Raw genomic sequence first — 55,354 nt, 5'->3', positions numbered from 1 at the left:
CGACGAGGACATCGTTCGAGTCAGTAGTTCTGAGGGTCATGATGATCAATGGGACGGTCAGTTCCTACTCTGCCAGCCAGTCCCAGACCAGCCACCATCAATACTCACAGTAGTTCTGGGGGTAATTCGTGGCGACTCAGCTCCAGTCCATACCCTCGGGCGGCCACGGTTCGCCGTCCGCCTGAGCATTGAGCTGGTAGGCGATCGCCCCGTCGATCGACTCGCGGATGATGTCTGCATGTCCGGCATGCCGGGCGATCTCGGTATTGAGATGCATGAGGATCCAGCGGACGGTCATGGTGAAGTCGTCGGGCATCCACGGGTTGTACGGCATCGGTACTTCGGTGCCGAGGTCGGTCCCCGCCTCTGCGACTGCGGCCCGAGCCTCCTCGATCCCGTCGATGACCTTGTCGAAGATCGCAACCGCCTCGTCGATGTCGAGGTCGGGCAGGGCTGACCCGTCGAACATCGCCGTGAGTCCCATCTTTTCGTTGACCGGTCGGTAGTCGTCCTCGGCGATCTCTCGAGTCGGTTCCTTGACTTGGATGAGCCAGTTGTTGACGACCTGCGCCGCGTGGACGACGAGTCCTGTGATGCTCAATCCGCTGGCCGTCGGTGTGCTGCGAGCCTGTTCATCGGTCAGGCCGAGCGCCGTGAGCTTGAGCTGGTTGCACTGCTGCGTGAGGAACGTGAAGGCAGCGTCGGCTTCGGTCGTGACGGAAGGGGTGAAGAACGGCATGGTCTCTCCTCGTGGGGTCTTCGTTCGGCAGGTCCGCCGCAGCCGATCGGCTGAAGCGGTAAACCTATCGTCAACTCCTATGCGGACATATACTGTCCGCATCTGTGGAAGTGGCTGAAGTTCTTCTGAAGGTGGGATCGGAGATTCGCTTCGGATCCGTGCCAGCACCTCATTCCAATTCACACGAAAGAGGAGAGTGACATGCGATCGGAGACGCGGCTCCTGACTCTGCTGAGCCTGTTCGCCTCCGGGCGTGGGTACACTGCCGCCGAACTCGCCGCCCGCTTCGACGTCACCCCGCGGACAATCCGCCGCGATATCGCCGAGCTGCGCGATCTCGGCTACATCATCTCCTCGATCCCTGGTCTCGCTGGAGGCTACCGCGCCGAATCGCGGACGGTGCTGCCGCCTCTGCAGCTCGAGGCGGGGGAGGCGCTGGCCACCGCGGTTGGTCTCGCGCTCCTGCGCGGGGCCGGCCTGGACACCGAGCATGCGGATTCGGCGACGACGAAGCTGCGGGAGATGCTTCCGACGGCGATGCGCGCGACCGTCGCTGATATCGCGGCGGCCGTGTCCGTGTCCGAAGGAAACGTTCCCGGAGTCGACATCGAAGCGGTCATCACGCTCGCCTCGGCGATCAATGCGTCGACGATCGCGACCTTCGGCTACCGGAAGATGCAACGAACTGAGGCCGAGATCCCCTCCGTTACGAGCGCGCCCGGTTCTCCGACTGCCGATCCGATCGCGGTTCGATGGGCAGCCCCCGATAGCGGCGCCACCGACGCCAACTCCTCGACTGCCGAACCCTCGACGCCGCGTCGCGTGGAACCGATCCGCCTCGTCGTTTTCGGCGCTCACTGGTACGTCTTCGCCTTCGACCTCGACCGCGATGATCATCGGGTCTTCCGCCTCGACCGGATGAGCGATGTCCACGCGACGACGCTGAGCTTTACGCCGCGTGACCACCCCGACGCCGAGGCGGCTGTCTCCGCCGCCGTCACCACCACCGCGTATCCGCACACCGTCGTTCTGCGCACCGCTGCCTCGGTGCAGGAGGCGAAGGAATGGTTTTCCACCCGGAGCGCCACCATCACCGAGGCGGCCGACGGGGTGCGCATCACCTGCGGATTCTGGGACCTCAGATGGGTCACGGCCACCCTGGCAGCGATCCCCGCCGAGATCGAAGTGCTTTACCCGCCGGAGCTCATCGACTCCCTGCGAGAACACGCAGCGAGAGCCCAGGCAGTCGTCGAAGCCTCACTTTCCTAATTGCCACCCGACGGCGGCCCAGATACCTCGCGCGAGGTTGCTGGGCCGCCGTCAGGTAGTAATTGGAGGGCAATGGGGGTTGTTTCTACCTGACCGTTGAGTGATCCCGACGTGAATGAACCACGGATGAGTCCATATACTGGGGGCCATGACGATTCTCATTGGCTACCTACCCGCTCCCGAGGGTGAGGCTGCTCTGCGTGCCGGTTTCGCAGAGGCCAAACTGCGGTCGAGCGCTGCCGTCGTGATCAACTCACAGCGACGAGGTGCCAGTGGAACTCCGACCGAGATCGGTGAGGACGAGATCAAGCGGATCGTCGACCTCGGCAAGGAATCGGACGTCGACGTCGAGGTGCTCCAGCCCGACCATGAAGACGATCTGCCCGGCACGCTCAACGACCTCGCCGAGGAGTACAAAGCCCAGCTCATCGTCATCGGCCTGCGCAAACGCTCGGCGATCGGGAAGTTCATCCTCGGCTCGCAGGCACAGCGGATCCTCCTCGAAGCCGAGGTTCCGGTCCTCACGGCCAAAGCCTGAATCGACGGTAAGACCTGAAACCTCGCCGAGGCGGCCCTGACCTCGGCATCACCGCCGAGGTTCCAGCCCCCATCCCCACGCGAGGAGTTCGGCCAGCGACACGCCCTCGGCATCGCTGAGATCCGTGATCTGCGTACGGCACGAATACCCGTCGGCGAGAACGATCTGCAGACGCTCGCCGTTGTCGGAATGCGTGCCGGATCCGGTCCGGGGCTCCACACCGGTGGCCCGTCCCCGTTTGCGCAGAGCCGGCAGCAGAGCCACTTCGGCGACGGCGACCGAGGTCTCGAAATGGCCGTCCTCGACGCCGAAGTTCCCGGCCAGACCGCAGCAGCCGCCGAGGAACTCAGTGCTCGCTCCGGCCCTGGCCAGCAGCTCTCTGTCGGCCGCATTGCCGAAGATCGCGGACTGGTGGCAGTGCGGCTGCACGAGCGCCTCGACTCCTGACAGGTCCGGCAGTTCGGCACCGATGCTCAGCAGGTATTGGGCAAGAGTCTGCACGCGGTCGGCCACTCGGTGCGAGGCCTCATCGGCGACGAGCTTGAGCGAATCGTCCTTGAGCGTGGCCAGGCACGAGGGTTCGACGCCGATGATCGGCAAGTCTCCCGTGGCATCGAGAGCGGTGATGGTCTCCGACAGATTCGCCTTCGCCGCATCCAGCTGACCGGTGGAGATGAGCGGCAGCCCGCAGCACACGGTCTGATCGACCACTCGCACATGCACACCGGCTTGCTCGAGCACGGCGACGGCCGCGGCGAGGATACGCGGAGCGAAATGGTTCGACCAGGAATCGGCGAACAGCACGACTTCGGCATTGGCACGCGACTTCGGTGCCGCCTCGGCGGTGGTGGTCCACCACTTCCTGAACGTCGTGGACGAGAACTGCGGGATCGAGCGGCGGACGTCGATGCCGGCCATCTTCTTCGCCAGGGTCGTCAGCCCCGGCAGCCCCGACACCCGGTTGACGACCGGCGCGAGCGGGGTGACCAGGCGAGCGAGCTGGGGAAGGAACCCGAGCGAATAGTGCTTCATCGGCCGCAGCCTGCCCTGATAGGACTGGTGCAGGACCTCGGCCTTGTACGTGGACATGTCCGTGCCGGTCGCACTCGGTCCCGCAGGCCTTGCACGACAGGCACAGGTCGAGGGCTTCGTGCACTTCGGGGGAGTCCCAGCGAGGCTCGAGCAGATCTCCGGACACCATCTCCTGCAACACTCGTGCGCGACCCCGCGTCGAATGCCGTTCGTCCCGGGTGGCCTGATACGACGGGCACATGATGCCGCCGCCGGCCGCCGAATCCGCACGGCACTTGCCGACTCCGGTGCACCGGTGCACCGCCGAAGCGAAACCGGCGGACTCGCCCTCGTATGCCATCGCCAGAGTGCCGGGCAGTTCCTCACGCAGCGGCAGCTGAGTCAGACGGATCGACTCGTCGAGGGCATCCGGGTCGACGATGACACCGGGATTGAGCAGATGCTGAGGATCGAAGAGACGTTTGACCTGGGCAAACAGATCGAGCGCCGCCGGGGTGTACATGAGGCGGAGCAGTTCGGACCGGGCCCGACCGTCCCCATGCTCCCCGGAGACCGACCCGCCGTAGCGGGCGACGAGCTTCGTGGCCGCGACCATGAAATCGCGCATCACCTGACCGCCGTTCGGGTCCTCGAGTGGGAAGTCCACGCGCATGTGCAGGCAGCCGTCACCGAAGTGCCCATAGGGAATGCCCCACAGCCCGTGCTCCTCGAGCAGCTCCATGAGGTCATGAAGATAATCGCCGAGGTGGTCCACCGGAACCGCCGAATCCTCCCATCCTGCGTGGGCGTCCCGTCCATCGGGGGTGCGTGAGACGAGGCCCGCGCCATCGGCGCGGATCGCCCACACCTCGCGGCCGCCTTGGCATCGAGGACCGCGGTATCGAGCGACTTCGATTCGGAGATGAGGCGCTGAGTCTCCGACTCGAGCGCGGACTCGTCCTCACCGATGAGTTCGACGACGAGCCAGCCCGCGCCCTCGGGCAGCGGAGGGACCGCCTCGGCGCCCTTGGTGTCGATGACCCGGTCGAGCATGCGCGAATCGAGGCCCTCACAGGCGGCGACGGGGAAGTCCTTCAGCAGCGGTGCGTCGTGGGCGGCGGCGACCATGTCCGCATAGCCGAGCACGACCGCCGAGGTGAAGCTCGGGTCCTTGACCAGACGCATCTTCGCCGCGAGGACGACGCCCCAGGTGCCCTCGGTGCCGGCGAAGGCCCGGCGGACGTCGAAGCCGTTCTCCGGTAGGAGGGACTCGAGTCCGTACCCGGAGACCTGGCGGGAGAACGTGCCGAAGTTCGTGCGGATGGTGCCGAGGTTCTGCGCAACGAGTTCGTGCAGCCGCGGAAACGTCGCCGCCGCGTCCGAGCCATCGAGGGTGACGACTGTGCCGTCGATGAGCATGATCTTCAATGCCAGGATGTTGTCACCCGTGCGTCCGTAGCCCAGTGCCCGTGGGCCGCAGGCATTGTTGCCGATCATCCCGCCGATCGTGCAGCGGGTGTGGGTGGACGGGTCCGGGCCGAAGCGCAGACCGTGCGGTTTGGCCTGTTTCTGCAGGTGGGCGTGGACGCAGCCGGACTGCACCCAGGCTGACTGCTCGTCCCGGTCGAGGTCGAGGACCGCATTCATATGGAGAGAGAAATCGAGGACGATGCCGCGGCCGATGGCGTTGCCGGCGATCGATGTGCCGGCGCCGCGGCTGGTGATGGGCACACCGAGGCGGCGCGCAACGGACAGTACTCGCGCCACTTCCTCTTCGTCGTGGGGGAAGACGACGGCGGCAGGGACGAGCCGGAAGAGCGAGGCATCGGAGGAGTACGCGGCGCGATCGGTGTCGTCGATGCTGAAATCACGGATGCCCGCGGTGCGGAACTCTTCGGCGAGTGCAGTGGGAAGCGCTGTCTGGGACTCGTCTCCGTCGACGGTCGCCCGGTTCGCTCCAGGGGGATGGGCCATAGTCGTCATGTCCGCATTGTGCCACCTGGGTTGCCGGAACATCGATACCTTCCACCTCGCGGAGTTGCGAGTGAGAGTCATCCTCGGGACCTCAGAAACGTTATACGTTCGTTATTACACGTGCTCAGAACGGTGCTACACAGTAGCCTGAGTTCCTATATCCGGGAATTCTTGGCGTCTTGACATATTCGTGGTATCTAATGGGACTACACCAATTCGTGGCAACGTGCCACTACTTGAATGCAAGGGAAGAAACCATGTCTCGTCGAGCTCGTGAATTGACAGTTGATCAGACTGCATTAGTCGGCGTCGTCCGAAAGGTCGCACGGCAGCGTTCGAAAATCAACACCGACTATGTGATGGCGATTCTGCGCGCCCGTGAAGAAGGCGCGACCTTTGGTGCGATCGCCGAGGCGGCCGGCACCTCCTCGCAGGCCGTTCAGGAGATCGTGCGCAGGCACGGGCCTGTCAAGCGCAGTGAGCCGAAGGCCGGAGTCGCCGACCCCGCCTGATCCCAGGAAGCACGGGGGCAGGATGGCATTCTACGGGTCCCCTCTGTGCCCGCTCTTCCCGCGCAGAAACCAGGGCGGTGATCCATAGATGATATGGATCACCGCCCTTGTGCGATTCATGCACGTTTTCTGACGGTTCCGTGACCGAATCGTCGAGACACCGGAAGCGGGAATTTCCGAACTGGCGACAATGAGGCTGGTGAGCGAACAAATCACCGAAGAGAATACTGCTCGGAGTTCGAAAATCGCTTCAGGAATCGCCTCTTCATCGGTTTGAGAAATCATTCGGACCTGGATGCTGTGACGGCAACCGCAGGTGCGTTTCCGAAGGGTCGGAATAGCCGATTGATCGGAGTTCCCGGCCACAGTGGGCGGATTAGATACAAGAAGTACATGTTCGCCGGTGTATTGCAGTCTTGTTACACAGGGTGTGAACCAGAGTGAATGGCTCTGTGTGGACCTGGGCCCTGCGGCCCTATGCCGGCGTGCAATTTCAGGCAGGTTTCTGCCTGCGGACACTTGGGCGAGAGCCGCAACGCCTTGTCTAGAGTGGCCGTATGAACTCCGAGCTCGAATCGCTGCCCGCTGAGATCGTCGACCTTCCGCTCATCCGCATCGCCTCAGACCTCTCGCTCATGGCTTGGGAGCAGATGCTCGCCTGGAGGCCGCTGCTCGGCGCGAGCCTCGATGCCAGCGTCGTCGATACGAAGACCTCACCGAATGACCTCGTCACTCGCGCAGACGCGCAGATCGAAGCGCTTGTGCGCGGGTACCTCAATCGAGTCCGACCCCATGACCTCATGGTCGGCGAAGAGGGATCCGAGGCCCTGGATCCTGTCGAAGTCTTCCCAACGGATTTCCTACTCAAACTCCACGCTTTCGACTCGGAGTCGGGCCGACTCCTCGAGCTCGGCGATGAACGGCAGAGTAATGGAGCAGCCGGAGCGGAGGGCGGTGGTCCCCGCCTGGAATGGCACATCGACCCGATCGACGGCACCGTCAACTATGTCCGCAACATCGAACACCATGCGTTCTCCGTCGGCGTCTGCGAAGCTGCAGATGAGAAGGATGCCGGCTTGGGACTCGGCGACTGGCAGATCGGGCTCGTCGCCTCACCGGGGCTGGACGCCACCTGGTTGGCGGCCGCGGGAAGCGGAGCCTTCCGTATCGACGGGCGCTTGGCCGACTACCGCGAGGCCGGTTCGGCCATTCCGGCGCGACGACTGCGCGGCACTCCGCCCGGACTGTCGGGCAGGCTACTGGCCACGGGCTTCGCCTACGCCCTGAGCAATCGCGGCGTCCAGCTGGCCAAACTCGAAGACCTCATGACCGGCTACGACGACATTCGCCGCTGCGGGTCGCCGCGCTCGACCTGTGTATGGTCGCCGAAGGTCGGGTCAACGGCTACGCCGAACGCGGCCTGGGCATCTACGACTACGCCGGCGGAGCCGTCATCGTCGAAGAGGCCGGACTCAAGGTCAGTCGCGGAGGCTCCGGCGGACCGACCGCCGCGGCCGATACCCAGGAAGAGGTCGACCGCCTCATTGCCGCTATCTGACTCAGGCCGACACCGCCTGAACCCGGGATCGCCGCCGTCTGACCCCTGGTCCACACCATCTGAACCCAACCCCCATCACCTGAGCTCAGGCCCACTCCAAATGTGATGCAGATAACGTCATACTTATTTGACTTAATTTACAAAGCATAGGCTAAGCTTACTTTCAGTGTGTGCACGCGCTCTTCTTATACGTTCATTCCTGAAAGTGGGACCCTCATGGTTCGACTCGCCTTCAACTGAGCGCCCTGGCAGGCGTTGTCGCTCTCACGCTGGCCGGCTGCGGCTCGGCAGAATCCGACTCGGCGAAGGCCGATGACTCCGGCTCCACGGTCGAGGTCGAGGACAACAACGGCAAGCAGACCGTCGGCTCCCCGCCGAAGTCCGTCGTCGCCACTGACAACCGCACGTTCCAGACACTCAGCGACTGGGGCATCGAACTCAAGGGCGGCGCCGTCTCCCTGATGAGTGAAGACCTCGAGTACACGCAGGATGATTCGATCCTCGACCTCGGCAGCCACCGCGAACCCGACCTCGAGAAGGTCGTCGAAGCGAAGCCCGACCTCATCGTCAACGGTCAGCGCTTCGCCCAGTTCCATGACGATCTGGCCAAGCTCGCTCCCGAGGCAACGGTGCTCGAACTCGATCCCCGCGACGGCGAGGACTTCGACGCGGAGCTGCGCCGACAGACGACCACTCTCGGCGAGGTCTTCGGCAAGCAGGATGAGGCGAAGAAGCTCGTCGACGACTTCGATGCCTCCATCGAACGCGCCCAGGCCGCCTACGACGACAGCGACAAGGCCATGGGCCTGATCACCTCGGCCGGCGACATCGGCTATGCCGCACCATCGGTCGGCCGCACCGTCGGCCCGGTCTTCGATATCCTCGACCTCGACCCGGCCCTCGAAGTCGAAGAGGGCAGCGAGGACCACCAGGGCGACGACGTCTCCGTCGAGGCCATCGCGAAGTCGAACCCCGACCTCATGATCGTCCTCGACCGCGACGCCTCGTTCGCCCCCGAAGAACGCGACGAGGGCTCGGCCCCTGCCGCCGAGGTCCTCGAAGACTCCGAAGCGCTCAAGGACGTTCCTGCGATCAAGGACGACAAGATCGTCTACTTCCCCGAGGACACCTACCTCAACGAAGGCATCCAGACGTACACCGAGTTCTTCAACGACTTCGCAGACACGCTCGAAGCTCAGAAGTGATGACCCTCGCCGAGGCGGCCCGACGTCGGAACGAAGCCCGACGCAACCGGACGGCTGAGTCCCCACAGGGAACGGTCGATCCGTCCCTCAACGGGACGTCGGAACCGTCCCCACGTGGGGCCGCCTCGGCGAAGGCGCCCCTGTTCGGATGGCCCCTGCTGTTGGGCATCGTCGGGGTCGCCATCCTCCTCGCGCTCTCGCTGCTCACCGGCGTCTACGACGTCTTCGGCGGTGACGGCGGGGCCGAGATGTTCCAGATCACGCGGATCCCGCGCACGATCGCCCTCGTCCTGGCCGGCGCCGCCATGGCGATGTGCGGATTGGTCATGCAGCTGCTGACCCAGAACCGCTTCGTCGAGCCGACGACGACCGGCACCACCGAATGGGCGGGGCTCGGCCTCATGCTCACCGTCATCGTCTATCCCGATGCCTCGATCGTCGCGCGTATGGTTGGCGCGATCATCGCCGCGTTCGTCGGCACCCTCGTCTTCTTCGTCTTCCTGCGCCGCGTCTCTCTGAAATCCTCGCTCATCGTGCCGATCGTCGGCATCATGCTCGGCGCTGTCGTCGGCGCCGTCTCGACCTTCATCGCGGTGCAGACGGATATGCTGCAGTCGCTGGGCATCTGGTTCGCCGGCAGCTTCACGTCGATCCTGCGCGGCCAGTACGAGACTCTGTGGATCGTCGCGGCCGTCGTCGTCGCCATCTTCATTCTCGCCGACCGCTTCACCGTGGCAGGGCTCGGCAAGGAGATCGCCACCAACGTCGGTCTCAACTATAACCAGATCCTGCTGCTGGGCACCGTGTTCGTGGCGATTGCGACCGGAGTGGTCACCGTCGTCGTCGGCAACCTGCCGTTCCTCGGCCTCATCGTGCCGAACATCGTCTCGCTCATCCGCGGCGACGACCTGCGCTCGAACCTGCCCTGGGTGTGTCTGCTCGGCATCGCGATCGTCACCATCTGCGACCTCATCGGCAGGATCATCGTCATGCCCTTCGAACTGCCCGTCTCCCTCATCCTCGGCGTCGTCGGCGCGGCCGTGTTCGTCGCCCTGCTGCTGCGTCAGCGAAAGGTCGGGTGAGCTCGGATGCGCGCAAACGATGAAACCGAATCGACCGGGACCGGCACCGAGGCGGCCCACCCGACCGCGGCCACCGTCGTGAACGGCGGGGATCGGTCCGGTGCGGGCGCACGGTACGGTCGGCCGCCTCGGCGAGGGTCTGCGACTGCTCAGCGGTCGTCGGGACCGCTTCCGACGAAACGGTCGCAGCGTCGCTACTGGACGATGATCATCGTGCTGGCGGTCGCCTCGGCGGGGATCGCTCTGGGCATCCTGGCCTGGGACAATCCGATGCCGATCACCGACCCGGGGTTCTGGCTGATCGCCGAGCTGCGGCTGACGAACCTCGTCGTCATCGCCCTGGTGGCACTGTGTCAGTCGTTCGGCACGGTCGCCTTCCAAACGGTGACGAACAACCGGATCATCACCCCATCGATCATGGGATTCGAGTCCCTCTACGTGGCGATCCAGACCTCGGCGATGTACTTCTTCGGAGTCACCGCGGTCGTCGAACTCAAGGGGCTAGTGCCCTTCATCGTCCAGCTCGTGCTCATGGTCGGGCTGTCGCTGGCGCTCTACGGGTGGCTGCTGTCGGGACGGCATTCCTCGGTGGCGCTCATGCTGCTCATCGGCGTCGTCATCGGCGGCGGACTCGGCTCGGTCGCGACATTCATGCAGCGGACGCTGACCCCGAGCGAATTCGACGTCCTCTCCGCCCGACTGTTCGGGTCGATCTCGAATTCGGATTCGAGCTACCTGCCGGTGTCGATCCCGCTGTGCCTGCTCGCCTGCCTCGGGCTCTACCTCTGCTCCTCACGCCTGAATGTGGTGGCCCTGGGACGGGACATGACGAGCAACCTGGGACTCAACTACAAGGGCGAACTGCTCAAGGTCCTCTTCTTCGTCTCCATCCTCATGGCAGTGTCCGTCTCGATGATCGGACCGATGGTCTTCCTCGGCTTCCTCGTCGCAATGCTCGCCTACCAGTTCGCTGACACCTTCGACCACAAACGCCTCTTCCCGATGGCCGCGCTCATTGGATTCGTCGTTCTCGGCGGGGCGTACTTCGTCATGAAGAACATCTTCTACGCCGAGGGGGTCGTGTCGATCATCATCGAGATCGTCGGCGGCGGCGCCTTCCTGCTCGTCATCCTGAGAAAGGGGCGCCTGTGATCACGCTCGAATCGGCCCGCAAATCCTACGCCGACGAAGTCTCGATCGGGCCCGTCGATCTGCAGATCCCTGCCGGGGGAGTCACCGCTCTGGTCGGGCCGAACGGCGCCGGAAAGTCGACTCTGCTGACGATGATCGGGCGGCTGCTCGGGATGGATTCCGGCGCGATCTCGGTGGCCGGTTATGACGTCAGCTCGACGAAGTCGAAGGATCTCGCGAAGATCGTGTCCATCCTGCGACAGGAGAATCACTTCATCACTCGGCTGACGATCAGGCAACTCGTCGGCTTCGGGCGGTTCCCGCATTCGAAGGGGCGACTGACGACCGCGGATGAGGAGGTCATCTCACAGGCGATCGACTTCCTCGAACTCGGTGAGCTGGAGAATCGGTTCATCGACGAGCTCTCCGGCGGCCAGCGGCAGCGCGCCTATGTGGCGATGGTGTTGGCGCAGGACACCGACTACGTTCTGCTCGACGAGCCGCTCAACAACCTCGACATGAAGAGGTCGGTGCAGATGATGCAGCATCTGCGTCGGGCCGCCGCCGAGATGGGGAGGACCATCGTCATCGTCCTCCATGACATCAACTTCGCCGGTCACTACGCCGACCACATCTGTGCGGTCAAGGACGGCGCCGTCACCGAATTCGGCACTCCCGACGAGATCATGACCGGAGAGGTGCTGTCCAGGGTGTTCGACACCCCGGTCGACGTCATCGACGGTCCTCGCGGCCCCTTGGCGGTGTACTTCTGAGTCCGGTTGCGGCCACCTGGCCTCAGTCTGCGCGTGAGTTTTGCCTTTGCGCTGATTTCATGCCGCCGGCGGGGCCGGCGGAGGGTACGTTCCGGGAAGCATGGGGATGGTGAGGAGCCACTTGAGGCGACTCTCGGGCACTCATCGCCTTTTGACCGAACCATCGAGTTCGAACCAGATGCATCGATCAGAAGGCGATGACAGATGCCCCGTAAGTCGATGACGGATGGTGCAAAAGCCGATCACCAGACTTGGGCTCCAGTGGACTGAGCGCTCACTTGCGCACCAGACACTGTGGAGTACCTTCTCATTCGGCACCTTTAGAGAATCCAGACAGTCGGCGCGTTCATAGGTTCAAATGGGCTAAACCGTCTCAGCGGTGCCCAGCATCTGCGAGTTCTCAGGGATTCGTGTGCAGAGACGTTCATCAGTGGCCTGTGGAGAATATCTCGACTCGACCGTCGTTGACTTGTGGACGACGAAACGTTGTCCACAACCTCAGCGCAAGGGGTACTAACGGCAGTTCGCTGATGCCGATACTCGCCAGATGAAGAATACGATCTATCGTGAAGAGTTCTCCGCCGCCGGCATCTCTTCCAAAACGATCAAGAGCGCGCTGGATTGTTGTCTGATTCGTCTCTGCCGCGGGGTGTACTCGGTGATCCGTGAGTGCGGAGTGAAAGACCACAGTCGGATTGCGGCATTTATCAGAGACGTCGACTGGATCAGTTTCCACGTCGGCAAAACTCCAGCCGACCTGAAGCGCGATTTCAGGTATCAGACCCAGCTCCGAGCGCTGCGCATTCAGAGTTACCGCTGGTACCGGCCGGAGGACGTGATCGTTGGCAAATCGGCGGCTGTCCTCCACGGAATACCTTTGTACAAGGACGCATCGCAAGCGATCACGGTCAGACACCCAAGGAGCAATTCGCACACTAAGGAGATTATCCGTGTGCGGGATGAGGTACCCGCAGAGGATCAGGTCCGATTCGGTCACCTTGCGGCCACCTCGGCGATCAGGACGGCCTTGGACCTCATTCGGATTTCGGGTCAACACGAAGCTTTTGCAGCACTGGAATGGGTACTGCGTCAGGCGACGGCCGATCATTTCCCTGGCTTCAATCCGAGGTCCGGGTATACAGAAAAGTTTCAGTCCGAGGCACGTCGGATCATCAAGACGGCGTTCTATCCTGCGGTTGCTCGCATGCGATCGGGCCAGGTCACCGCGCAGCGGATGGTTGATGCGATCGGGCCGTTCTCTGAGAGCCCCGCCGAGAGCAAATGCCGACTCAACCTCATCGCTTTGAACCTGACGGGGTTCGAACAGCAGATCGAAGTCCGAGACAGCCGAGGCTTCATTGCTCGAGTCGATTTTCTCAATGAACAGGCACGAACGATCCTCGCGGTCGACGGAAGTGAGAAATACGCTCTGGTGGGTCCCTCGCTGATCCGGAGGGAAGGCGAACAGCACAATCGGCTTCTCAGCTTGGGCTATAAGGTCATCCATCTGAGTTTCGACGACGTGCTCAGACTCAACGACTTTCGGGACAAGATCTTCACACAGGTGCCGGAGCTGAAGCAGATGGTCGGGAGCCCGGACGAATGATGTAGAGTTCGCGCATCGACTTTTGTGCCGGTAACCATCGGGTTTTGTACAGTCGGGTATCGAGTTTTGTGTGGCGCATCGAGTTTTATCCCGATGACCTGATCAGAAGGCGATTGTTCGCCGAAGAGGCCGCTGAGTTGCCATGGCTCGGTGCTCGGTGCTCGGTGCTCGGTGCTCGGTGAAGGCGCGGCCCAGCACCAATCGCTGCGGCGGCCTCGAGTGGCACCTGGAGGAGAACGGCGCCGATGTCCGTGACCGTCGGATCCTCTTCTCAGCTTTCCTCGATCAGGTGAGGGCGCGGAAGGCGGCTGCGGTTTCGGTCTGAGCCGACCCAGCGGCCTCCTCTATCTGTCGTCTGCCGCGACGGCCGGGCGGATCAATACCCAACGGCGCACTGCCATCACGAGTGCGGCAACCAGCCCCACGATGAGCAGTCCGTCGGCGGCAATATAGAGCAGATGCAGGGACGACCCACCCTCGTCGACACCTGCGAGCACGGCATCCGTGCGCTGATTGAGCAGCGGCCGAATGACGACGACCTTGATGATGAGCACTGCGATGAGCCCGCAGGCCACACTGCGGTAGGCGCGGTCGACTCCCGACTTGAGCAGGGCCCACAGCAGGATCACGGCGATGACCAGTTCGACCCAGTTCATCACGCCGAACACCAGTCGCCCAATGCCCAATCCCAACGGGATCGTGATGCCCGGGGCCGTGAACTTCAGCGGCGCCTCGATGAGGGAGATGCCGATGATGAGCCCGAGCCAGACGGCGGGCAGGATGATCCGAGCGCTCGCCGCCAATCGCGAGTCATCGGTGCTGAAGAAGTGAGTCATGATCCCGATTCTACTCCTCGTAGAAAATCGTCTGCCGTGCCCGATCCGCATCCGATCCGCATCCGATCCGCATCCATTCGGCCGCACCGCAGCGTCCGCCCATCCTTACCACCGCACCCGCTCTAGACTGGTGCCCATGCGTCTGTTCTCCAACGCCGTCGTGCGCACGTTCGCACCCCAGGCCGCCTCGAACACCCCTGACTCGACCGCCTCCGACCCGAGCGCATCGAACGCGGACACTCCCGCCGCGGCCCCAACCTCAACCGTCGACCTCACTCAGCCGGCCCCCGACGCGATCCTCGTCGACGGGGAGACCATCGTGGCCGTCGGCACCCGGGCCGAACTGCTCGACATCGCGGCCGCGCAGTCGTCGACGACGGCGGCGCTCGCCTCGGCGGGTGGGGTCGGTGCGACCACGGTCATCCCCGGACTCGAGCTCGACGAAATCGACTGCGGCGGACAGGTCATCCTGCCCGGTTTCGTCGACGGCCACATCCATTCGATCATGTACGCCGACTCCCTGACCGACCTCGATCTGTCCCAGACGAAATCCCTGACCGAGGCGGTCGCCGCCATACGCGAACGTGCCGATTCCCTCCCGGTGGGCACGTGGGTGGTCGGCTCCGGGTGGGACCTCAACAAATGGGAGGACCCGAGCTACCCGGACCGGACGCTGCTCGACGCCGAGGTTCCCGACCACCCCGTGGCGATGTGGTCACTCGACCTGCACACCCTGTGGGCCAACGCCCACGCCCTCGAGATCGCCGGAATCGACGAAGCGACCCCCGACCCGTCGGGCGGCAGCTTCGTCCGCGACGACGGGCAGCTCACCGGTCTGGTGCGCGAGGACGCCACCGACCTCGTCGCCCGCTTCATACCCGAACCCAGCCGCGAGGAGCAGGTCGAACGCCTCGCCACCACTCAGGAGCTCTTCCTCTCCCAAGGCCTGACCGGGATCCACGACTTCGACGGCATCGCCGCGACTCTGGGGTGGAACGACCTGCACGAAGCCGGTCGCCAGGACATGCGCGTGACGCTGTTCCTGCGCTCACTCGAGGTGCCGTGGGCGATCGAAACCGGGTGGCACACCGGCGACGGCGACGACTGGCTGCAGTGTGGTGGGTTGAAGCTGTTCTCCGATGGGGCACTCGGCTCGCACACCTCGCACATGTCCTCACCGTTCCCCGAAACCGACGGCGAGACCGAGAACTTCGGCATCGCGCAGATGACCGAGGACGAACTCTTCGAGCAGGCGCACATCGCCACCGAGGCGGGCATCTCCGTGGCCATCCACGCCATCGGCGACCAAGCGAACCACCATGTGCTCGAAGTCTTCGACCGCCTGCGCGACATCACGCGGGCTGCAGAGGAGAAGTACGACCGGCCGATGCGCCACCGCGTCGAGCACGCCCAGTTCATCCAGCCGACCGACGTCGCCCGGTTCGCCGAGCTCGGGGTGCTCGCATCCATGCAGCCACGCCACTGCATCTCCGACCTGCACCTGCTCCACCTCATCGACGAGTCCGCGCAGTTGGCGGCTTACGCGTGGCCGGACCTGCTCGAGGCGGGCGTACACGTCGTATTCGGCTCCGACGGCCCCGTCGAACCGGCGAACCCCTTCGCCGCGATCTATGCGGCGATGACCAGGGCGAACATCTCCGGCGAGGCGTCCACGACGTTCCAGCCGCACCGTCGTCTGAGCGCAGTCGAGGCCATCCGCCTGCACACTCAGGGTCCCGCGTTCGCCGCCGGTCTCGAGGACCGACGCGGGTATCTGGCCCCGGGAATGGACGCCGATTTCATCCTCGTCGACACCGATCCGTGCGCCGCTGAAGGGCTGAGCAGCGACGCCCTCAACACCGAGGTGACCGCACAGTCGAGCGACCTGAACGGCTCGCGCACGCCGACCGACGGCCTCCTCGGCTACGATTCCGAAGAAGCCCTCTTCGCCCACGCCGAGGCGATCCGCGACACCCGAGTCGCGCTCACCGTCGTCGGCGGCGAAATCAAATACCGGGCCTGACCTCGCCGAGGCGGCGCGACCGTCCCGCTGAAACGTCCCCGCAGGGACGCGGAAATCCTGTGAGATGTCCCGCGGGACGCGAACCCACCGAACGACGACGACCCGACGTCCCCGCAGGGATGTCGGGCCGTTGTGAACGCTGCTCATCCTCGGCGAGGCACCGGAACGGATGTCCTTTCGCCTTGGCGAGGTTGGCCGCAGACGTCGGGCCGCCTCGGCGAGGCGAGCAGCCGACTCAGATGTGGCGGCCGCCGGAGATCTCGGTGACGGTGCCGGTGAGGTAGCTCGAGAGCCCCGAGGCGAGGAAGAGCACAACCGAGGCGACTTCTTGGGGTTCGCCTGCCCGGCCGAGCGGGATGTCGGTGAGCTTCGAATCGATCGCGTGCTGCGGCATGGCTGCGGTCATCGCCGTGTTGATGAAGCCGGGCTGGATCGCGTTGATGCGGATGTTCTTGAACGCGACCTCCTTCGCCACGGCCTTCGTCATGCCGACGATGCCCGCCTTCGCCGCGGAGTAGTTCGACTGTCCGGGATTGCCGACCTTGCCGCTGATCGAGGACACGTTGATGATCGAGCCGCCGCGGTCCTGTTCGCGCATGAGTGCGGTGGCGACCTTGAGCCCGTTCCACGTGCCCCGCAGGTGCACGGAGATGACATCGTCGAACTGCTGCTCGGTCATCTTCCGGATCGTCGCATCACGGGTGATGCCGGCGTTGTTGACCCAGATGTCGACACCGCCGAACGCCTTGGCGGCCTCCTCGGCGAGCTTCTCGACGGCTGCGAGGTCGGAGACGTTGCACACGACACCGGCTGCGATGTCGTCGCCGCCGAGCTCGGCCACGGCCGACTGCAGGCTCTCCTCGTTCATATCGGCGACGACGACCTTGGCTCCGGAGTCGACGAGGCTGCGCGCCATCGCCAGGCCCAGTCCCTGCCCGCCGCCGGTGACGACGGCGACCTTGCCGGCCAGCAGGCCGGGAATCGCGGTGACTCCGCCGGTTTCGGTGACGGTGATGCCGGTGTTCGCGGTCGTGGATTCAGTCATGTGATGCCTTTCGTTGGGGTGTGACCAAGCGGAGCCGGACCTCGCCGAGGCGGCCCGCCGTTGCGCTTATGCGTGCAGAATACTGGTGCCGACCTCAGAGGTTGAACTGGGGCTTGTGCGCGCCACCCAGCAGCTGTTTGGCGACGACGACGCGCTGGACTTCGGAGGTGCCTTCGTAGATGCGGAAGAGGCGGGCGTGACGGTAGAAGCGTTCGACCGCTGACTCGCGCATGTAGCCCATTCCACCCTGGATCTGCACGCCCTTGTCGGCGATGCGGGCGAGTGCTTCGGAGGCGAAGAGCTTCGCCGAGGAGGGGCCGAGCTTGCGATCGGTCTCGGCGTCCCAGCGCTGTGCGGCCGAGAGGACGAGGGCCTTGGCGGCGGCGACGTCGGTGTAGATATCGGCGAGCATCGCCTGGACGAGCTGGAACCGGGCGATCGGCTCGCCGCCCTGTTTCGCATCGGCGGCGAAGCGGACGGATTCGTCGAGGATGCGGATCGACTGGCCGACGCAGATCGCCGCGATGTGCAGGCGTCCCTTGTTGAGTGAGGCCATGGCCGCGTAGAAGCCCTTCTCCTCCTCGCCGCCGATGAGGTTGGCGGCGGGCACGCGGACGTCGTCGAAGAAGATCTCCGAGGTCCAGGCGCCGGCCTGGCCCATCTTGTGGTCGTGCGGTCCGACGGTCACGCCTTCGGACTTCGTGGGCACGAGGAGGACTGAGATGCCCTTTGAGCCCGTGGCGTTCGGGTCGGTGCGGGCGAAGACCATGAGGACGTCGGAGGCCTCGGCGTTGGTGATGAACCGCTTGGAGCCGTTGATGACGTAGTCATCGCCGTCGCGCACGGCCTTCGTGCGCAGGCCCGAGGGGTCGGATCCGGCCTCGGATTCGGTGAGGGCGAAGGAGGCGACGACGTCGCCGGCTGCCAGACGTGGCAGCCATTCGGACTTCTGGTCGTCGGTGCCGTAGTTGACGAGCACCTGTCCGGCGATGCCGTTGTTCGTGCCGAACAGCGACCGGAACGCCGGTGTTGTGTAGCCGAGCTCCATGGCCAGGAGTGCGTCCTGTTCGGCGTTGAGGCCGAGGCCGCCGTATTGCTCGGGCAGGGCCCAGCCGAAGAGTCCCATTTCGGCGGATTCCTTGATGATGGCTTCGGGGAAGGCGTCTTCGTCCTCGACCTGGGTTTCGAGGGGGACGACCTTCTCGCGGACGAATTCGCGGACGGCGGTGAGGATGTCGTCGAGTTCTGAGTTGTCCATGGGTCACTCTCCTTTGTGTGTGTCCGGACGGTGGCATCCTGCGGACGGCGGTTCAGTGGCGCAGAGGTGCAGCAGTGTCATTGTGCGACTGGAGCCATCATATATCGAATTGAAGAATAAACGAGAGGCATTAATGCGTGATAGGTAATTATTATCGGTGTGAGTGGCGGTGGGGCTGGGGAGTGGTGAGGCGGTGGGACTGTGGGGTGCTGACTCTGTGGTTCTCAGAGAGACGCGTTCCACTCGTCGAGGCGGCTGCGCAGCATCTCGGCCGTCATCTCAGTGAGTCCGATGCCGTGATAGTTCGGCAGCCAGGTCTCGACACGATCGGCCGCGCTCGCCGCCGCCTGCACATCCCAGTCATTGATGTCGGAGATCGCTGCACCGAGCCGGGCCTCGTACTCGGCGAGGAACGATGCGGCGGCAGCGCGGGAGCCCAACAGGACGAGGTCCTGCCTGCACCAGGCGAGATCGAAGCCCCGCGGAGCGTGCTTGGCTCCCGACCAGTCGACGACCCCCGTGAGGCGAGGCGCCCCGGTGGCCTCGTCGCGAACCCACAGGGCGTTGCCGGTCCAGAAATCCCCGTGGGAGAGCACTCGATCGCGGAGGTCGAGCCGGTCGAACCCCTGTTGCGCACGGTGGGCGATCGCCGATTCCCCGGTGTGCGGTGCCAGCGGTGCCAGAGGCAGTCCGGTGCCGTCGAGTCCATGGATGGAAAACAGTGCCGCAGCCATCTGCTGCGCCACGGCAACGAGATCAGCGTGGGGCTCGGGCGTCGAACCGGCGACCCTGGTCGTGATGATGAGCGGTTCTTCGGTATCCGCGCTGCCGGCGACGAGGTGAGGGACCATCGGCCCGAGCGCGGTGATTCGTTCGAGCGCGGCGAGCTCTCTGGCCACGGCATCGTCTCCTGAGGGAAATGTTCGAACGACGACTTCGGAAGCACCATCGGAAGCCAGAAGGGTGAAGGCGTGCTGGCCCGCAGTGAAGACCTCGAGCAGCTCGAGATCCCGGCCCAGAAGCGTCGACGCCGATCGACGGGCTCGTTCCTGTGATGTCGGCACGCGCATCATCGCCGCGGTTCAGCAGCCGGTGTGTGCGGAATGCCCGCGCACCGGGCGAGCAGCTTCTTGAGCCCGGATGTATAGCGTTTGGCCATCATCATCTGCGCGGCGGTCGTGATCGGGCCGACCGCCTTGAGCAGCGGATGACCCGGTACAGAATCCGCGGTGATCGAGGCAACGAGGCGGCCCTCGGAGTCCGTGGACACGAGGAAGGTCTCCTCCCCGTTCTCCAGGTGACCGGGCAAGGTGCGATAGGTGAATCCGGCGCGGTTCGCCTCGTCGATGACCTCGGAGACGATGCACGACCCGACCGTCACGAGCAGATCCCGACCGCGCAGCCGCCTCGGCGAGGTGGGCCATAAGGGGTTGAGTCGCAGGTCGACGACCTGCCCTTCGGCCACACGACGTCCGGGTCGGACCGCGACGCCCGCGAGCTCCTGCAGCTGCCAGGTGAAGATCGCCTCTCGGGTGGCGGGGAAGAGATCGGCAGGCCCCAGATCGCGGTGGTGCTCGAGGTGATTCATTCCCCCATTCTCACCCGGATCGCGGTCATTCTTCGCGCCCGATCGACCCTTGTCATCGCCCCTGGTCAGGCCTAGGATGAAAATGGTTAGCTGAACGAACGCTCGCTACACGTCGGCGTCGGGAGGCGATGCCGATCGCTCATGCCATCGAACGGACACTGGAGTTCATTTATGTCAGACAGCACCTCAGCCGCTCAGCCCACGGCCGCCTCGGCGGGTCCGAAATCCGGTCGCCGCTTCGAAGGACAGGTCGCCGTCATCACCGGTGCCAGCCGCGGCATCGGACTCGGCGTCGCTCGGCGGCTCAACGCCGAGGGGGCCACCGTCGTCCTCACGGCACGCAAGCCCGAAGCGCTCAACGAAGCCGTCGCAACGTTCCCCGAAGGCACGGCGCTGGCCATCGCCGGCAAGGCCGATGACCCGGCGCACCGAGCAGAGGTGTTCGACACGATCGCGCAGAAGTTCGGCCGTCTCGACGTGCTCGTGGCGAATGCGGGAATCAACCCCGTCTACGGCCCGCTCGTCGATATCGAGCTCGACGCTGCGCGGAAGATCTTCGACGTCAACGTCCTCGGCACCCTCGCCTGGGTGCAGGACGCCGTTCACCACGAGGGGCTGAAGTTCCGCGAGAGCAAAGGCCGCGTCGTGACACTGTCCTCGGTCGCCGGGCAGGTCCCGAGCGAGGGCATCGGCTTCTACGGGATCTCGAAGGCGGCGGTCTCGCACCTGACGAAGACGCTCGCCGTCGAACTCGGCCCCGATATCCGCGTCAACGCCGTCGCCCCGGCCGTGGTGAAGACGAAGTTTGCGACTGCGCTCTACGAAGGCCGAGAGGAACAAGTCGCCTCCGCGTATCCGGTCAAGCGCCTCGGCACTCCCGAGGACATCGCCGGCGCGGTCGCCTACCTTGCTTCCGACGACGCGGATTGGATCACGGCCCAGGTGCTCACCGCCGATGGGGGAGTCGTCACCGCCGGCGGCAGCGCCTGAGGCTGAGTATCTGGCGGCTCTGGCTGCGAGTTGATAGCGGCGAAAGGTCTGAATTCTTGATGGAATTCAGACCTTTCGCCACTATCAACGCAGGAGGGTCGGACTCCTCCCTGGTGTTGGCAGCCGACGGCTGAGGGGGCAGCGGTATTCTGCGGCGCATTGTTGGGTCGATCCACGGTGTTCTCGGCGCGGAAACCACCGCGGATCGACCCAACAATCCAATCCGGGCAACGTGCTGGAGGCGCCGGCTCTCTTTCACCGGCAGTCCGGCGGCGTGGGCGCAGACGAGGCAGCAGTGGTCGGCCCGAGACCAAGGGCAAGGACCTCAACGCGATCTGAACATCGCGGCGGGACGGAAGAGCCGCCTTAGCGAGGATTTCTTGAGCGGAAGCCCGATTGGGTGGGAGAAATGGTCACGTTCTGCGCGCAGCTGCGTGACCATTTCGCCCACCGAAGGCACTGACAGTGGCGCACCGACGCTACTGGCAGGGGAACCGTGTGCCTCGGCAGGGCGACCGTTCGCCTCGGAAGGGGCGCAGAGTGTGCTGCCGAGCCCCCGACCTGCACCTGAACCCGGGGTTTGTCGGGGGTGATTTCATTCACTAGAATCGGAGGCGCAGTTCCACGCGGTTCTGCACACAACTTCATACGCCGCTAAGACAAGACGTGGGAGAGCTGCCGCAGTCGGGCCGAATCGAGCCGGACTTCCGAGCAGCGCCGTAGGTGCAATTCCCTCCCCGGGAAACTCTCAGGCCCAGTACCACCGATTGCAGGCATATCTGAAGGACAGCGAGTCCCGACTGCAGCCGATTCCGCGCCGAAGAGCGCACGAAACGGAGGCAGGGCAGGCCGCAGCTCCGACAGATCGGGGAGGACACTCAGTGATCGTTGCGTCCTCCTATCGGTGGGCGCGACACCGACCCTAGGACGGCAATTGACCAGTTCACTCGCCCATACGACGCAGGCAACAGGGGACACCGCGCGCCCCTTCTCCGACCGCCACATCGGCCCCCGCGCCGATGACGCCCAGGCCATGCTCGCCGAACTCGGCTATGACTCCCTCGAAGCCCTCTCGAGCGCCGCCGTCCCCGAATCCATCCAGAACGAAGAGCTCAACCTGCCCGCAGGCCGCTCCGAGTTCGACGTTCTCAACGACCTGCGCGAGCTCGCCGGTCAGAACGTCATGCGCACCCAGCTCATCGGCCAGGGCTACTACGACACGATCACCCCGGCCGTCATCCGCCGCAACCTGGTCGAGAACCCCGCCTGGTACACCGCCTACACGCCGTACCAGCCCGAGATCTCCCAGGGCCGCCTCGAAGCGCTGCTGAACTTCCAGCAGGTCGTCCAGGACCTCACCGGCCTCGACATCGCCAACGCCTCCCTCCTCGATGAGGCCACCGCCGTCGCCGAGGCGGTCCTGCTGATGCGTCGCGCCGTGAAGAAGGGGACAACCGTCGTCCTCGACTCCGAACTCCACCCGCAGACCATCGCCGTCGTCCGTGCCCGCGCCAAGGCCATGGACTTCCGCGTCGCCGTTGCCGACCTCGCCGAAGGCCTCGTCGGCGAAGACATCTTCGGCATCGTCTGCGCCCAGCCCGGCACCACCGGCGCTATCCGCGACTTCACCGAAGCCGTCGACGGCGCGCATGACCGCGGCGCACTCGTGACCTTCGACGCCGACCTGCTCGCACTGACCCTGCTCAAGGACTGCGCCTCCCAGGGTGCGGACATCGCCGTCGGCTCGGCACAGCGATTCGGTGTGCCCCTGTTCTTCGGCGGCCCCCACGCCGGCTTCATGGCCGTGAAGTCCGGACTCCAGCGCCAGCTGCCCGGCCGCCTCGTCGGAGTGTCGAAGGACGCCCAGGGCAAGCCCGGCTACCGCCTGGCCCTGCAGACCCGTGAACAGCACATCCGCCGCCAGAAGGCGACGAGCAACATCTGCACCGCGCAGGCGCTGCTCGCCAACGTCGCCTCGATGTACGCCGTCTACCACGGCCCGGTCGGCTTGACCCGCATCGCCTCCCGCATCCACCGCCTGGCCCACGCCTTTGCGAAGGCCGCGGACACCGCCCCTGGTGCCGAGGTGGTCACCTGGGAGTTCTTCGACACCGTGGCACTTCGGGTCGCCGATTCCGAAGCCGCCCGCTACGTCGCCGACCAGGCCGGATTCAACATCCGTGTCATCGACGACTCGACCGTCGGCGTCTCCTTCGGCGAGCCCCACACCGTGGCCGACGCCAACGGCCTGCTCGAAGCCCTCGGCATCTATGCCCGGGTCGACGCGGACGACTTCGAAGCCGCCTCGGCGGGGACCTTCGGGGCCAACGCCGTGCCGGAGCCCGCATTTGATGCGAAGTTCCACCGGGACACCGAATTCCTCACCCACCCCGTCTTCAGCGCCCACGGCTCCGAGACCTCGATGATGCGCTACCTGCGCACCCTGGCCGATCGGGACCTCGCGCTGGACCGGACGATGATTCCGCTGGGCTCGTGCACGATGAAGCTCAACGCCGCCGCCGAGATGGAACCCATCACCTGGCCGGAATTCGCCTCCATCCACCCCTTTGCCCCGGCCGAGCAGACCCAGGGCTGGCGGAAGCTCATCACCCGCCTCGAAGACTCGCTCGTCGAGGTCACCGGCTACGACCGCGTGTCGCTGCAGCCCAACGCCGGATCCCAGGGTGAGCTGGCCGGGCTGCTCGCCATCCGCTCCTACCATGTGGCGGGCGGCGATGATGCCCGCACCGTCGTGCTCATCCCGCAGTCGGCACACGGCACGAACGCCGCCTCGGCAGTGCTCGCGGGACTCCAGGTCCAAGTTGTTGCCACCGCCGATGACGGATCCGTGGACATGGACGACCTCGATGCGAAGATCGCCAAGCACGAAGGCAAGATCGCCGGCATCATGATCACCTACCCGTCGACGCACGGTGTGTTCGAACCGCAGGTCCGCGAGGTCTGCGAGAAGGTCCACGCCGCCGGCGGCCAGGTCTATGTCGACGGTGCGAACCTCAACGCCATGGTCGGCCTCGCCAAGCCCGGCGAATTCGGCGGCGACGTCTCCCACCTCAACCTGCACAAGACTTTCTGCATCCCTCACGGAGGCGGCGGTCCGGGCGTCGGACCCGTCGCAGTGCGCGAACACCTCGCGCCCTACCTGCCGGGTGACGCCACCGATCCGCTGCTCGTCGCCGGTGACCCGGAGGCCAAGGAACTGCCGATCTCGGCCTCGATGTTCGGCTCCGCCGGCGTCCTGCCGATCAGCTTCGCCTACCTCGAACTCATGGGCGCCGAGGGACTGCGCGAAGCCTCACGGGCTGCGCTGCTGGGTGCGAACTACCTGGCGAAGAAGCTCGGCGACGTCTACCCGATCCTCTACTCGGGTGAGAACGGACTCGTCGGACACGAGACGATCCTCGACCTCCGCGCCATCACCGCGGCGACGGGAGTCACCGCCGAGGATGTCTGCAAGCGCCTCGTCGACTTCGGCTTCCACGCCCCGACCCTGGCCTTCCCGGTCCCCGGCACCCTCATGGTCGAACCGACCGAGTCCGAGGACAAGGAAGAGCTCGACCGCTTCATCGAGGCCATGCGCACCATCCGTGCCGAGATCGACCAGATCGGCAAGGCGTACTCCTACGAAGAGTCGCCGCTGGCACTCGCTCCGCACCCGGCGACCGTCGTGATGGACGACTGGGATGCCGAATACTCGCGTGAGACCGCCGTGTTCCCGGTTCCGAGCCTGCGCCTGACGAAGTACTTCCCGCCGGTCAGCCGTATCGACGGAGCCTACGGCGACCGCAACCTGGTGTGCTCCTGCCCGCCGCCAGAGGCCTTCGAAGAGTTCGAGGAAGAGGACAACTGATGACTGATCAGACTGCCAACGCCCCCAAAGAGACCCCGCTGCACAGCGTCCACGCTGACCTCGGCGCATCCTTCACCGACTTCGGCGGCTGGGACATGCCGCTGAAGTACGGTTCGGAGCTCGCAGAACACCGTGCCGTGCGTGAGGCCGCAGGCCTGTTCGACCTCTCCCATATGGGTGAGGTGCTTATCAGCGGAGCCGACGCCGCCGCCTTCCTCGACTACGCGCTCGTCGCGAAGTACTCGACGATGAAGATCGGCAAAGCCAAGTACGGTGTCATCGTCAACGAGGCCGGCGGACTCCTCGATGACCTCATCACCTACCGCATCGGCGACGAAGAGTTCCTCATCGTCCCCAATGCCTCGAACACGCCTGCCGTGGTAACGGCGCTGACCGAGCGTCTGCAGCACTTCCTGCAGACCGTGGCACCCGGATCGGATGTGCGCCTGACCGACGAATCCGGCGACACCGCGCTCATCGCCGTACAGGGACCGAACTCCGAAGCCATCATCTGCGCGCCCTCGACGACTCCGCCGACGGCGAATTCGGACCCCGCGACCGGCGCGTGACGTGGCAAAGGCTCAGGTCACGGACGAGGCCAACGGGGGAGCCACCTCGGCGGGGGATGAGACGATCACCATCGGTGAGGCAGTGCGCGAGCTGAAGTACTACGCGTGGATGCCGCTGACGATCGCCGGGATCGACCTCATGCTCGCCCGCACCGGATACACCGGCGAGGACGGATTCGAGCTCTACCTGCCGAGCCGCGGCGCCGTCCGCCTGTGGGAGTCGCTCGTGACCGCCGGAGCCGACTACGGGCTCGTGCCCTGCGGTCTGGCCGCGCGCGATTCGCTGCGCCTGGAAGCGGGAATGCCGCTCTACGGCAACGAACTCGACCAGAACACCACCCCGTTCGATGCGGGACTGGGCCGGATGATCGGGTTCAACACGAAGGACGTCTTCTTCGCCCGCGAAGCCCTCGCGAAGCTGGGAGAGACCGAACCCCCGCGCGTTCTCGTCGGCCTGAGTTCGGAAGGACGCCGCGCCGCTCGATCCGGAGCCGTCGTGTCCATTGACGGCGCCGAGGTCGGCACCGTCACCTCCGGCCAGCCCTCACCGACGCTCGGCCACCCGATCGCCCTGGCCTACATCGACCGGGACCGCGCCGAGGTGGGCACCGCCGTGACAGTGGACATCCGCGGCAAGGCGCACGACTTCACCGTCACGCAGCTGCCGTTCTACAAGCGCCAGGCCGACTGAAGCTCTCACCCACAATTCATCCCAGGTGGGGCCGGTGACTCGTACACTGGTCTCACCTGGCACAACAACGTCGTGATCGCCGCTTCCGGCGGCGGTCGCAGTAAGGAAGACACATGGCACAGCTGCCCCCGCTCCCGCAGAACTTCACCTACTCCGCCGAACACGAATGGGTCGACGGCGCTGCCGATGAGCTCGTCGGCAAGACCGTCAAGGTCGGCATCACCGCCGTTGCCGCCGATGCCCTCGGCGAGGTCGTCTACGTCGACCTGCCCTCGGTCGGCGACACGATCACCGCAGGTGAGACCTGCGGCGAGGTCGAATCCACGAAGTCCGTGTCCGACCTCTACACCCCGGTGACCGGCGAGGTCGTCACCATCAACGAGGCAGCCGTGGACTCACCCGGACTGCTCAACTCCGACCCCTACGGTGAGGGCTGGCTGTTCGAGGTCGCCGTGACCGAGGTCGGCGAAGTCATGGACGCCGCCGGCTACGCCGAGGCGAACTCCCTCTGAGACTCGTTGTGAGGCTCGCATGAGTCTCACCCGTCCCGCCGAGGCGGCCTGCGGGGCTGCCTGACGGGACAGCCTTTCGAGGCGGATCCTCCGGGTGGAGGATGCAAACCCTGAAGCGGGGTCGGTCGAGGTCGGTGCCGACGCATTGTCGGCACCGACTCGCCCTGCACGTGAGTGCACGGCTGTTCGGTCGGCCCCGTCGTCATCTCATCAGAAACGAAGTGATTGCCATGCCATTGAGTGTCTTCGACCTCTTCACGGTCGGCATCGGACCGTCGAGCTCCCACACCGTCGGACCAATGCGTGCCGGCGCGAGCTTCATCGACCTCCTTAGCGATTCGCTTAGCTCCGTGGCGGATCTGCGCGTCGACGTATTCGGTTCCCTGGCCGCCACCGGAGCCGGTCACGGAACCTTCGACGCCATCCTCATCGGCCTCGAAGGCTGCCGCCCCGACCTCATCGAAGCCAACGAACTCACCGCCCGGCGGACACGGATGTCCGAGACCGGGACGATCATCCTCGGCGACTCGACCGGCAACGGTGTCGAACTCAAGTTCACCGAGGATGACATGGTCAAACGACCCCTGACCGTGCTGCCGCGCCACACGAACGCCATGACCGTAACCGCCTACGACGCCGCGGGGGAGACCCTCGCCGAGGAAACCTACTACTCCGTGGGCGGGGGATTCGTGACCTCGGAGACCGAGTTCCTCGACAAGGAGAAGACCGCGAAGGCGGACGCGGGAGACGGCGATGCCGAGTTCGCTGTCGCGGACTCCGTCGTCGACGCCGAGCTCGAGTCCTATGACGAAGAGCTGCCCTATCCCTTCCACTCCGGAGTCGAGCTGCTTGAGCGCTGCCGCGAGAACGACCTGTCGATCGCCGAGATCATGCACGCCAACGAACTGTCGATGCGTGATGACGACGAGATCCGGCACGGCCTGCTGCACATCTATTCGGTGATGGAGGAATGCGCTTCGGCGTCCCTGGACCGCTCGGGCTATCTGCCCGGTGGTCTGAAGGTCCGCCGCCGCGCGCACGACTGGTACCTCAAACTCAAGGCCGAGGACCCCGACCGAGATCCCGGCTTCTACCTCGAGTGGGTCAACCTCATCGCGATGGCCGTGAATGAGGAGAACGCATCGGGCGGCCGCGTCGTCACCGCACCCACCAACGGGGCGGCCGGCATCATCCCCGCCGTGCTGCACTATGCGCTCAACTATGTTCCCGCGATGATGGAGGGCGGCGAATCCGCGAAGCATCGGGCGATCGTCGACTTCCTGCTCACCGCGGCGGCCATCGGAGTCCTGTACAAGGAGCGGGCGTCGATCTCCGGTGCCGAGGTGGGCTGTCAGGGTGAGGTCGGATCCGCCTCGTCGATGGCTGCCGGGGGACTGGCCGCCGTCATGGGCGGGACGCCCGAGCAGGTGGAGAACGCCGCCGAGATCGCGATGGAGCACAACCTGGGCCTGACCTGCGATCCGATCTCCGGGCTCGTGCAGGTGCCGTGCATCGAACGCAACGCGATCGCCGCGGGCAAGGCCATCAACGCCTCCCGCATGGCGCTGTGGGGAGATGGCCAGCACCGGGTCAGCCTCGACGAAGTGATCGAGACGATGCGCCAGACCGGGGCGGACATGTCCTCGAAGTACAAGGAGACAGCGATGGGCGGCCTCGCCGTCAACGTCGTCGAGTGCTGAGGGCGGAGGGCGCGGCCCCGAGCCGCCGCGAAGCCGCTCACAGAGCCTCAGAACGCACAATCGAGCAACAGGCTTCCTTGCTGTCCCAATTCGACCGAAGTGACATGGAACACGTGGAACCCTTGTTCCAACTACATCCAAATGTAACGAAACGATAACGAACCTCCGGCGCGGTATGAGCGCGAAGGAGCGCCCCGTCACATCCCAACGATGCCATGGGCAAGGCCGGGTCTGTTACATGTCGGTAGGTCGGGGCGATCGTTGCGGAAGTGCCCCGAAATCGACGGTTTCGAGGTTGACGCTCAATCTCATCCCGTTAGGTTTGTTGGCGTGATTAACGCACTCGCTGAACCGAAGACGCAAATCGACGTCCGGACTCCCGAGCTGGAGGACGGACAACATCTATGGCGGCTCGCGAAAGATACAGCCGTGCTCGATCTGAACTCCTCGTACTCGTACCTGCTGTGGTGCCGCGACTTCGCGGACACCTCGGTGATCGCGCGAATCGACGGAGAGCCCGCCGGCTTCATCACCGGGTACACCCGTCCGGAGAATCCGGACACCCTGATGATCTGGCAGGTCGCCGTCGACGAGAAGTTCCGTGGTCACGGACTCGCTTCGACCATGCTCCACGAGCTGGCCGATCGCACCGGCGCTCTCCGCATGGAGACGACGATCACCGATGACAACGCGGCGTCCAACCGTCTGTTCCAGGCCTTCGCAGACCAGCGCGGAGCAGGATACGACCGGCGCCCGCTGTTCACCCCGGAGATGTACCCGGACGGCCACGACACCGAGTACCTCTACGAGATCGCACCCCTGTAACGAGCCCCACCCCCGGCACCCCGCAGCCCCCTGCCTCAAGGGAGCGAACGCGACAGGTGCCAGGAGGCGGAAGGAAACGCCCGCAATGAGCGGCAGCGGCCACCGCCTCGGCGACTGCACACGATGCAGCCGCACAATCAAGAAGTCGAAAGGACTCCAAAGATGACCGAAACACCTTCTGACAAGCCCGACATCTTCGAAACTCGCGAGTCTGCCGTGCGCAGCTACTGCCGTTCCTGGCCCGCCACCTTCGCCCGTTCACAAGGTGCCAAGCAGTGGGACGAAGACGGCAACGAGTACCTCGACTTCTTCTCCGGCGCCGGCGCGCTCAATTACGGCCACAACAACCCGGCCGTGATGGGCCCGCTCATCGAATACCTGCAGTCGGGTGCCGTTCTGCACTCGATGGACATGAAGACCCCGGCCAAGCGTGAGTTCCTGCAGACCTTCCAGGACCTCATCCTCAAGCCGCGCGGTCTCGACTATTCCGTCATGTTCCCCGGACCGACGGGAACCAACACCGTCGAGGCGGCGCTCAAGCTCGCTCGCAAGGTGACCGGTCGCCAGCACATGCTCTCGTTCACCAACGCGTTCCACGGTATGACGCTGGGATCGCTGTCGGTGACCGGCAACTCGATGAAGCGAGAAGGCGCAGGCATCCCGCTGACCAACAGCTCGAAGATTCCCTATGACGACTACTTCGACGGCGAGGTTGCGGACTTCCTGTGGCTGGAGAAGGTTCTCGAGGACTCCGGCTCGGGCGTCGACAAGCCTGCCGCCGTCATCGTCGAGACCGTGCAGGGCGAGGGCGGACTCCGTGCCGCTCGCGCCGAATGGCTGCGCGCCCTGTCCGATCTGTGCAAGAAGCACGAGATCCTCCTCATCGTCGATGACGTGCAGGCCGGCTGCGGCCGCACCGGCTCGTTCTTCAGCTTCGAAGAGGCCGGCATCGAGCCCGACATCGTCTGCCTGTCGAAGTCGATCTCCGGTTCGGGTCTGCCGCTGGCACTGACTCTGTTCCGTCCCGAGCTCGACGTCTGGGAGCCCGGCGAGCACAACGGCACCTTCCGCGGAAACAACCCCGCGTTCGTCACCGCGACCGCCGCCATCAAGACTTTCTGGGCCGACAACGAGTTCCAGAACCAGCTTGCCGACACCATCGCCGCGCTGCACCAGCGCCTCGACGGAATCGTCGAGAAGGCCGAAGGTGCTTCGATCCGCGGGCGCGGCCTGCTGGCCGGCGTCTGCTTCGAAGACCTCGAAGTGGCGGAGAAGGTTGCCGCCTACGCCTTCGAGAACGGTCTCCTGCTCGAGACCTCGGGTGCCGATGACGAAGTCATCAAGATCATGCCGCCGCTGACGATCGACTCGCGCGATCTGCAGGCGGGCCTGGACATCATCGAGGCCGGAGTGCTCAAGTTCGCTCCCGCCGCTGCCAAGGCCGCACTGGCCTGACCCACCTCTGCCGGGCCGGCGTCGCAACTGTGGCGCCGGCCTGAGCTTTGGGTCGAACCGAGCTCACCAGCTCGATCGCCCAGCCGGGCTGACGGTTGCCGTTGATTTGCAGCGGTCGCCCGCGGTCCACCCCTGAATACTTTCACCGACCTTTTGCGAAAGGACCACAAATGTACGTAGTCAACCGCGATGACCTCAACGACACCGACCGCGATGTGAAGTCCGAGACCTGGCGCTCACGCCGCATGGTGCTCGGCAAGGAGCGCGTCGGATTCTCGTTCCACGACACCGTGATCTACGCAGGAACCACCTCCACGTTCCACTACCAGAACCACGTCGAAGCCGTGTATTGCGTGCAGGGCAAGGGAACGCTGACCGACCTGGAGACCGGGAAGGAATACCCGCTCCACGATGGCGTCATGTACCTCCTCGACGGAAACGAGAAGCACACCGTCGTGGCCGAGGAAGAGCTGCGCATGGCCTGCGTGTTCAACCCGCCGGTCACCGGTCGCGAGGTTCACGATGAGAACGGCGTGTACCCCCTCATCCTCGAGGATGAAGCAGCACCCGCGAACTGATTCAGTTCCCCTTTGAACGCTGAGTCGGCGAAAGCCGACTGAGCTTCACTCGCCGAGGCGGCCCGAGCATTGCGCTCGGGCCGCCTTTGCGTGTGGTTGAGTTGTGGGCTTGAGAAGCACAGTTGGGCGGCGAAATTGAGCGGCGCCGGGCAGACTTCAGGTGTGATAATCTTCGGTCATACAACTTTCAAGTTTCGTGACTTCTCGTTGCCGACTGCACATTCTTTGACTCCGACTCAGGCATCCCCTTCCATCCCATCTTCAGTTGGAGTCTCCATGAAGTTCCTCAAACGCGCCCTCGTGGCGTCAATTGCCGCTTTCGCCCTTGCCGTTGGTCCTGCTGTCTCCGCCGAGGCAGCGAGTGCGAAGTTCGACGTCACGAAGCTCTCTGCCAAGAGCATGGTTGTCTCCAATTCGAACTGCCGCAACGTCGACGTGACGATGGCTCACAAGAAATCGGGTGTTTCCGAATGGTTCGTCGATGTTGATGTCACTCGGAGCGGCGGAATAGTCGACTACGTGTCTTTCAGTCATGACGGCAACACGAAGCGAGCGCGTTCGATGGTCTGCCCGGACTGGTCGGGGCTCGGAAAATACACGCTCGGTCCGTCAGATGTCTGGGCGAACAATTCCAGCTTCTCGAAGTACGTCGACCGTACCGACTACACCAAGGGGTACTTCTACGTTCGCGGCAAAGCGTATGCGTCTTTGTCCTCGAAGCGCAGTGGAAGCACGGTCACGCTGACCTCGTCGTCGAAGGTCTACCACCCGGAGCGCTACGGGAAGATCAAGTACAGCCCGAAGGTGAAGTTCCAGGTCAAGTCCGGCAGCAAATGGAAGACGCTGAAGACGGTCTCCGCGAAGAAGGGCACGGCCACCTACAAGCTGAAGTCGAAGAGCAAGAAGTACTACCGTGTCACCTTCAGCCAGGTCAGCTGGGCAACCGGAGCGACCTCGAAGTCGGTCAAACGCTGACCGTCCAAAGAATGACCGGCACCTTTGGAGGCGATTCATCTCTGTTGGATCGCACCGAGGGTGCCGTTCTCTCTGTCCTGGCTCTGACCGGGGTACCGGTGTTGACGCCCTCCTGTTACGGTGGCCGCACAACCCGATCTGCCGGGGCGATGAGCGGCCGCGCCGCTGCACCGGCAGACGGCACATAGCGAAGGAAGGAGAAATGATGACAGCAGTGTCAGCTGCGACCGCAACTACAGATCTCTATCCGACTCGCTCCGGTGAGACCACAGAGGTTCTCCCGCGCACGGGTCCGATCGTCTTCGGCTCTCCCGAAGACGGCCCCCTCGAGGCGGCTGATCTCAAGCACTTCGAGGACGCGGGCTATCTGACGATCGATCAGCTCATCACAAGCGAAGAGCTCAAACTCTTCACCGACGAGCTCCACAGGCTTTCGCGCGACCCGGAGGTGAAGGCCGATGAGCGTACCGTCGTCGAAGCCGAGTCCGACGAGGTCCGGTCGATATTCGACATCCATCGCACCAATGAGATCTTCAGAAAGATCGCGAACGATCCGCGCCTCGTCGACCGTGCACGTCAGATCCTCGGAACCGATGTCTATATCCATCAGAGCCGGATCAACTACAAGCCAGGATTCGTCGGCAAAGAGTTCTCCTGGCATTCGGACTTCGAGACCTGGCATGCTGAGGACGGAATGCCCACTCCGCGCGCGGTGAGTCTTTCGCTGTCGCTGACGGACAACTACTCATTCAACGGCCCGCTGATGATCATGCCCGGTTCGCACAAGCGCTACATCAGCTGCGTGGGAGGCACTCCCGAGGACAACTATCGGAAGTCACTTATCATGCAGGGTGCGGGCACCCCGGATCGTCAGACTCTCAGCGACTTCGCCGACGAATACGGCATCGACGTGCTCGAAGGAGCGGCCGGCGGAGCGATCATGTTCGACTCCAACTGCATGCATGCGTCGAACGGCAACGTCACTCCGTTCTCGCGCTCGAATATCTTCATCGTGTACAACTCGGTGGAGAACACGTGTGTGGAACCCTTCGCAGCGCCGAAACCGCGTCCGGAGTTCGTCGGCAGCACTGACTTCACTCCAGCCGGTCGGTGACTCCTCCCATACGCAATGACTCCGGTCGCTGATGCCATGCGCCCGCCTGATACTCCCTGCGGAGTGAGCGCATCAGCACAGAAGGGGTCCGGTGCCGCAGTCGCGACGCCGGACCCCTTCTGCGTCTGCGCAGACCTCGGTGGGGATCTGCCGTGACCGACCATCCGGTCGCCTCGGCGAGGGCATCTGCCAACTCAGCGCGATCGATACTCAATGGGACCTCCTGAGGGTCGGGGAGACTGTCTTTCGGATCCTGGGGAATGAAAACACATCGGGCGCTCCTGCGAAGGGAGCGCCCGATGTGCGTTGTCGACTGCTGTTCGGCAGCATCACTCTTTGTCGGGGCGGACCTTCTTCCCGCGATCACGCCAGAACTTCGCGGTGGTCACCTCGTCGGTGCCGTCCCAGGCGTCGACCTCGGTATTGATGCGCTTGAACGTGGGCAGATCGCCGCGGCGGAAGATCGGTTCATAACCGGCTCTGCGCTGGTTCTGGTAGTTCTTCAGCAGCGAGAACACCAGCGGCGAGAGCATCAGCAGGGCGAAGAGGTTGATGAGCGCCATGATCGCCATGAAGATGTCTGCTGCGGTCCAGACCAGGTCGAGGGCCGCGATCGCACCGATGAACACCGAGACCATGACGATGACCTGATACACACGCAGCGCGACACGGTTCGTCGTCAGATGCTCGATATTCGCCTCGCCGTAGTAGTAGTTGCCGAGGATCGACGAGAACGCGAAGAGGAAGATCGCCAAGGTCAGGAAGTGGATCGCCCACTGCCCGAGCTGCCCGCTCAGCGCCGTCTGCGTGAGCTGGATGCCCTCAGCGGAGCTGCCGTACTCCGGATTCGACAGCAGGATGATGAATGCGGTGATCGAGCAGACGAGGATCGTATCGAAGTACACGCCCAAAGCCTGCACGAAACCCTGCTTGGCCGGGTGCGACGCCGAGGCCGTGGCCGCGGCGTTCGGCACCGAACCGATACCGGCCTCATTGGAGAACAGGCCGCGCTGCACACCGATGAGCATGATCGATCCCAGCGTTCCACCGGCGATCGAATCCATGCTGAACGCGTCGTGACGATCGTGGCGATCATCGACGGCACGGCACCGATGTTCATCACCACGACGATGATGCCGACGATGAGGTAGAGGCCGGCCATGATCGGCACCAGATAAGCGGAGATGTTCGAGATGCGCTTGGCACCTCCGGCGAAGATGAGGAACGCGGCGACGGCGATGATCGCGCCAGCCACTGCAGCGAAGACGCCGTCCGAACTCTCGACTCCGAAGGACGCCCCGACGGCGTCGACGATCGAGTTCGACTGCACCGAGTTGAACACGATGCCGTAGGTGATGGCGACGATGACGGCGAAGACCAGTCCGAGCCACTTCATATTCAGCCCGTGCCTGATGTAGTAGGCAGGACCGCCGCGGAAGTTCGGGCCGTCCTTGAGCTTGTACAGCTGGCCGAGTGCAGACTCGGCGAAGGCCGTGGCGCCGCCGACGATGGCCGTCAGCCACATCCAGAACATCGCACCCGGACCACCGAGCGAGATCGCTAAGGCGACACCGGCGATGTTCGCCGTTCCCACCCGCGAGGCTGCAGAGATCGAGAATGCGCGGAACGGCGAGATGTTCCGGTTGCCCTCGGAATCCCGTCCGCCCGGCTCGGTCAGGGTGCGGAACATCTCGGGCAGCAGGCGGACCTGCACCGCTCCCGTGCGGATAGTGAAATACAGACCAGTGGGGATGAGAACAGCCACGAGGATGTATGACGACACTCCGCTGACACTGTCAAACATACTTTGGAGTAACTCCATCGAACTGCGCCTCCTTCGGCAATCGTGCTGGAGAGGATCGGAGGTGCGGAACGCGGGAACTCCGTCCGTGGTTATACCCAGTCTGCCACCCCGGCTCCCGAGGTTCGGGCAGTGGCCCCTGCCCGAAGGGCGACATTCCCTTTCGGCCGAGTCAGCATCGGCCCAGGCGACGGCCAGTGTCGACACCGTCAGGATTCATGTTCCGTCCACTCTCGCATCATCCGGAACTTGCTCGGGCCGCCTAATCTAGGCGGCCTAGTGCTCATCGTTCGGCCACCGCGCAGCAGTTGGATCCGGCGTCCGAACGCCACCCGCAGTCTCCGTGGAGGAGTTCTGAAATGCCCATCACCCTCGCCACCCCCACCTCTGATCCCTCGCCCCGCGACCTCAGCGCCGCAGCCGCCGGCACCGTGATCGACCCTGCCCGAGTTCGAGTCCCGCCCCTGGTCATCGCACACCGAGGTGCGTCCGCCGATTGGCCGGAGAACACGATCCCTGCGTTCATCGCCGGCATCGACCAGGGCGCCGACATGATCGAAACCGACGTCCACATGAGTGCCGACGGTGAGCTCGTGATCATGCACGACACCACCGTCGATCGCACCACCGACGCCCGCACCCTGTACCCGAACCGCGAAGACCGCCGCATCGCCGGCATGAATGCCGCCCAGATCGCCACCCTCGATGCCGGAAGCTGGAAAGGTGAGGAATTCGCCGGGATACGCGTGCCCCGTCTCGCCGAGGTGCTCACTCTCGCCCACGACACCCGCACCGGTCTGCTGCTCGAGGTCAAGCATCCCGAGATCTATCCCGCAATCGCCGAGGCGATCGTGACCGCCCTGCGCGCCGTGCCGAACTATCTCGACCGGGCTTTGGCCGCCGGCATGCTCGTCGTCCAGTCCGCGAACTGGGCATTCGTCGAAGAGTTCCACGGACTCGCCCCGGAGATCCCGGTCGGTGTGCTCGGCCGACCCTGCCCGGACGAACTTCAGGACTTCGCCGACTGGGTCGACCAGGTCAACCCTGAATTCTGCGCCGCCGACGAGGACTTCCTCACCGCCATCCACGAACTCGGAATGACCAGCTTGGTATGGACCGTCGACGATCTCGGCGAGATGGAACGGGCGATCGACGTCGGCGCGACGGCATCATCACCAACGCCCCTGACCGCCTCGTCGAGGTTGTCGAAGCACTCTGATGACCGGGCGCTGCCCCAGCGTTCGAGTTCGAATCACAATGCCCGAACGCGCCGCATCAGTCACTCGTGCGGAGCGCGCGCCACGTCGCTGAGAGCTGACTTCCACGTCGTCGGATCGGTCACGGGGAAGCTGCGGCCGGTGACCTCCTCGGCGAGGATCCGGACGAAGTGATTCTTCGTGCCGGGCTGCAGCGGGGAGACGTCGAGCGAGACGGTGCTGCGCAGGTCGTCGGGAGCGGTGATCTCCTTCGCATCGCCTTTGACGACGACGCTGAATGCGGTCTCCTCATCGACGCCGTCGATCTCGAAGGCGACGCGGGGATGACTGCGCATGGCGTCGATCTTCGTGCCGTCCCCGGTGCGGATGACAAGAGCGGAATGCTCGACGGTGAAGTTGACCGGGAAGATCTCCGGGGCGTCATCGACGATGACCGCCAGTCGGCCGACTGTGGTCGACCGCAGGTGCTCCCAGCAGTCCTTGGCGTCGAGGGTCCAGGGTGATTCGGTGTTCATGGTCGTCCTCCTGTCCGACAGCGGTGGTCACCGTGTTCGGCTCCCTCCTCGCTGAGTTCTACATAGTGTAGAAGAAGCGCGGCTGAGGAGGAAGAGGTGTTTGCCCGTCGGATGATGTGGTCTCACCACGTGGGGCGGCTCAGCTGTGGGCGAGCAGTCTGCGGCAGTCGCGGGCCGGCTCAGTCGTGGGCGGGCCGGCGGATCGCGCGGTCGTGGGACTTGTCGCTCTCCTCGTCGCCGGATAGGGCAGACTCTTCGTCGCGGGTCTGGGCGTCGTGGGTCGGAGCGCAGTTGAGCGTGCGGGCTGCGAGCACGAGGCTGCCGAGGACGAAGCCGAACATGGAGACGACCCAGCCCGTGTATCCCAGGCTGGAGACCGGTGGATATCCGACGGCGAGCAAGGTCGACTCCAGGCACAGAAGCAGTCCGCAGGCGACGACGACGAACGCCAGAGTGCGAGCAGATCGCGGTGTGGTGCCGGAAGAAGACGACCCGAGGGCCGGCTCATCGGCCGGCAGCGACCGAGACTCGGCGATGATCCGCAGGGCGGCGACGGCGGAGACGAGCCCGACCGCTGCGCCCAGAGCATTGACGGCATCACCGTACTCGAACCGGAACATGGCGTCGACGAACATGGTGCGCAGCAGCCAGACGAGAACCACGGTCCCGGCTGCGACGAACAACCCGGTGACGGCGGTACGCGAACGGCGGCGGATGGCGGTGGGGGCGGCCGCCTCGGCGATGGGGACGAGTCGAGCCGTGACCGCGGCCAGGGCGAGGGCCACGACGATCGGGAAAGCCACCGCCACGATGAGATTCAGGATGTCGAGGACCGAGAGGAGCATGGAAGCGTCGGCCAAGCCCTCGGTATCCGTGCCGAACGCGTCGATGGTGAAGATCGACTTCAGCAACGCGATTGCGCAGAGAACCACGGTCACGACGATGAACACGCTGCGGGGAATCGGGCGAAGGTCCCTGCCGACTGTGATCGCAGCTGCGCCGGAGACGGCGATGAGTGCCAGATGCAGGAGGCTCGGTCCCGGTGACGACACAAAGGTATCCTGCGCCATGGTCTCGAGGAGCTCGGCGGCGATGCATGTGACGAGGAAGACGACGGCGGCAACGGCGGTGATGGCCATCTTGCGGGCGTCAAGGCCGATTCTCGGGTTGTGGGAGTCGGTGTTCGATGCGGTGGTCATGGCCTCATGCTCCCATAAAAACCAGTTCCCTTGTCGGCTGAATGGGGAGGATCTCGCACTGTCTTGAGCGTGATCTCGCACGAGACCGCCCGAAATGAGACGCTGGGGTCATGCCGAACGAACTCGCCGACTCGACCAGCCCCTACCTGCGCGCGCACGCGGACAATCCCGTGGACTGGCGGATGTGGACGAAGGAAACCCTCGCCGAGGCGGCCCGCCGTGACGTCCCCCTCCTCATCTCGATCGGATACTCCACCTGCCACTGGTGCCACGTCATGGCGCACGAATCCTTCGAGGACGAAGCAGTCGCGACGCTGATGAACGACCGGTTCGTGCCCGTGAAGATCGACCGCGAGGAACTGCCGGACATCGACGCCTATTACATGAACGCGCTGCAGGCGATGACCGGACAGGGCGGCTGGCCGATGACGATCTTCGCCACCCCGAGCGGCAGCCCCTTCTACGCCGGCACCTATTTCCCGCCCGCGCCGCGAGGAAACCTGCCCGCATTCACGCGGGTGCTCTCGGCCGTATCGGCGACCTGGACGGACCGCCGCGAGGAAGTCAACCAGATGACGTCCCGGATGGACCGCGGGTTGGCCGAAATAGCCGATGCCGTGACGAGTGCTCTTCCCGCCGAGGCAACCGCGGAGTCATTGACCCCGGATGAACTCGATTCCGCCGCCGCGGCGCTCCTCGATTCCTACGATCCGGCGTGGGGCGGGTTCGGCGGTGCACCGAAGTTCCCGCCGATGATGAACGTCCTCCAGCTCCTCGCGGCGTTCGTGCGCTTGGGTGGGACCGCCTCGGCGGGTGAGGGACCCGACAGCGGTGATTCGGCGCGCCCGGGAACCGGTGGGACCGCCTCGGCGAACGGGGGAGCGGCCGCTGAACATCCGATGGATCGGGTCCGGGCCGAAGGACGGCTCGGCTGGCTCGGCGCCGACGGGCACCTGACCGGCGAACTCGTCCTCGACTGCCTCATCGCGGTGCGTTCGACGCTGGCTCGGATCGCCAGCGGCGGCATGCGCGACCAGGTGCGAGGTGGAATCGCCCGCTACAGCGTCGACCGGCAGTGGTTCGTGCCGCACTTCGAGAAGATGCTCTACGACAACGCCCTCTACCTGCGCGCCGTCGTCGCCTGGGCGAAGGTCGAACGCACCCTGGACCCGGCGTCCAAATGGCTCGCATTGGCCGAACGCGAGATCGCCGACACCGCGAACTTCCTGATCAGCGACCTGTCGACCGACGACGGGTTCATCGCCGCACTCGACGCGGATTCGCTCAACTCGGCGGGAGACTCCGAAGAGGGCGCAGCCTACGTCTTCACCCCCGAGGAATTCGCGGAAGCCGGGCAGGCCGGTCTGCTCGGGCTTGTCGATTCCCCGGCCGGGGGCGAACTATCCGGCCAGGTGGTCGCGGCCGTGCGCATCATCGACTGGCTCGGCATGGAAGACGTGCCCTTCGACGCCGAGCACCCCGCGCCCTGGGACATCGACGCGACTCGGGCCCAGCGGGAGACGCTGGCGGCGATCCGCGCCCGACGTGCGCAGCCGGCCCGCGATGAGAAGATCATCACCGAGTGGAATTCCCTGGCCATCACCGTCCTCGCCGAGGCGGCCCTGTACAAGGGGGCCGTCGAGCCCGGCACCGCGGGCGCGCAGAACCCGGACACCACAGGCGCCGAGGGCTCCGGCGACGCCGAGGAATGGGGGCAGGCCGCCCTGCGCTTCTGGTCGCGATGCACGCCCGGTTCGATTCGACGGGCCGGCTCGCCGACCTGCGCCGCAGCTTCACCGACGGTGTCGCCGGGCCGGGCAGAGGCGGGCTGGCCGACTGGGCGCAGTTCATCACCGCCGGGATCACGGTCGGTCAGCTGCCGGGTGCGGCCGCCTCGGCGCCGGTCGCCTCGGTGCCGACTCTGGCGGGGCTGGGTGTGCGGATGCTCGACCTCTTCATCGGCGAGGAGGACGATGTCCTCGAGGTCAGTGACTCCCTCGGCGATGAGATCCTCGATGTCCGGGCCTCGGACCCCGTGGACAACACGGTGCCGTCGGGGCGATCGGCCGCCGCCGAGGCCGTGCTCCTGCTCGCCGAACTCGGAGCCGAGACCGAAAGGGCCGATGAAACCTTGACGGCCGGTCGTCTGCTCGATCTGCGCGACGGACTCCTCGGCGCCTACCGGGCGATCGCCGAACGCGCACCGCGCGGCTGCGGTCACGGGCTCTGGCAGGCCGAGCGCGCTCTGGCCCCGGTGCGGGTCGCCGGTCGGGACGAAGAGCTGCGCGGGACCGCGGCCAGGAATCCCGCCGTCACCCTCATCGTCGAGACCACCGGGGTGCCCGGACCGGACGGGGCGACCATCGAGGTGCCCGACGGGACGGCGATCGTCTGCCGCGGCACCCAGTGCTCGCTGCCGGTGCGCACGGTCGACGAACTCGAGCAGCTGCTGGCGCAGTGACGACCTTGTGCCGGGATCTCTGTCGGCCGCGCACGACCTGACCGGCCGCGCCCGCAGGCCTCAGCCGGCCGGCCGCGCCCGCGTTCGCGGCCTCAGCAGACCCCGCCCGCGGGTCTCAGCCGATCCCGCGACCTCAGCCGGCGTCGTCGGCGGCCGTCGCGGGACTGCGCGTCGAGGTGCGCACGCGCAGTCGCGGTTCGACGACGTCGTGGATGTCATCGCTGCGCCCGCCGATTCGGCTCCTGAGCAGTTCGACGGCGCGGGCGCCGAGCACCTCGGCGTGCTGCCGGACCGAGGTCAGACCGGGGCGGGCCCGACGCGCCAGCGCCGAATCGTCGTAGCCGATGACGCCGATCGACTCGGGCACCTCATGCCCCAGATCGGCAGCGGCGGCAATGACGTCGAGGGCCTCGACGTCATTGCGGGCGAAGAACGCATCGAAGCCATCGGCCAGGGCCTCTGACAGCTGGTTGGGCAGCGCCTCGGCGTCGGTGGACCGGTCGATGATCCGTGCATTCCCGTCCAGCCCGGCCGTGTCCATGGCTCGGAGATACCCGCGACGACGGGCCGCACCCGAGGGGCGGGACGAAGCGCTGACATGGGCGATGCGAGTGTGGCCGGCGGCGAGGAAGTGGTCGATGGCCAGGCTCGCCCCGTGCTCGTCATCGTTGTTGACGCTGTCGACGCCGGGCACCTTGTCCTCCGTGCGGCCGACCATGACCACCGGCGCTCGCCTTCCGGCCCGCTCGAGTGCCTCGGCGCCGATCCATGAGGACACGATGACCAGGCCGTCGACGCTGAGGTCGAGGAGCAGATCGATCCGTGCCTCGAGCCTGTCCCGTCGGTGCGTGCCGTGGGCGAGCAGGACCGACAGCCCCTCGTGCTCCGCGGCCTCCTCGACGGCGGCGGCGACCTCGGTGTGGTACGGGTTGGTCAGGCTCGAGAGGACGACGCCGATGGTCATCGTCCTGCCCTGGCGCAGGCTGCGGGCGAGGATGTTCGAACGATATCCCAGCGCATCGGCCGATTCCAGGATCCGCGTCCGGGCGGCCTCGCCGACCCCCGCATCCCCGCGCAGCGCCAGGGATACGAGTGACTTCGATACACCGGCGTGCGCGGCCACATCATTGATCGTCGGTCTGTGAGGCATATCGACCATTTTGCCCCAGAGTGGACCGGCGACGGTCACCACCTGTTATGGAACGTTCCAGAATTCCCATGCCGTTCACCTGGAATCCGTCGCGGCGACGCCCCGAATTCGTCGACCGTCCCTAATCTCGTCAACTATGACGACTGCAGAAACCCTCCTGACCCCTTCCGGCCGCACCGCTGCCGCCAGGGACGATGACTCGACGCCGACCCTGCGTCCCGATGCGCTGCTGCTCGACTTCGGCGGAGTCGTCTTCTCCACTCGCAAGAGGCCGGAGGCCGGCCTCGAGGTCGCCCGGATCGCCGCGGAGCTGCTGGCCCAGGCCGGACACCACCGCAGCCCGGACGAGCTCGCGTCCGTCTTCGCCGGAGGCGGGGTCGCTCTGCGCGATTGGAAGAACAGCCAATCGCGTCTGCTCGAGCCGATCGAGCTCGACCACCGCACCATCTGGCGCGACTTCTACGCTTCGCCGCTTCCGGCCGCCGAACGCGAGGTCCTCGTCGGTCATGCCGGCGAACTCCAGCGCGAACTGACCACCCGCAGCTCCGAGCACACCCTGCGCACCGGTCTCGTCGAACTCCTCGACACCGCCGCCGAGCTCGGCGTGCCCGTCGGCATCGTGTCCAACGCCCACTCGGGCCGAGCCCACCGGGCCATCCTCGACCAGACCGGCCTGACCGGGCGATTCGCCGTCCAGCTCTATTCGGATGAGGTCGGCATCCGCAAACCGCACCCGGGCATCATCGACCTCGCCGCCCGGGCCCTGGGCACCAGTGCCCGGCGGTGCTGGTACGTCGGCGACACGCTCGACCGCGATGTCGTGGCCGGACGACGAGCGGGCGTCGCGGCCGTGATGGTCACGCGCTCGCACCACACCGACACACCGCCGTTCCCCGTGACCGAACGCGCCGACCTCGTCGTCGACGAGCCTGGCGGCATCGTCCCGGCGCTGCGGAGGACCGTGCGGTCCTCGTCCGCGGGCCCCACCCTCGCCGAGGCGGCCGCCGGTCGGCCCGTTCCTTTGGGGGTGAGCGAGAGCGACCGGCTGCCGTCGGCGCTGCTGCTCGACCATGGGGGAGTGATCTCGACCTCCGAGCCCGACGAGCTCGGCCTCGCGGCCTTCACCGCACGGCTGGCCGAAGGGCTCAGCGCGGCAGGCCACGCCACCACCGCCGACCAAGCGGCCTCCGGGCTCGCCTCCGGCCGCATCCGGCACAAGGAGTGGAAGGCCGCACACGAGTCCGTCAACGGCGGTCCGGTTCCCGAGATCGACCCGGTCACGTTCTGGGCCGAACTCGTCGGACCCGAACTGCCCGGTGACCCGGACGCGGTCGCCGCCTGGCTGCACGCCGAGGCCCACCGCCTGATGTACGACTACTCGCGAGTGAAGTCGGCACGAACGCCGCGACCGGGCATCGTCGAGCTGCTGCGCACCGCGGGCGAGCTCGGGATCCCGGTCGGCATCGTGTCGAACACCGTGTCCGGACGGGGGATCCGCAGCCTGCTCGAGGACCAGGGACTGCTCGACCTCATCGCCGCTCACGCCTACTCCGACGAAGTCGGCCGCCGCAAACCCGACCCTTTGGGAGTGCGGACCGTCCTCACCGCCGTCGATGCCGACCCGCGCCGGGCCTGGTTCGTCGGCGACAAACCGCACCGGGACGTTCCGGCCGCCCGGGCCGGCGGAGTCGGCACCGTCGTGATCGTGCGCGGCGGGGCCACCGGCGACGACGAGCTGGAGGAGGCCATCGCCTCCGACCCGACGCTTCGGCCCGACCACCTCCTCGACTCGATCGAGGACCTGCTCCCGCTCGTCTTCGCTCCCACTGTTTCATCTCAGCCCGACTCGCAGCCGACTGCGACGTCGACGAAAGGACGATCATGATCCGCTCGGCGCAGCCAGGACCCGACGACCCCACACGAACACCCAGCGAGTCCGCGCGATCCGCCTCCGCGCCCACACGAACACCCAGCTCCGATTCCTTCGAATCGGCCGAACTGCGACGGTCCGGCGACGGTCTGTCGAGTTCGCAGAAGCTGATGATCCTCGTCCTGTCCATGACGCTCTACGGAGTCGGCGACATCGTCGCCTCGGTGCTGCCCGAGATCTCGGTCGGACCGCTCGAACTCGGGGTGTCCTACTTCTCCTTCATCGCCGTCGTCCTCGCCGCGCTGCTCAACCCGGTCTGGGTCGCCCTCGGCGCTCCCCTCGGTGAGCTCGTGTTCTCCGATATGCTCCTCGGCGACTTCGCCGGACTCAGCGAACTCGAGGGCTACCTCGAAACGGCCCTGGCGATCTACATCGCCGGTGTGATCGTCCGCGATCCCTGCCGCCGGTCGCAGCTGGCCCTGGCCTGCGTGACGATGGTGCTCATCGACAAGGTCAGCGGCGGCATCATCGACATCGTCAAGGTCGCCGTCGGCATCGATCCCGAAACACTCGAGGAATCCGATGGGCTCTTCTCCGCCTTCGTCATCGCCGAAGGCCTCGACATCATCGTCACCGTCGCGTTCTCAGGCGTCCTGTTCGGCATCCTGCCCGCGATCTGGCTGGCACCGCGACTCTACGGAAAGATCGAACCGATCATGGGTCTGCGCCCCCGCGACCCCGCCGACCCTCCGCGGCTGAGGGGACCCGGCGGGATCGGGTTCTGGCTCGTGGCCGTGTTCGCCGTCGTCGCTGCCGCCGCGATCGCACTGCTGGCCGCCTGGGAGGAGTTCGTCGGCAAGCAGGGCCTGTCAACGATCGGCAGCTTCGAACTCGGGGCCGACGGACAGCCCGGATTCGGCTTGCTGGCCGTCTTCGGCGCCGTGGTCGTCGCCCTCGGCATCATCATCGTGCTGGCAGTCGCGAGCAAGCGCCGCCGTCGGAGCGTCGGTGAGGGCGAGGGGCGGCGATGAACCGGGAGACGACGCCGGCCATCGAGGTCAGCGACCTGCGATTCCGCTACCCGGGCAGCCCCGTCGAGTCCCTGCGCGGAGTCGACCTGCGCATCGAGCGGGGAGACTTCGTCGCCGTCGTCGGCGGCAACGGTTCGGGCAAGACGACGCTGTGCAAGTCCTTCAACGGGCTCATCCCGCACTTCTGGAACGGCGACATCTCGGGCACGGTCCGGTGCAACGGCCGCAGCACGGCCCACCGCACCGTCGGCGAGATCGCCCGGGACGTCGGCTACGTGTTCCAGGACTTCGGCAACCAGATCGTGCGGCCGACCCCGCGCGACGACATCTCCTTCGGTCCCCTCAACTTCGGCTGCGAGGACTGGCGGGAACGCACCGAGGCGGTGCTGGACGACCTCGACATCGCCCACATCGCCGATGCCCAGACCTGGCAGCTCTCCGGCGGACAGCAGCACCTGACCGCCCTGGCCGGTGTGCTCGCCCTGGCTCCGGACATCATCGTCGTCGACGAACCCGCCGCCGAGGTCGACCCGCTGCGGGCCGCCGTCGTCTACGACCACCTCGCCCGGCTCAATGAGCGCGGCATCACCATCATCGTCATCGAGCATCACGCCGAGCTCGTGGCGAAGTACGCGAAGACCGTCGTGCTCATGTCCGAAGGACAGGTCAGCTGGTGCCTTCCCGTCGCCGAGGCGCTGTCTCGCACCGCCGACCTCGAGGCCGCTGACATCCCCGCACCCCAGGTGGTCGCGGCCGCCCGCGCCCTCGTGCCCGACGTCGCCCGTGGGATCAGGTCCGCACCGCTGACGATCGAGGAGTGCGCCGAGGCGGTCCGAGACGCCCTCGGCCCGGACGTGAGCGCGACGGACCTGACCGGCCCCGCTCTCGACAGACCCGCAGACCCGGCCGTGGACGGGTCTGCTCGGGCAACGGCCGCGGCCGACCCGGTCCCGGAGTTGATGACGACCGGTCCGGCCTCGGGCGTCGGGCGGACCGTGGCCGAGGTCCGCGGCGTCACCGTCGGATACCAGACGATCAGCGGAGCTCGCAGCACCGTCATCGACGATCTCGATCTGCGTCTGCACGCTGGTGAGCGAGTGGCGCTGGTGGGCTCGAACGGGGCCGGCAAATCCACTCTGCTGTCGACGCTGTCGGGGATGAAGCTGCCCCGGGACGGCAGCGTCGTCATCGACGGGCAGGAGACGAGCAGGCTCAGCCCCTCGGAACTGGCCGGAACAGTGTGCTACCTCGTCCAACGCCCCGACCAGATGTTCCTCCAGGACTCCATCAGCGCCGATATCGGCATGTTCCCGCGCTCGCGCGGGCTGCCCGACGCCGCGGAGATCACCGCCGAGGTCCTCGACCGGGTCGGACTCAGTCAGGTCGGTGACCGTGACGGGCGCCTGCTCTCGGGCGGGCAGCAGCGGCGAGCGACCCTGGCGATCGGGCTGGCGATGCGTCCGACCCTGCTGCTGCTCGACGAGCCGACCTCAAGCCTCGACCTGCGCTCCCGCGATGATGTCATCGACATGCTCGACGCCCTGGCCGAGCACATCCTCTGCAGTGTCGTGGCCACCCACGATATGCACCTCGTGGCCGAATGGTCCGATCGCGTGATCGTCCTCGACCACGGTCGCATCATCGCCGACACCGACCCGACCGGACTCTTCGCCGATCAGGACCTGCTCGATCGCGCACGCCTGGTCCCACCGCAGGTGACGCAGCTGGGCCAGCAGCTCGGCCTCGACCCGATCCCGCTGTCGCTGCCGGACCTGATCACCCGTACGACCCACGCCGAGGAGGTTGTGAGATGACCGCCGTCCACCCCAGTTCCGCCCCGCCGGAGGCCACCGCGCAGACGCACAGCGCTGCCCGGACAGCAGGCACCGCACCGGCAGGCTCGGCCGTTCGCGATCTGACCGCCTATGACCCCGACAGCCCGGCCTCCCAGTCCGGGAACGGAAAGGACAGGGAGGGCGGCCGCAAGCGCAAGGACCGAGGCCGACTCTCCGTCGAATGGGTCACCCTCGAACTCATGCGGGTCGCCTATGCCTCACGCGGCGGATTCCTCTCCCGACGGGATCCCCGGGCGGTCATCATCTGGTACGTCATCTGCGCGATCGCGCCCTGGCTGACCTACGACCTCACGGTGCTCACGACCCTGTTCGCGCTCGCCGCGGTCGCGGCCCTGTCCGCACGGATCGGCCCGCTCCTGCTCGGGCTCTTCGTCGTCGGCCTCATCACGCAGGGCATCTATGTGCTCGTGCTCGTGCTGATCCTCGGCGGTGATGTCGGTGCGCTGACCGGACTGCTGCAGACCTCCCTCAAACTGGGCACGGTATCCCTGGTGAGCATGGCCGCGTTCGTCTCCCTCGAACCGGAGAAGCTCTCCGACGGATTCCAGGCCCTGCGGGTCCCCGCCGTCGTCGGGTTCGGCGTCAGCTACGGCTACCGGATGGTGCCGCTGCTGGTGACCGAGTTCCAGACGATCGTCGATGGGCACCGACTGCGCGGAGCCCCGCCTCGGGGGCACGGATTCCTCGGTTGGCGGACATTCGCGCGGTTGGGAGGCATCGCCGTGCAGTCCTTCTATCCGCTGATGCTCAACACCGCCCGACGCACCCGGACCACCGTCGAAGGCCTCGAGACCCGCGGGTTCGGAACGGCGACTGCTGCCACGCGCAGCCTGCGGCTGGCCCACCTGCGCTTCACAGCAGTCGATGCGGCGCTGCTGGTCGGCACGGTGGTCCTCATCGTCGCCTCCTACTGGTTCGGCGCACTGGTGCCGTGACAGCCGCCCGCCTCCTGTGCACGGAGCGTCCGCCTCCTGGGCACGGGCGGTCTCAATCGACGAGGCGGAGCCCGCGGAAGCGGTTGAGCGCCGCGGCGATCTCCTGTGTCCGGGGGCGGGCGAGGTGACCGGGATGAGCGCGGTGGCCGGTGATCCCGTCGATGCCCTGGGCATCGAGCATGGCGTCGATCTCGGTCAGCGCCTCGGTGATGGAGGTCGTGCCGTCGAAGATCTCGGCCAGGTACTCCAGCGCCTCGGCGATGGCACCGGTCTGCTGGCCGTCGATGAGCTGGGACAGGGCGGCGAGGTCGATGAAGCTTCGACCGAACTGCACCGTGTCGAGGCCCTTGGCCTTGGCCGATTTCGTCTTCGACGACGGTCGCAGCGCTCCGGCAGTGGGTACGCGCGCCGGGGCAGCGGCGAACACTGCGTCCGGGGCCTCGGCCGAGGGCCCGGCACCGTCCTCGGCCCCACGAGCTCGCGGGCGCGGGCGGTGACATCGGCGGGGACATAGGCGTCGAGGGCGATGACGAGGTCGGCGACCTCGAAGAAGGCACTCGAACCACCGGCGACGAGGACCGTGGAGACCCCGCGCTCGGTCAGCAGCGGGCGCACGCGGGAGACGAACGGAGTGATCGGTTCGCGCTCGGCGGGGATGAGCGCACGCATCCGGTCATCGCGGATCATGAAGTTCGTCGCCGAGGTGTCCTCGTCGATGAGCAGCGTGCGTGCCCCGGTCTCGAGGGCCTCGACGAGGTTGGCCGCCTGAGACGTCGACCCGCTGGCGTTCGTCGTGGAGAAGAATCTCGTGTCAGAGCCCGAGGGTAGGTTGTTGATGAACGCCGAGATGTCGTCGCCGGTGACGGCGCGACCGTCCTCGGCTCGAATGGAGGTGGCAGTCGGGTCGCTGATGACCCATTCGCGTCCGTCGCCGGCGATATGCGGGTAGACGCCGCGTTCGAGCGCGCGCAGAATCGTCGACTTCCCGTGATAGCCGCCGCCGACGATGACGGTGACTCCGCGTGGGATGCCCATCCCGGTGATGCTGCGGCCGCTGGAGAGTTCGACCGTGTGCTCGAGTTCGGGAGGGGAGGTGAAGACAACCGCATCGGAGGACTTCATCGGCAGGTCCGAATCCCCGGATTTTCGCGGGAGAATCGCTCCATTTCCGACGAACCCGATGAGTCCTGCTTCGCCGAGGTGGCTGCGCAGTTCCAGCTGATCCCGGTGCAGTTGGACGTGGTCGGCGAGCCCCTGGGCCGATGGGGCGGGAGTGTTCCCTCCTCTGCCTGCTGGGGCGCCTGACCAACGGTCGAAGAGGAAGAGCCGTTCGGCGAATTCCGGCAGATCACGGGTGAGGATGTCCGCTGCCTGATGGCCGAGGATGCGACGGCCGCGCGCAGGCAGATTGACGAGCAGTCGTGCCTCGAACCCGGCGTTGTCGATGAGGATGTTCGTCCGCTCGAGGATCTCCTGCCCGGGGTGGCCGAGGATGAGTGCGCGCTGATCGAGCTTCGCAAGCACCTCGTTGCCGGCTCGGAGCAGATAATCGGCGGCGGCGATGCGGTCGGCGCGATCAGTGGTGAGGTCGAGCGGGAACTTCGCATCGGCACGGTCGACTCGGACCCGGACCTTCGACGGGGAAGCGAACGGATCGGCCTGGACCCGGTCGATGAAAACGGTGACCGGTCCGAAAGTGTAGCGGCCGCGGATCTGCTTGAGATTGCCGTAGCTGCGACCGTCGAGGTTATGCAGAGTAGAGGCGAGATTCGACTGACGTGAACTCATTTCACTCATATTACTGGTGACAGATGAATGCCTACTCAGCGGATCAAGGCTCGATGCCGTAGAACTTCGCCGCGTTCGACCAGAACACGGCGTCCGCCTCGGCGGGGGTGAGCACCTGACGAAGGAGCGCGAAATCAGCGTCGGCGAAGGGGCGACGTGCCCGCGTCGACGGCAGGTCGGTCCCCACCATCAGAGCGGTCGGGTCGGTGTCGACGATGCGACGGACCGCCTCGGCGGGATCGAGCTCCAAACGACCGAACCCAGTGGCTTTGACCTTGACTCCGGCCTCGACGAGGCGCAGCAGGGTGGACAGTCCGTCCTCGTGCATGCCCAGATGATCGATGCTCACCGCCGGAAGTGAGGCGATGCGTGCGGCGAGGTCCTCAGTGATCGTGCGAGCGTCGATATAGAGCTCGGCGTGCCATCCGACGAGGCCATGGACCCGACGTGCAAAGCTGTCGAGGGCGTCGAGGGTGGCCGAGCCACCGCGGGCGATATTGAATCGCAGAGCCTTGATGCCGGCTGCGTCGAGGCGCTGGATTTGATCATCGGTGGTCTCATCCGGCAGCTGGGTGACGCCGACATAGTTCGATCCGAATTCGCTCAGGGCGTCGATGAGGTATCCCTGGTCGAAGCGTTGGAATGACCCGGACACGACGGCGCCTCCGGCGATCTCGACTCCCACATCGGGGAGGCTCTGGAGTCGCGCGCGATAATCAGTGACCGTGAACGGATCGGGCAGATAACCGTTGTTCTCGATCAGCGGATGGTTCGGATCGATGATGTGCAGGTGCGCGTCGAAGGCATGCTGGAGTTCGCTCATACCGTCAACTTACTGGCTCGGACGTGCCCCTCGTTCAATGCGTGGCGCGAAAGCCGACTCGTGCACAGTTCGATCGACGCGCCACGCCTTGAAGACGGTCAGTCTGCCTTGAGTCCGACGGACGGATCGGGCAGGTAGACTTCTCCTCCCGATGCGAGGAACTCGCGGCTCTTCTGCTGCATTCCCGCCAGGGCTGCCTGCGCCTCGGCGCTGCCGTAGGTGTCTCGGATGTCCTGGGAGATGCGCATCGAGCAGAATTTCGGCCCGCACATCGAGCAGAAGTGCGCGGTCTTCGCCGGTTCGGCCGGCAGGGTCTCATCGTGGAACGCCTCAGCAGTCTCCGGATCGAGGCCGAGGGCGAACTGGTCTCGCCACCGGAACTCGAACCGAGCCTTCGACAGCGCATCGTCGCGGGCCGTCGCACCGGGGTGGCCCTTCGCGACATCGGCGGCATGCGCGGCGATCTTGTACGTGATCACTCCGGTCTTGACATCGTCGCGGTCGGGCAGGCCCAGATGCTCCTTCGGTGTGACGTAGCAGAGCATCGCCGTGCCGTAGCGGGCAATCTCCGTCGCCCCGATCGCCGAGGTGATGTGGTCGTAGCCGGGTGCGATGTCCGTGACCAGCGGACCCAGGGTATAGAACGGTGCCCCGTGGCACAGCTCCTGCTGGCGTTCGACGTTCTCCCGCACGAGGTGGAGGGGAATATGCCCGGGCCCTTCGACCATGACCTGGACGTCGTGGGCCCAGGCCCTTTCGGTCAGCTCGGCCAGGGTGTCGAGTTCGGCGAACTGGGCGGCGTCATTGGCATCGGCGATGGATCCCGGTCGCAGCCCGTCGCCGAGTGAGAACGCGACATCGTAGCGGGCGAAGATCTCGCAGAGTTCGTCGAAGTGGGTGTAGAGGAAGTTCTCCTCGTGGTGGGCCAAGCACCAGCCGGCTATGATGGATCCTCCGCGGGAGACCATCCCGGTGACCCGGTCGGCCGTCAGCGGCACATAGCGCAGGAGCACGCCGGCATGGACGGTCATGTAGTCCACGCCCTGCTCGCACTGTTCGATGACGGTGTCGCGATAGATCTCCCAGGTCAGTGCGTTCGCATCGCCGTCGACCTTCTCCAGGGCCTGGTAGATCGGGACGGTGCCGATGGGGATCGGGGAGTTGCGGATGATCCATTCCCGGGTGGTATGGATGTCATTGCCGGTCGACAGGTCCATCAGGGTGTCGGCACCCCACTTCGCGGCCCAACGCAGCTTCTGCACCTCCTCGGCGATGGAGCTGGTGACTGCGGAGTTGCCGATGTTCGCGTTGATCTTGACGAGGAACGCCTTACCGATGATCATCGGCTCGGATTCGGGGTGGTTGATGTTGTTCGGAATGATCGCGCGACCGGCGGCGAGCTCGGCACGGACGAGCTCGACATCGCACTGCTCACGAAGCGCCACGAACCGCATCTCCGGGGTGATGATGCCCTGCCGGGCGTAGTGCATCTGGGTGACCGTGCGGCCGGCCTTGGCGCGACGAGGAACCGGTTTGCGTCCCTTCCACTGCTGAGACGGGGCACCCCGGCGTACGGCCGCACGACCATCGTCGGCGATGCGGTGGCCGCGGGCGTCATACGTCTCAGTGTCGAGGCGGTTCTCGATCCACGGAAAACGCAGAGCCGGCAGCCCCTCCTCCGGAATGCTGCCCGGTCCGACGGTGCGGTAGACATCGACTGGATCGTTGGCACGGCCGTTCGAGTCCTCGAGATCGATGCGGGTCACGGGAACGCGGATGCCGTGTTCCTCGTCATCAATCCATGCCGGCGAATGCGTCGGATACTGCTCGAGGGTGAACTGGTCGTCCGCCGCTGCGGCAGACGAAACCGCGTCAGGCGAAGCTGTGGCTGGGGCAGGTGTTTCCGGGGTGAATGCAGTCAACTGCAGTCCTCACTTCCTACGCCGGTATCAACCGGATCAGGTTCTACGGTCTCGGACGATCCAGTCCGATCTCAGCCCTTGCAGCGGGCTCCCGTGGGGTCGTGCAATTCGTATCACGACTGACGCAGTGAGGACAACTGCACTTTCGGCGGAATCGAGTCCCTCCGGAAATGCGGCGCGGCGGTCAGCTGCCCTGGAGGAACGCCTTCGCGGCCGCGCCGAGAGCGACGACGTCAGAGACCGCGACCATTTCGCGTGCCGAGTGCATCGAGTACAGGGCAGGACCGACGTCGACGGTGGTCATTCCCAGACGGGTCGCGGTCAGCGGTCCGATCGTCGAACCGCAGGGCATCGCATTGTTCGAGACGAAATCCTGGTATTCGACTCCGGCGGCCGCGCACGCCTGCGACCACACCGCGGTGCCGACCGCATCCGTGGCGTAGCGCTGCTGAGCATTGAGCTTGAGCAGGGGACCGCCGCCGAGGCGGGGGCGCACATGCGGATCATGACGTTCCGGATAGTTCGGATGGGCAGCATGCCCGGCATCGGAGGAGACACACACCGAGGAGGCCATCGATGCGAGATAATCGCTGCGCGTCGACTGCGGCAGCAATGAGGCGACGATGCGCTCGGTGACATCGGCGAGGAACGGACCACACGCACCCGAACGCGAATTCGACCCGATCTCCTCATGATCGAAGGCCGCCAACAGGGGGATGCCGTCGAGCCTATCGGCATCGAGCTGGGTCAGTGCGGTGACGCCGGCGTGGACGGACAGCAGGTTGTCCAGCCTCGGCGAGGCGAAGAATTCCTCGGCGGCACCGAAGAGGGCCGGCTCCTGAGTGGGAATGGTGTAGACGTCGTGACCGACGACAGTTTCGGCATCGACGCCGGCGGAGGCGGCGAGCAGTTCGATGATGTCCGCCTCAGCGAGATCGGCCAGACCGATGACGGGAGCGGTATGACGCTGCTTGTCCAAGGCCAGACCTTCATTGACCTGCCGGTCCAGGTGGATCGCGAGCTGCGGGATGCGGGCGATCGGCCCGGTTCGGGCGAGCACGATGCTGCCGTCGGCAAGGCTGAGCCGCCCGGCGAAGGCGAGCTCGCGGTCGAGCCACGAATTCAGCAGCGGCCCGCCGTAGATCTCGACTCCCACCTGACGGGTGCCCTCGACGGTGTACTCGCCGCCGGGTTTGAGCTTGAAAGCGGGGGAATCGGTGTGGGAACCGAACACGCGGAACCGGGGAGCCGCCTCGGTGACGGTGGGATTCATCCAAGCGATGAGCGCGCCGTCGCGGATGACGTAGTGCCCGGTCCCGGGCGTCAGCGCCCAGGGAACGGTCTCGTCGAGACGGGAGAATCCGGCCTCTTCCATCCGTTTCGCAGCGGTGGCCACCGCGTGGTATGAGCTGGGGGATGCGCTGACGAAGTCGCCGAGGTCGGCCGCTGTCGTCGCGGCCGTGTCCGGTCTCGGGAGTGATTCATTCATTTCCCCAGCCTATCGTTTGCGGTAGTTTGGATGACATAAGACAGGTCTCGGGCGCCGGGTTGCCACCGCGTTCGAGAATCAGGCGGGGGCAGCGACCCTGCGACCGCACCAGCGACGGCAAGGAGTGTTCGACGTGAACCAGTTCGTGACGGAGTGGAACACCTGGCGCGACTCACGAAACTCGGCACTGGCGAAACCGTTCGGCTGGCTCAGCGTCGTCGGACTGCACTGGCTCGACGCCGAATCGACCTGGACCGACGCCCCCGGTACTTTCACCGTCGACGACGGGTGGGTGACCGTGTCCCTGAAAACCGGCATCAAGGCCGGACCCGCCGCCGAGACGTTCGATCTGCTCAGCAAGGTCGAAAACGGCGGTGCCTCGGGTGGAGGCGCCGGTGGCGGTGTTGGGACGAATGATTCGGGTGGGACCAACTCCGGACCGACTCGGGCGACCAGCCCGGCAGTGCCCAGCGACACCTCGACCCTGCCGACGGTCACGGACCAGGTGAATGCGGGCGGATCCGACGCGGGCGTGGCAGGCTCTGGCTCTGCCGGTGGCGATTCTGTTGCGGGAGCCGATGCCGGATCCGGCGGACACGACGCTGTGTCTGCCCGACCCCAGGTCCGTGTCGAGGAGAACGGGTTCAGCGCTAAGCTTCCTGCCGGCGGATCGCTCAACTGGTTCACCGTCGGCAACGTCCTCTACGAACTCATCGACCGGGGCGGCCGCCTCGGTGTGCGTGTGCGCAATTCGAAGTCCCCGCTGCTCGGGAAGTTCTTCGAGGTTCCGGTCTTCGACCCGGACCCGGACTTCGTCTTCCTCGCTCGGTTCACCCGATTCGATCCGTTCCGGACCTACACGATCGAAACCGCCCAGGAGGACCTGCAGCTGCAGACGCAGGCGGCGGGAATCGTCACCTTCGAGACTCAGCAGGGCGAAGTCAGCCTGCTCGCCACCGGATGCCCGAAGACCGGACTCCAGCTGGACTTCCACGATTCGACGAATGGGAGCACCACCTCGTCGTGGCGGACCATCGACCTCGGAGTGCCGAACCAGGACGGGTCGCTCGTCATCGATTTCAACCGGGCGGTGAACTACCCGTTCGCGTTCACCTCGTTCGCCACCTGCCCGGCCCCGATCGAGGGAAACGTCGTTCCCTTCGACGTCACCGCAGGTGAGCGGCGTCCTCCGTTCTTCTACTCGGAGGCTGGGATCAACGTGCCGTTCCTCTTCTACGTGTGGTGGGACGAAGAGAGCGCCGAGGTGACTCGCCCCTGGTACTCGCGTTTCGGCCTCGACATCACGATCCTCAACCCCAGCCACGACGATGGGCGGATCTCGCTCGTCGGCTTCGACGGGGTCGCCATGTCTGGCGGAGATCTGTCACCGCTGGGGCGTAAGGCCCGGTCGCGGCTCATCGATGTCGCCACGGAGGCGCTGACCTCGCGGATTCCGGTCATCGGCATCGGCGCGTACTCGGCGTTCGTCATCCAAGCTCAGCGGGAGCTGCGTTCCCAGCAGGGCTATGTCGATGGCATCGAGAGGGAATACGAGGCGCCGGCGGACCGTCTGCTCATCGTGATGAACAACGAACTCGACCCGGAAAAGGCCGGTTTCGACATCGTCCACACCGATGCCAGCGGGCTGATCTATGTGGAGATGCCCTTCGACATCCCACTCGAATCCGATCGCACCGAGGTCGAGGATCTCCAGGCGGCGATGGAATCCGATGCTCCGATCACGAGCTGGCAGGAGTTCGACTACCGCATGGTCGCCCTCATCCGTCACCACCGCTGAGTCCCAGCGTCCACTTTCCTCCCCGAACTACCTGACGGCGGCCCAGCAACCTCGCGCGAGGTTGCTGGGCCGCC

Annotated in this window: 42 protein-coding genes, 5 pseudogenes and 2 riboswitches; of the genes and pseudogenes, 29 read left to right on the top strand and 18 right to left on the bottom strand. The window is 65.5% G+C overall.

The features are described from left to right. Window positions 1-136 precede the first annotated feature (136 nt). Window positions 137-739 (bottom strand): mycothiol transferase, encoded by a 603-nt coding sequence (locus tag AC2W7L_RS14530; protein ID WP_486004992.1) that lies wholly within the window; start codon window positions 737-739, stop codon window positions 137-139. Window positions 740-940: 201 nt separating this feature from the next. On the opposite strand from AC2W7L_RS14530, the gene AC2W7L_RS14525 reads away from it, so the two are divergent. Together AC2W7L_RS14525 and AC2W7L_RS14520 are read left to right on the top strand one after the other, a co-directional pair. Continuing rightward, complete coding sequence (locus tag AC2W7L_RS14525) at window positions 941-2,008, top strand: helix-turn-helix transcriptional regulator (RefSeq protein WP_486004991.1); 1,068 nt, start codon at window positions 941-943, stop codon at window positions 2,006-2,008. 148 nt (window positions 2,009-2,156) lie between these two features. Continuing rightward, window positions 2,157-2,546: a universal stress protein gene (locus AC2W7L_RS14520; RefSeq protein WP_167193618.1), complete on the top strand. Its 390-nt coding sequence runs from the start codon at window positions 2,157-2,159 to the stop codon at window positions 2,544-2,546. 48 nt (window positions 2,547-2,594) lie between these two features. On the opposite strand, the gene AC2W7L_RS14515 is transcribed toward AC2W7L_RS14520, so the two are convergent. From AC2W7L_RS14515 to AC2W7L_RS14505, 3 genes and pseudogenes are all read right to left on the bottom strand, one after another. Beyond that, on the bottom strand, window positions 2,595-3,635 hold the full coding sequence (locus tag AC2W7L_RS14515) for a (Fe-S)-binding protein (RefSeq protein WP_486004990.1): 1,041 nt from the start codon (window positions 3,633-3,635) through the stop codon (window positions 2,595-2,597). Between the two features lie 67 nt (window positions 3,636-3,702). Continuing rightward, window positions 3,703-4,425, bottom strand: a pseudogene (locus AC2W7L_RS14510) (FAD-binding oxidoreductase); the annotation flags it as partial. Between the two features lie 50 nt (window positions 4,426-4,475). Further along, window positions 4,476-5,531, bottom strand: a pseudogene (locus tag AC2W7L_RS14505) (FAD-binding oxidoreductase); the annotation flags it as partial. Between the two features lie 359 nt (window positions 5,532-5,890). Between AC2W7L_RS14505 and AC2W7L_RS14500 the strand changes: the two are divergent. The 8 genes and pseudogenes from AC2W7L_RS14500 (at window position 5,891) to AC2W7L_RS14465 (ending at window position 13,398) form a co-directional block, all read left to right on the top strand. Then, window positions 5,891-6,043 (top strand): hypothetical protein, encoded by a 153-nt coding sequence (locus AC2W7L_RS14500; protein ID WP_164742748.1) that lies wholly within the window; start codon window positions 5,891-5,893, stop codon window positions 6,041-6,043. A gap of 557 nt (window positions 6,044-6,600) precedes the next feature. Then, window positions 6,601-7,344, top strand: a pseudogene (locus tag AC2W7L_RS14495) (inositol monophosphatase family protein); the annotation flags it as partial. 77 nt (window positions 7,345-7,421) lie between these two features. Next, the gene (locus tag AC2W7L_RS14490; protein WP_486004996.1) at window positions 7,422-7,601 is read left to right on the top strand and encodes an inositol monophosphatase family protein; all 180 of its coding nucleotides are present in this window, start codon (window positions 7,422-7,424) and stop codon (window positions 7,599-7,601) included. Between the two features lie 236 nt (window positions 7,602-7,837). Next, complete coding sequence (locus AC2W7L_RS14485) at window positions 7,838-8,806, top strand: siderophore ABC transporter substrate-binding protein (RefSeq protein WP_486004995.1); 969 nt, start codon at window positions 7,838-7,840, stop codon at window positions 8,804-8,806. After that, window positions 8,806-9,888, top strand: coding sequence for an ABC transporter permease (locus AC2W7L_RS14480; protein WP_486004994.1), 1,083 nt, complete (start codon window positions 8,806-8,808; stop codon window positions 9,886-9,888). The genes AC2W7L_RS14485 and AC2W7L_RS14480 overlap by 1 nt, the downstream gene beginning before the upstream one ends. Window positions 9,889-9,894: 6 nt before the next feature. Then, entirely contained in the window at window positions 9,895-11,040 is a 1,146-nt protein-coding gene (locus AC2W7L_RS14475; RefSeq protein ID WP_486004989.1) for an iron chelate uptake ABC transporter family permease subunit, read from the top strand. Then, window positions 11,037-11,792 carry an iron ABC transporter ATP-binding protein gene (locus tag AC2W7L_RS14470; protein ID WP_486004988.1) on the top strand — a complete coding sequence of 252 codons (756 nt, stop codon included), beginning with the start codon at window positions 11,037-11,039 and terminating at the stop codon, window positions 11,790-11,792. Before AC2W7L_RS14475 ends, AC2W7L_RS14470 begins: the two co-directional genes overlap by 4 nt. Window positions 11,793-12,339: 547 nt before the next feature. Next, entirely contained in the window at window positions 12,340-13,398 is a 1,059-nt protein-coding gene (locus tag AC2W7L_RS14465; protein ID WP_139470389.1) for an RAP domain-containing protein, read from the top strand. Between the two features lie 344 nt (window positions 13,399-13,742). Here AC2W7L_RS14465 and AC2W7L_RS14460 read toward each other — a convergent pair whose 3' ends face one another. After that, window positions 13,743-14,234 (bottom strand): hypothetical protein, encoded by a 492-nt coding sequence (locus AC2W7L_RS14460; RefSeq protein ID WP_486004987.1) that lies wholly within the window; start codon window positions 14,232-14,234, stop codon window positions 13,743-13,745. A gap of 136 nt (window positions 14,235-14,370) precedes the next feature. Here AC2W7L_RS14460 and AC2W7L_RS14455 point away from each other — a divergent pair, with 136 nt between their 5' ends. Beyond that, window positions 14,371-16,257, top strand: a complete 1,887-nt coding sequence (locus AC2W7L_RS14455) for an amidohydrolase (RefSeq protein ID WP_486004986.1) — start codon at window positions 14,371-14,373, stop codon at window positions 16,255-16,257. 235 nt (window positions 16,258-16,492) lie between these two features. Here AC2W7L_RS14455 and fabG read toward each other — a convergent pair whose 3' ends face one another. The 4 genes from fabG to AC2W7L_RS14435 form a co-directional block, all read right to left on the bottom strand. Continuing rightward, window positions 16,493-17,302 (bottom strand): 3-oxoacyl-ACP reductase FabG, encoded by an 810-nt coding sequence (gene fabG / locus AC2W7L_RS14450; protein WP_486004985.1) that lies wholly within the window; start codon window positions 17,300-17,302, stop codon window positions 16,493-16,495. Window positions 17,303-17,396: 94 nt separating this feature from the next. Next, entirely contained in the window at window positions 17,397-18,560 is a 1,164-nt protein-coding gene (locus AC2W7L_RS14445) for an acyl-CoA dehydrogenase family protein (RefSeq protein WP_486004984.1), read from the bottom strand. 224 nt (window positions 18,561-18,784) lie between these two features. Beyond that, window positions 18,785-19,624 (bottom strand): phosphotransferase family protein, encoded by an 840-nt coding sequence (locus tag AC2W7L_RS14440; protein ID WP_486004983.1) that lies wholly within the window; start codon window positions 19,622-19,624, stop codon window positions 18,785-18,787. A 5-nt stretch (window positions 19,625-19,629) separates the two neighbouring features. Then, window positions 19,630-20,148, bottom strand: a complete 519-nt coding sequence (locus AC2W7L_RS14435; RefSeq protein ID WP_486004982.1) for a DUF1990 domain-containing protein — start codon at window positions 20,146-20,148, stop codon at window positions 19,630-19,632. A gap of 171 nt (window positions 20,149-20,319) precedes the next feature. On the opposite strand from AC2W7L_RS14435, the gene AC2W7L_RS14430 reads away from it, so the two are divergent. From AC2W7L_RS14430 to thpD, 10 genes and pseudogenes are all read left to right on the top strand, one after another. After that, window positions 20,320-21,138 (top strand): SDR family oxidoreductase, encoded by an 819-nt coding sequence (locus AC2W7L_RS14430; RefSeq protein WP_486004981.1) that lies wholly within the window; start codon window positions 20,320-20,322, stop codon window positions 21,136-21,138. Between the two features lie 657 nt (window positions 21,139-21,795). Further along, window positions 21,796-21,911, top strand: a riboswitch (glycine riboswitch). Window positions 21,912-22,072: 161 nt separating this feature from the next. Beyond that, entirely contained in the window at window positions 22,073-25,006 is a 2,934-nt protein-coding gene (gene gcvP / locus AC2W7L_RS14425) for an aminomethyl-transferring glycine dehydrogenase (protein ID WP_486004980.1), read from the top strand. After that, window positions 25,006-26,266: pseudogene (locus tag AC2W7L_RS14420) on the top strand (glycine cleavage system aminomethyltransferase GcvT). Before gcvP ends, AC2W7L_RS14420 begins: the two are co-directional and overlap by 1 nt. A 113-nt stretch (window positions 26,267-26,379) precedes the next feature. Next, window positions 26,380-26,778: a glycine cleavage system protein GcvH gene (gene gcvH / locus AC2W7L_RS14415; protein ID WP_486004979.1), complete on the top strand. Its 399-nt coding sequence runs from the start codon at window positions 26,380-26,382 to the stop codon at window positions 26,776-26,778. 230 nt (window positions 26,779-27,008) lie between these two features. After that, window positions 27,009-28,478: an L-serine ammonia-lyase gene (locus AC2W7L_RS14410; RefSeq protein WP_486004978.1), complete on the top strand. Its 1,470-nt coding sequence runs from the start codon at window positions 27,009-27,011 to the stop codon at window positions 28,476-28,478. Between the two features lie 330 nt (window positions 28,479-28,808). After that, window positions 28,809-29,303 (top strand): diaminobutyrate acetyltransferase, encoded by a 495-nt coding sequence (ectA, locus tag AC2W7L_RS14405; protein ID WP_486004977.1) that lies wholly within the window; start codon window positions 28,809-28,811, stop codon window positions 29,301-29,303. A gap of 162 nt (window positions 29,304-29,465) precedes the next feature. Next, window positions 29,466-30,758 carry a diaminobutyrate--2-oxoglutarate transaminase gene (gene ectB / locus AC2W7L_RS14400; RefSeq protein WP_486004976.1) on the top strand — a complete coding sequence of 431 codons (1,293 nt, stop codon included), beginning with the start codon at window positions 29,466-29,468 and terminating at the stop codon, window positions 30,756-30,758. Between the two features lie 170 nt (window positions 30,759-30,928). Next, window positions 30,929-31,336, top strand: coding sequence for an ectoine synthase (locus AC2W7L_RS14395; RefSeq protein WP_025778555.1), 408 nt, complete (start codon window positions 30,929-30,931; stop codon window positions 31,334-31,336). 276 nt (window positions 31,337-31,612) lie between these two features. Next, window positions 31,613-32,311: a hypothetical protein gene (locus tag AC2W7L_RS14390; RefSeq protein WP_486004975.1), complete on the top strand. Its 699-nt coding sequence runs from the start codon at window positions 31,613-31,615 to the stop codon at window positions 32,309-32,311. Window positions 32,312-32,516: 205 nt separating this feature from the next. Beyond that, on the top strand, window positions 32,517-33,425 hold the full coding sequence (gene thpD, locus AC2W7L_RS14385) for an ectoine hydroxylase (protein WP_486004974.1): 909 nt from the start codon (window positions 32,517-32,519) through the stop codon (window positions 33,423-33,425). 329 nt (window positions 33,426-33,754) lie between these two features. Here the strand turns inward: thpD and AC2W7L_RS14380 are convergent. Further along, a pseudogene (locus AC2W7L_RS14380) lies at window positions 33,755-35,115 on the bottom strand (alanine/glycine:cation symporter family protein). Between the two features lie 470 nt (window positions 35,116-35,585). Between AC2W7L_RS14380 and AC2W7L_RS14375 the strand changes: the two are divergent. Then, window positions 35,586-36,617: a glycerophosphodiester phosphodiesterase gene (locus AC2W7L_RS14375; protein WP_486004973.1), complete on the top strand. Its 1,032-nt coding sequence runs from the start codon at window positions 35,586-35,588 to the stop codon at window positions 36,615-36,617. Here AC2W7L_RS14375 and AC2W7L_RS14370 read toward each other — a convergent pair. Then, window positions 36,506-36,958: a pyridoxamine 5'-phosphate oxidase family protein gene (locus AC2W7L_RS14370; RefSeq protein WP_486004972.1), complete on the bottom strand. Its 453-nt coding sequence runs from the start codon at window positions 36,956-36,958 to the stop codon at window positions 36,506-36,508. The genes AC2W7L_RS14375 and AC2W7L_RS14370 overlap by 112 nt on opposite strands. A gap of 179 nt (window positions 36,959-37,137) precedes the next feature. Continuing rightward, window positions 37,138-38,157 (bottom strand): hypothetical protein, encoded by a 1,020-nt coding sequence (locus AC2W7L_RS14365; protein ID WP_486004971.1) that lies wholly within the window; start codon window positions 38,155-38,157, stop codon window positions 37,138-37,140. Window positions 38,158-38,267: 110 nt separating this feature from the next. On the opposite strand from AC2W7L_RS14365, the gene AC2W7L_RS14360 reads away from it, so the two are divergent. Further along, window positions 38,268-40,292, top strand: a complete 2,025-nt coding sequence (locus AC2W7L_RS14360) for a thioredoxin domain-containing protein (RefSeq protein WP_486004970.1) — start codon at window positions 38,268-38,270, stop codon at window positions 40,290-40,292. After that, on the top strand, window positions 40,289-40,618 hold the full coding sequence (locus AC2W7L_RS14355; RefSeq protein ID WP_486004969.1) for a hypothetical protein: 330 nt from the start codon (window positions 40,289-40,291) through the stop codon (window positions 40,616-40,618). The genes AC2W7L_RS14360 and AC2W7L_RS14355 overlap by 4 nt, the downstream gene beginning before the upstream one ends. Window positions 40,619-40,751: 133 nt before the next feature. Here AC2W7L_RS14355 and AC2W7L_RS14350 read toward each other — a convergent pair whose 3' ends face one another. Further along, window positions 40,752-41,768 carry a LacI family DNA-binding transcriptional regulator gene (locus tag AC2W7L_RS14350; RefSeq protein WP_486004968.1) on the bottom strand — a complete coding sequence of 339 codons (1,017 nt, stop codon included), beginning with the start codon at window positions 41,766-41,768 and terminating at the stop codon, window positions 40,752-40,754. Window positions 41,769-41,904: 136 nt separating this feature from the next. On the opposite strand from AC2W7L_RS14350, the gene AC2W7L_RS14345 reads away from it, so the two are divergent. From AC2W7L_RS14345 to AC2W7L_RS14330, 4 genes are read left to right on the top strand one after another with little or no spacing between them, the layout of a single operon-like run. Continuing rightward, window positions 41,905-43,653, top strand: a complete 1,749-nt coding sequence (locus AC2W7L_RS14345; protein ID WP_486004967.1) for an HAD-IA family hydrolase — start codon at window positions 41,905-41,907, stop codon at window positions 43,651-43,653. Beyond that, entirely contained in the window at window positions 43,650-44,669 is a 1,020-nt protein-coding gene (locus AC2W7L_RS14340) for a DUF8171 family membrane protein (RefSeq protein WP_486004966.1), read from the top strand. The genes AC2W7L_RS14345 and AC2W7L_RS14340 overlap by 4 nt, the downstream gene beginning before the upstream one ends. Further along, complete coding sequence (locus tag AC2W7L_RS14335; RefSeq protein ID WP_486004965.1) at window positions 44,666-46,483, top strand: ABC transporter ATP-binding protein; 1,818 nt, start codon at window positions 44,666-44,668, stop codon at window positions 46,481-46,483. The genes AC2W7L_RS14340 and AC2W7L_RS14335 overlap by 4 nt, the downstream gene beginning before the upstream one ends. After that, the gene (locus AC2W7L_RS14330) at window positions 46,480-47,460 is read left to right on the top strand and encodes an energy-coupling factor transporter transmembrane component T family protein (RefSeq protein ID WP_486004964.1); all 981 of its coding nucleotides are present in this window, start codon (window positions 46,480-46,482) and stop codon (window positions 47,458-47,460) included. Before AC2W7L_RS14335 ends, AC2W7L_RS14330 begins: the two co-directional genes overlap by 4 nt. A gap of 52 nt (window positions 47,461-47,512) precedes the next feature. On the opposite strand, the gene AC2W7L_RS14325 is transcribed toward AC2W7L_RS14330, so the two are convergent. The 5 genes from AC2W7L_RS14325 to AC2W7L_RS14305 all read right to left on the bottom strand — a co-directional run bounded on the left by AC2W7L_RS14325 (window position 47,513) and on the right by AC2W7L_RS14305 (window position 53,482). Next, window positions 47,513-47,758: a hypothetical protein gene (locus AC2W7L_RS14325; RefSeq protein WP_486004993.1), complete on the bottom strand. Its 246-nt coding sequence runs from the start codon at window positions 47,756-47,758 to the stop codon at window positions 47,513-47,515. Continuing rightward, entirely contained in the window at window positions 47,656-49,248 is a 1,593-nt protein-coding gene (locus AC2W7L_RS14320; protein ID WP_486004963.1) for a P-loop domain-containing protein, read from the bottom strand. The genes AC2W7L_RS14325 and AC2W7L_RS14320 overlap by 103 nt, the downstream gene beginning before the upstream one ends. A 43-nt stretch (window positions 49,249-49,291) precedes the next feature. Then, window positions 49,292-50,071 (bottom strand): amidohydrolase family protein, encoded by a 780-nt coding sequence (locus AC2W7L_RS14315; protein WP_486004962.1) that lies wholly within the window; start codon window positions 50,069-50,071, stop codon window positions 49,292-49,294. Between the two features lie 98 nt (window positions 50,072-50,169). Beyond that, window positions 50,170-51,993, bottom strand: coding sequence for a phosphomethylpyrimidine synthase ThiC (thiC, locus tag AC2W7L_RS14310; RefSeq protein WP_486004961.1), 1,824 nt, complete (start codon window positions 51,991-51,993; stop codon window positions 50,170-50,172). Further along, window positions 51,989-52,097, bottom strand: a riboswitch (TPP riboswitch). (Overlaps the previous gene by 5 nt.) Before the next feature lie 80 nt (window positions 52,098-52,177). Then, window positions 52,178-53,482, bottom strand: a complete 1,305-nt coding sequence (locus tag AC2W7L_RS14305; protein ID WP_486004960.1) for a M18 family aminopeptidase — start codon at window positions 53,480-53,482, stop codon at window positions 52,178-52,180. A gap of 133 nt (window positions 53,483-53,615) precedes the next feature. On the opposite strand from AC2W7L_RS14305, the gene AC2W7L_RS14300 reads away from it, so the two are divergent. Continuing rightward, entirely contained in the window at window positions 53,616-55,280 is a 1,665-nt protein-coding gene (locus tag AC2W7L_RS14300) for a DUF1684 domain-containing protein (protein ID WP_486004959.1), read from the top strand. Window positions 55,281-55,354: the final 74 nt, after the last annotated feature.

This window comes from Brevibacterium sp. LAARM3_SD1 (assembly GCF_057364765.1).
This window is presented reverse-complemented; position numbering and strand designations above follow the sequence as displayed.

What these genes read in the sequence shown, in the direction of transcription:
- AC2W7L_RS14530 (WP_486004992.1), bottom strand. Translation starts at nt 739, where the DNA reads ATGCCGTTCTTCACCCCTTCCGTCACGACCGAAGCCGACGCTGCCTTC.
- AC2W7L_RS14525 (WP_486004991.1), top strand. Translation starts at nt 941, where the DNA reads ATGCGATCGGAGACGCGGCTCCTGACTCTGCTGAGCCTGTTCGCCTCC.
- AC2W7L_RS14520 (WP_167193618.1), top strand. Translation starts at nt 2,157, where the DNA reads ATGACGATTCTCATTGGCTACCTACCCGCTCCCGAGGGTGAGGCTGCT.
- AC2W7L_RS14515 (WP_486004990.1), bottom strand. Translation starts at nt 3,635, where the DNA reads ATGTCCACGTACAAGGCCGAGGTCCTGCACCAGTCCTATCAGGGCAGG.
- AC2W7L_RS14500 (WP_164742748.1), top strand. Translation starts at nt 5,891, where the DNA reads ATGGCGATTCTGCGCGCCCGTGAAGAAGGCGCGACCTTTGGTGCGATC.
- AC2W7L_RS14490 (WP_486004996.1), top strand. Translation starts at nt 7,422, where the DNA reads ATGGTCGCCGAAGGTCGGGTCAACGGCTACGCCGAACGCGGCCTGGGC.
- AC2W7L_RS14480 (WP_486004994.1), top strand. Translation starts at nt 8,806, where the DNA reads ATGACCCTCGCCGAGGCGGCCCGACGTCGGAACGAAGCCCGACGCAAC.
- AC2W7L_RS14475 (WP_486004989.1), top strand. Translation starts at nt 9,895, where the DNA reads ATGCGCGCAAACGATGAAACCGAATCGACCGGGACCGGCACCGAGGCG.
- AC2W7L_RS14465 (WP_139470389.1), top strand. Translation starts at nt 12,340, where the DNA reads ATGAAGAATACGATCTATCGTGAAGAGTTCTCCGCCGCCGGCATCTCT.
- AC2W7L_RS14460 (WP_486004987.1), bottom strand. Translation starts at nt 14,234, where the DNA reads ATGACTCACTTCTTCAGCACCGATGACTCGCGATTGGCGGCGAGCGCT.
- AC2W7L_RS14455 (WP_486004986.1), top strand. Translation starts at nt 14,371, where the DNA reads ATGCGTCTGTTCTCCAACGCCGTCGTGCGCACGTTCGCACCCCAGGCC.
- fabG (WP_486004985.1), bottom strand. Translation starts at nt 17,302, where the DNA reads ATGACTGAATCCACGACCGCGAACACCGGCATCACCGTCACCGAAACC.
- AC2W7L_RS14445 (WP_486004984.1), bottom strand. Translation starts at nt 18,560, where the DNA reads ATGGACAACTCAGAACTCGACGACATCCTCACCGCCGTCCGCGAATTC.
- AC2W7L_RS14435 (WP_486004982.1), bottom strand. Translation starts at nt 20,148, where the DNA reads ATGAATCACCTCGAGCACCACCGCGATCTGGGGCCTGCCGATCTCTTC.
- AC2W7L_RS14430 (WP_486004981.1), top strand. Translation starts at nt 20,320, where the DNA reads ATGTCAGACAGCACCTCAGCCGCTCAGCCCACGGCCGCCTCGGCGGGT.
- gcvH (WP_486004979.1), top strand. Translation starts at nt 26,380, where the DNA reads ATGGCACAGCTGCCCCCGCTCCCGCAGAACTTCACCTACTCCGCCGAA.
- AC2W7L_RS14410 (WP_486004978.1), top strand. Translation starts at nt 27,009, where the DNA reads ATGCCATTGAGTGTCTTCGACCTCTTCACGGTCGGCATCGGACCGTCG.
- ectB (WP_486004976.1), top strand. Translation starts at nt 29,466, where the DNA reads ATGACCGAAACACCTTCTGACAAGCCCGACATCTTCGAAACTCGCGAG.
- AC2W7L_RS14395 (WP_025778555.1), top strand. Translation starts at nt 30,929, where the DNA reads ATGTACGTAGTCAACCGCGATGACCTCAACGACACCGACCGCGATGTG.
- AC2W7L_RS14390 (WP_486004975.1), top strand. Translation starts at nt 31,613, where the DNA reads ATGAAGTTCCTCAAACGCGCCCTCGTGGCGTCAATTGCCGCTTTCGCC.
- thpD (WP_486004974.1), top strand. Translation starts at nt 32,517, where the DNA reads ATGACAGCAGTGTCAGCTGCGACCGCAACTACAGATCTCTATCCGACT.
- AC2W7L_RS14375 (WP_486004973.1), top strand. Translation starts at nt 35,586, where the DNA reads ATGCCCATCACCCTCGCCACCCCCACCTCTGATCCCTCGCCCCGCGAC.
- AC2W7L_RS14370 (WP_486004972.1), bottom strand. Translation starts at nt 36,958, where the DNA reads ATGAACACCGAATCACCCTGGACCCTCGACGCCAAGGACTGCTGGGAG.
- AC2W7L_RS14365 (WP_486004971.1), bottom strand. Translation starts at nt 38,157, where the DNA reads ATGACCACCGCATCGAACACCGACTCCCACAACCCGAGAATCGGCCTT.
- AC2W7L_RS14360 (WP_486004970.1), top strand. Translation starts at nt 38,268, where the DNA reads ATGCCGAACGAACTCGCCGACTCGACCAGCCCCTACCTGCGCGCGCAC.
- AC2W7L_RS14350 (WP_486004968.1), bottom strand. Translation starts at nt 41,768, where the DNA reads ATGCCTCACAGACCGACGATCAATGATGTGGCCGCGCACGCCGGTGTA.
- AC2W7L_RS14345 (WP_486004967.1), top strand. Translation starts at nt 41,905, where the DNA reads ATGACGACTGCAGAAACCCTCCTGACCCCTTCCGGCCGCACCGCTGCC.
- AC2W7L_RS14340 (WP_486004966.1), top strand. Translation starts at nt 43,650, where the DNA reads ATGATCCGCTCGGCGCAGCCAGGACCCGACGACCCCACACGAACACCC.
- AC2W7L_RS14335 (WP_486004965.1), top strand. Translation starts at nt 44,666, where the DNA reads ATGAACCGGGAGACGACGCCGGCCATCGAGGTCAGCGACCTGCGATTC.
- AC2W7L_RS14330 (WP_486004964.1), top strand. Translation starts at nt 46,480, where the DNA reads ATGACCGCCGTCCACCCCAGTTCCGCCCCGCCGGAGGCCACCGCGCAG.
- AC2W7L_RS14320 (WP_486004963.1), bottom strand. Translation starts at nt 49,248, where the DNA reads ATGAGTTCACGTCAGTCGAATCTCGCCTCTACTCTGCATAACCTCGAC.
- AC2W7L_RS14315 (WP_486004962.1), bottom strand. Translation starts at nt 50,071, where the DNA reads ATGAGCGAACTCCAGCATGCCTTCGACGCGCACCTGCACATCATCGAT.
- AC2W7L_RS14305 (WP_486004960.1), bottom strand. Translation starts at nt 53,482, where the DNA reads ATGAATGAATCACTCCCGAGACCGGACACGGCCGCGACGACAGCGGCC.